This window comes from Pseudomonas izuensis (assembly GCF_009861505.1).
GTDB lineage: Bacteria > Pseudomonadota > Gammaproteobacteria > Pseudomonadales > Pseudomonadaceae > Aquipseudomonas > Aquipseudomonas izuensis.
On sequence record NZ_WTFT01000008.1, the window covers coordinates 327,690 to 373,726 of the forward strand.

40 protein-coding genes and 1 other RNA gene (1 of these 41 only partly in view) are annotated in these 46,037 nt (G+C 61.0%); 19 read left to right on the forward strand and 22 right to left on the reverse strand.

Going from position 1 to position 46,037, the window contains the following annotated elements:
* The 7 genes from GPL81_RS08485 to GPL81_RS08515 form a co-directional block, all read left to right on the forward strand.
* Nucleotides 1-326: the 3' portion of an MBOAT family O-acyltransferase gene (locus GPL81_RS08485; protein ID WP_160106386.1), read on the forward strand. The gene continues 1,240 nt to the left of window position 1, outside the view; the window shows 326 of its 1,566 coding nt (coding positions 1,241-1,566); its start codon lies off the left edge, out of view; it ends in the stop codon at nt 324-326.
* 11 nt (nt 327-337) lie between these two features.
* On the forward strand, nt 338-1,513 hold the full coding sequence (locus GPL81_RS08490; protein WP_160106387.1) for an alginate O-acetyltransferase: 1,176 nt from the start codon (nt 338-340) through the stop codon (nt 1,511-1,513).
* Nucleotides 1,514-1,530: 17 nt separating this feature from the next.
* Nucleotides 1,531-2,187 carry an alginate O-acetyltransferase AlgF gene (locus tag GPL81_RS08495; protein WP_160106388.1) on the forward strand — a complete coding sequence of 219 codons (657 nt, stop codon included), beginning with the start codon at nt 1,531-1,533 and terminating at the stop codon, nt 2,185-2,187.
* Nucleotides 2,188-2,395: 208 nt separating this feature from the next.
* Entirely contained in the window at nt 2,396-3,847 is a 1,452-nt protein-coding gene (locus GPL81_RS08500; protein ID WP_096509172.1) for a mannose-1-phosphate guanylyltransferase/mannose-6-phosphate isomerase, read from the forward strand.
* A 276-nt stretch (nt 3,848-4,123) separates the two neighbouring features.
* Nucleotides 4,124-4,588 carry a multidrug transporter gene (locus GPL81_RS08505; RefSeq protein ID WP_096509171.1) on the forward strand — a complete coding sequence of 155 codons (465 nt, stop codon included), beginning with the start codon at nt 4,124-4,126 and terminating at the stop codon, nt 4,586-4,588.
* A 47-nt stretch (nt 4,589-4,635) separates the two neighbouring features.
* Complete coding sequence (locus GPL81_RS08510; RefSeq protein WP_160106389.1) at nt 4,636-5,460, forward strand: SDR family oxidoreductase; 825 nt, start codon at nt 4,636-4,638, stop codon at nt 5,458-5,460.
* Between the two features lie 135 nt (nt 5,461-5,595).
* Nucleotides 5,596-5,991 (forward strand): DUF4440 domain-containing protein, encoded by a 396-nt coding sequence (locus tag GPL81_RS08515; protein WP_160106390.1) that lies wholly within the window; start codon nt 5,596-5,598, stop codon nt 5,989-5,991.
* Nucleotides 5,992-6,113: 122 nt separating this feature from the next.
* Here GPL81_RS08515 and GPL81_RS08520 read toward each other — a convergent pair whose 3' ends face one another.
* From GPL81_RS08520 to GPL81_RS08535, 4 genes are all read right to left on the reverse strand, one after another.
* The gene (locus GPL81_RS08520) at nt 6,114-6,977 is read right to left on the reverse strand and encodes an efflux RND transporter periplasmic adaptor subunit (RefSeq protein WP_121104473.1); all 864 of its coding nucleotides are present in this window, start codon (nt 6,975-6,977) and stop codon (nt 6,114-6,116) included.
* A 10-nt stretch (nt 6,978-6,987) separates the two neighbouring features.
* A complete protein-coding gene (locus tag GPL81_RS08525; RefSeq protein ID WP_160106391.1) occupies nt 6,988-7,188 on the reverse strand; it encodes a DUF1656 domain-containing protein in 201 nt (66 codons plus the stop codon).
* A complete protein-coding gene (locus GPL81_RS08530; protein ID WP_160106392.1) occupies nt 7,178-9,373 on the reverse strand; it encodes an FUSC family protein in 2,196 nt (731 codons plus the stop codon). The genes GPL81_RS08525 and GPL81_RS08530 overlap by 11 nt, the downstream gene beginning before the upstream one ends.
* A 139-nt stretch (nt 9,374-9,512) precedes the next feature.
* Complete coding sequence (locus GPL81_RS08535; protein ID WP_160106393.1) at nt 9,513-11,012, reverse strand: efflux transporter outer membrane subunit; 1,500 nt, start codon at nt 11,010-11,012, stop codon at nt 9,513-9,515.
* A gap of 275 nt (nt 11,013-11,287) precedes the next feature.
* On the opposite strand from GPL81_RS08535, the gene GPL81_RS08540 reads away from it, so the two are divergent.
* The 8 genes from GPL81_RS08540 to GPL81_RS08575 all read left to right on the forward strand — a co-directional run bounded on the left by GPL81_RS08540 (nt 11,288) and on the right by GPL81_RS08575 (nt 22,475).
* Nucleotides 11,288-12,256 carry a LysR family transcriptional regulator gene (locus tag GPL81_RS08540; RefSeq protein ID WP_096509165.1) on the forward strand — a complete coding sequence of 323 codons (969 nt, stop codon included), beginning with the start codon at nt 11,288-11,290 and terminating at the stop codon, nt 12,254-12,256.
* 247 nt (nt 12,257-12,503) lie between these two features.
* On the forward strand, nt 12,504-13,664 hold the full coding sequence (locus tag GPL81_RS08545) for an efflux RND transporter periplasmic adaptor subunit (protein WP_160106394.1): 1,161 nt from the start codon (nt 12,504-12,506) through the stop codon (nt 13,662-13,664).
* Complete coding sequence (locus tag GPL81_RS08550) at nt 13,661-16,765, forward strand: multidrug efflux RND transporter permease subunit (RefSeq protein ID WP_160106395.1); 3,105 nt, start codon at nt 13,661-13,663, stop codon at nt 16,763-16,765. The genes GPL81_RS08545 and GPL81_RS08550 overlap by 4 nt, the downstream gene beginning before the upstream one ends.
* A 9-nt stretch (nt 16,766-16,774) precedes the next feature.
* Nucleotides 16,775-17,452: a heavy metal response regulator transcription factor gene (locus GPL81_RS08555; RefSeq protein ID WP_033056445.1), complete on the forward strand. Its 678-nt coding sequence runs from the start codon at nt 16,775-16,777 to the stop codon at nt 17,450-17,452.
* Entirely contained in the window at nt 17,442-18,806 is a 1,365-nt protein-coding gene (locus GPL81_RS08560; protein ID WP_160106396.1) for a heavy metal sensor histidine kinase, read from the forward strand. The genes GPL81_RS08555 and GPL81_RS08560 overlap by 11 nt, the downstream gene beginning before the upstream one ends.
* A 234-nt stretch (nt 18,807-19,040) precedes the next feature.
* Nucleotides 19,041-19,265 carry a hypothetical protein gene (locus tag GPL81_RS08565; protein WP_096509161.1) on the forward strand — a complete coding sequence of 75 codons (225 nt, stop codon included), beginning with the start codon at nt 19,041-19,043 and terminating at the stop codon, nt 19,263-19,265.
* Between the two features lie 247 nt (nt 19,266-19,512).
* Nucleotides 19,513-20,781, forward strand: a complete 1,269-nt coding sequence (locus GPL81_RS08570) for an OprD family porin (protein ID WP_425502546.1) — start codon at nt 19,513-19,515, stop codon at nt 20,779-20,781.
* A gap of 194 nt (nt 20,782-20,975) precedes the next feature.
* Nucleotides 20,976-22,475 (forward strand): sensor domain-containing diguanylate cyclase, encoded by a 1,500-nt coding sequence (locus tag GPL81_RS08575; RefSeq protein ID WP_160106398.1) that lies wholly within the window; start codon nt 20,976-20,978, stop codon nt 22,473-22,475.
* Nucleotides 22,476-22,635: 160 nt separating this feature from the next.
* Here the strand turns inward: GPL81_RS08575 and lpxC are convergent, their stop codons facing one another.
* From lpxC to rsmI, 18 genes are all read right to left on the reverse strand, one after another.
* Nucleotides 22,636-23,547 carry a UDP-3-O-acyl-N-acetylglucosamine deacetylase gene (lpxC, locus tag GPL81_RS08580; RefSeq protein WP_003178240.1) on the reverse strand — a complete coding sequence of 304 codons (912 nt, stop codon included), beginning with the start codon at nt 23,545-23,547 and terminating at the stop codon, nt 22,636-22,638.
* A 112-nt stretch (nt 23,548-23,659) separates the two neighbouring features.
* Nucleotides 23,660-24,853, reverse strand: coding sequence for a cell division protein FtsZ (gene ftsZ, locus GPL81_RS08585; protein WP_095193000.1), 1,194 nt, complete (start codon nt 24,851-24,853; stop codon nt 23,660-23,662).
* Between the two features lie 78 nt (nt 24,854-24,931).
* Nucleotides 24,932-26,191: a cell division protein FtsA gene (ftsA, locus tag GPL81_RS08590; RefSeq protein ID WP_096509158.1), complete on the reverse strand. Its 1,260-nt coding sequence runs from the start codon at nt 26,189-26,191 to the stop codon at nt 24,932-24,934.
* A 14-nt stretch (nt 26,192-26,205) separates the two neighbouring features.
* Nucleotides 26,206-27,072 carry a cell division protein FtsQ/DivIB gene (locus tag GPL81_RS08595; protein WP_096509157.1) on the reverse strand — a complete coding sequence of 289 codons (867 nt, stop codon included), beginning with the start codon at nt 27,070-27,072 and terminating at the stop codon, nt 26,206-26,208.
* Nucleotides 27,073-27,076: 4 nt separating this feature from the next.
* Complete coding sequence (locus GPL81_RS08600; RefSeq protein WP_160106399.1) at nt 27,077-28,057, reverse strand: D-alanine--D-alanine ligase; 981 nt, start codon at nt 28,055-28,057, stop codon at nt 27,077-27,079.
* Entirely contained in the window at nt 28,054-29,514 is a 1,461-nt protein-coding gene (murC, locus tag GPL81_RS08605; RefSeq protein ID WP_160106400.1) for a UDP-N-acetylmuramate--L-alanine ligase, read from the reverse strand. The genes GPL81_RS08600 and murC overlap by 4 nt, the downstream gene beginning before the upstream one ends.
* On the reverse strand, nt 29,507-30,577 hold the full coding sequence (gene murG, locus GPL81_RS08610; protein WP_096509154.1) for an undecaprenyldiphospho-muramoylpentapeptide beta-N-acetylglucosaminyltransferase: 1,071 nt from the start codon (nt 30,575-30,577) through the stop codon (nt 29,507-29,509). The genes murC and murG overlap by 8 nt, the downstream gene beginning before the upstream one ends.
* Complete coding sequence (gene ftsW / locus GPL81_RS08615) at nt 30,567-31,784, reverse strand: putative lipid II flippase FtsW (protein WP_096509153.1); 1,218 nt, start codon at nt 31,782-31,784, stop codon at nt 30,567-30,569. The genes murG and ftsW overlap by 11 nt, the downstream gene beginning before the upstream one ends.
* A complete protein-coding gene (murD, locus tag GPL81_RS08620; protein WP_160106401.1) occupies nt 31,781-33,127 on the reverse strand; it encodes a UDP-N-acetylmuramoyl-L-alanine--D-glutamate ligase in 1,347 nt (448 codons plus the stop codon). Before murD ends, ftsW begins: the two co-directional genes overlap by 4 nt.
* 6 nt (nt 33,128-33,133) lie before the next feature.
* Nucleotides 33,134-34,216 carry a phospho-N-acetylmuramoyl-pentapeptide-transferase gene (mraY, locus tag GPL81_RS08625; protein ID WP_160106402.1) on the reverse strand — a complete coding sequence of 361 codons (1,083 nt, stop codon included), beginning with the start codon at nt 34,214-34,216 and terminating at the stop codon, nt 33,134-33,136.
* A complete protein-coding gene (locus GPL81_RS08630) occupies nt 34,216-35,583 on the reverse strand; it encodes a UDP-N-acetylmuramoyl-tripeptide--D-alanyl-D-alanine ligase (protein WP_160106403.1) in 1,368 nt (455 codons plus the stop codon). Before GPL81_RS08630 ends, mraY begins: the two co-directional genes overlap by 1 nt.
* A complete protein-coding gene (locus tag GPL81_RS08635; protein WP_160106404.1) occupies nt 35,576-37,039 on the reverse strand; it encodes a UDP-N-acetylmuramoyl-L-alanyl-D-glutamate--2,6-diaminopimelate ligase in 1,464 nt (487 codons plus the stop codon). Before GPL81_RS08635 ends, GPL81_RS08630 begins: the two co-directional genes overlap by 8 nt.
* The gene (locus GPL81_RS08640; protein WP_177435607.1) at nt 37,039-38,778 is read right to left on the reverse strand and encodes a peptidoglycan D,D-transpeptidase FtsI family protein; all 1,740 of its coding nucleotides are present in this window, start codon (nt 38,776-38,778) and stop codon (nt 37,039-37,041) included. Before GPL81_RS08640 ends, GPL81_RS08635 begins: the two co-directional genes overlap by 1 nt.
* Complete coding sequence (gene ftsL / locus GPL81_RS08645; RefSeq protein WP_003205353.1) at nt 38,778-39,071, reverse strand: cell division protein FtsL; 294 nt, start codon at nt 39,069-39,071, stop codon at nt 38,778-38,780. Before ftsL ends, GPL81_RS08640 begins: the two co-directional genes overlap by 1 nt.
* Nucleotides 39,068-40,015, reverse strand: a complete 948-nt coding sequence (rsmH, locus tag GPL81_RS08650; protein ID WP_425502541.1) for a 16S rRNA (cytosine(1402)-N(4))-methyltransferase RsmH — start codon at nt 40,013-40,015, stop codon at nt 39,068-39,070. Before rsmH ends, ftsL begins: the two co-directional genes overlap by 4 nt.
* A complete protein-coding gene (gene mraZ / locus GPL81_RS08655; RefSeq protein ID WP_007989875.1) occupies nt 40,012-40,467 on the reverse strand; it encodes a division/cell wall cluster transcriptional repressor MraZ in 456 nt (151 codons plus the stop codon). Before mraZ ends, rsmH begins: the two co-directional genes overlap by 4 nt.
* A 356-nt stretch (nt 40,468-40,823) precedes the next feature.
* Nucleotides 40,824-41,177, reverse strand: an RNA gene (rnpB, locus tag GPL81_RS08660) — RNase P RNA component class A.
* Between the two features lie 75 nt (nt 41,178-41,252).
* Nucleotides 41,253-42,125, reverse strand: coding sequence for a 16S rRNA (cytidine(1402)-2'-O)-methyltransferase (rsmI, locus tag GPL81_RS08665; protein ID WP_160106405.1), 873 nt, complete (start codon nt 42,123-42,125; stop codon nt 41,253-41,255).
* A 209-nt stretch (nt 42,126-42,334) separates the two neighbouring features.
* Between rsmI and GPL81_RS08670 the strand changes: the two genes are divergently transcribed.
* From GPL81_RS08670 to GPL81_RS08685, 4 genes are all read left to right on the forward strand, one after another.
* On the forward strand, nt 42,335-44,146 hold the full coding sequence (locus GPL81_RS08670; RefSeq protein WP_160106406.1) for a penicillin-binding protein activator: 1,812 nt from the start codon (nt 42,335-42,337) through the stop codon (nt 44,144-44,146).
* Nucleotides 44,146-44,508, forward strand: coding sequence for a YraN family protein (locus GPL81_RS08675; RefSeq protein WP_160106411.1), 363 nt, complete (start codon nt 44,146-44,148; stop codon nt 44,506-44,508). The genes GPL81_RS08670 and GPL81_RS08675 overlap by 1 nt, the downstream gene beginning before the upstream one ends.
* A 101-nt stretch (nt 44,509-44,609) precedes the next feature.
* Nucleotides 44,610-45,203, forward strand: a complete 594-nt coding sequence (locus GPL81_RS08680; RefSeq protein ID WP_007928463.1) for a phosphoheptose isomerase — start codon at nt 44,610-44,612, stop codon at nt 45,201-45,203.
* The gene (locus GPL81_RS08685) at nt 45,200-45,778 is read left to right on the forward strand and encodes a BON domain-containing protein (RefSeq protein WP_160106407.1); all 579 of its coding nucleotides are present in this window, start codon (nt 45,200-45,202) and stop codon (nt 45,776-45,778) included. The genes GPL81_RS08680 and GPL81_RS08685 overlap by 4 nt, the downstream gene beginning before the upstream one ends.
* The last annotated feature ends 259 nt before the right edge of the window (nt 45,779-46,037 follow it).

Below are 46,037 nucleotides of genomic sequence, written 5' to 3' on the forward strand. Positions count from 1 at the left end.
TGGCGTACGTGACTTTGGCGTTCTTCGGCTTGCGCGACTTCTACACCCATCAGCCACCGGCCAAGACCAAACCCGAAGTGAATGTCGATGCCGACGGCCCGGCCGCCGCGACCGCCGGCACGATCAAAGCCGTGCCTGGGGATAACCCGGCCAGCATCCACCAGCCTGGCTACACCGTCGGCGTCGAAGCCCAGGTGCAACCGGCCTACTGGACCGCTGACTGGTCGCGCTACGTGATGCGTGCGCTGGTGCTGCTGCTGTTCATCGCCTCGATTCTCAAACTCTCGGCGCAAAGCTTCTCGCCGTTCCTTTACTTCCAGTTCTGAGGGATCTGACCATGACCCGCTCATTACGCATCTTCTACATCGCCCTGTTTCTGGTGACCCTGCTGGCCCTGGGCCTGTGGTCGGTTCGCAGCTTCCTGGGCTTCAGCACCAACGCCGATGCAACGGTGCTCAACGGTCGCTGGACCAAAGCTGTGGAAACGCACTACGACGACGAGTTCCCGATCAAGCGCCTGGGCACCAACCTCTGGGCAGCACTGGACTTCAAACTGTTCAACGAAGGTCGTCCGGGCGTGGTGCTCGGTCGCGACCAGTGGTTGTACAGCGATGAAGAATTCCACCCTGTCGTCAACGAAGAGCTGAACCTGCAAGGCAACTACGCGCTGGTCGAAGGCGTGCGCCAGACCCTGAAGGACAAAGGCGTGCAACTGGTGATGGCCGTGGTGCCGGCCAAGGTGCGCCTGTACCCGGAACACCTCGGTGAGGTGAAACCAGCCAGCATCCACGCCAACCTCTACAAGGACTTCCACCAGCGCCTGGCCGCTGACCGGATTCCCGCACCGGACCTGCTGGGCCCGTTGCAAGCCGCGAAAAACGACGGCAAGCAGGTGTTCCTGCGCACCGACACTCACTGGACTCCGGAAGGCGCCGAGATCGCCGCCAACCGCCTGGCCAAGACCATTGCCGACAAATACCCACTGAGTGGTGAACCGCAAACCTTCGTCACTACACCTGCGGAAAAGATCACCCACAAAGGCGACCTGCGTCTGTTCCTGCCACTGGACCCGTTGTTCGAAAACCTGATGCCAGCGCAAGAACCTTTGCAAAAGCGCAACACCGTGGCCGCTTCCGACCAACCGAGCGGTGACGACGCCCTGTTCGCCAACACCGAAGTCCCCGTCGCGCTGATCGGTACCAGCTACAGCGCCAACCCCAACTGGAATTTTGTGGGCGCACTGAAACAAGCCCTGCGCAGCGACGTGGTCAATTACGCCGAAGACGGCCACGGCCCGATCCTGCCGATGCTCAGTTACCTGAAAAGCGACGCTTTCAAGAACAGCCCGCCGCAGGTGCTGATCTGGGAGTTTCCTGAACGATATCTGCCTGTGAACAACGAAATCGGCGACGCCGACCCGCAGTGGGTCGCAGAGCTTAAACAAGCCGGCGCGCGCCAACAAAACGTAGCCATCAACGCTAAATCCGAGACGCCCGACCGGGCGCAAAACTGAAAGAGAGAGGTACTACCATGACTTTCACGACTACTCCTCGTCGTCTCGCCAAGACCTTTGCACTGGCCGCGACCTTCAGCGTCCTGTCCATGAACGCTTTCGCCGGTGGTGATGCCGCACTGTACGGTCCGACCGCCCCGAAAGGCTCGACCTTCGTGCGCATCTACAACGCCGGCTCTTCCGAAGTCAGCGCCACCGTCGGCAGCACCAACCTGAGCGACGTCGCGCCGCTGTCCAGCAGTGACTTCAGCTTCATGCCGGGCGGTGATTACAGCGCCAAGGTCGGCAGCCAGACGCTGCCGGTGAAACTGGCCGGTGACCACTATTACACCCTGGTCAACAACGCCAGCGGCGCACCGCAACTGATCGAAGAGCCGCCGTTCAAGAACAAGCAGAAATCCCTGGTACGGGTGCAGAACCTCAGCGACAAGGCACTGACCCTGAAAACGGCCGATGGCAAGACTGACGTGGTGCCGAACGTGGCCGCCAAGGGCCGCGGCGAACGTGAAATCAACCCGGTGAAAGTCAGCCTGGCGCTATACGACGGTGCAACCAAAGTCGGCGACGTGAAACCGGTCGCCCTGGAACGCGGTGAAGCCGCCGTGCTGTACGTCACCGGCAGTGGCAGCAGCCTGTCGCCGGTCTGGGTGAAACGCCCGGTGTCGACGCGCTAATCATTTTTCCGGACTGCTCCACAGGACCGCTGAAAAAAACGCGGTCCCCTGTAGGAGCTGGCTTGCCAGCGAAGGCGTCCTCGAGGGCCCCATCGCCAGCAAGCCGGCTCCTACAGAGGGGATCGGCAATCCGGACACGAAACAAAAACAAGAGTGAAACGACACAGCGTTCGTAGCTCTAACCAAACGATTTTCAAGGAGTAACACCATGATTCCAGTCATCCTCTCCGGTGGTAGCGGCTCACGTCTTTGGCCGCTTTCCCGTAAGCAGTTCCCTAAACAGTTCCTGGCCCTGACCGGCGAACACACGCTGTTCCAGCAAACCCTGGAGCGCCTGGTGTTCGAAGGCATGGACACGCCGATCGTGGTCTGCAACAAGGACCACCGCTTCATCGTCAACGAGCAACTGGCGGCCCGCAAACTGGAAACCCAGCGCATCCTGATGGAACCGTTCGGTCGCAACACCGCACCGGCCGTGGCCCTGACCGCGATGATGCTGGTCAATGAAGGTCGTGACGAACTGATGCTGGTACTGCCGGCCGACCACGTACTGGAAGACCAGAAAGCCCTGCAACGCGCCCTGGCCCTGGCCACCGTCGCCGCCGAAAACGGCGAAATGGTGCTGTTCGGCGTGCCGGCCACCAAACCGGAAACCGGTTACGGCTACATCAAGTCGACCAACGATTCACTGCTGCCCGAAGGCGTCAGCCGTGTCTCGCACTTCGTCGAAAAGCCCGACGTGAAACGCGCCACCGAGTTCGTCCAGTCCGGCGGCTACTTCTGGAACAGCGGCATGTTCCTGTTCCGCGCCAGCCGCTTCCTCGAAGAACTGAAAAAGCACGACCCGGACATCTACGACACCTGCCTGCTGACCCTGGAACGCAGCCAGCAAGACGCTGACACCGTCAGCATCGACGAAGCGACTTTCGCCTGCTGCCCGGACAATTCCATCGACTACTCGGTGATGGAAAAAACCCGACGCGCCTGCGTAGTGCCGCTGACCGCCGGCTGGAGCGATGTCGGTTGCTGGTCGTCGCTGTGGGAAGTGAATGAAAAAGACGCCAACGGCAACGTCACCAAGGGCGATGTAGTAGTCCAGGACAGCCGCAATTGCATGATCCACGGCAACGGCAAACTGGTGTCGGTGATCGGCCTGGAAAACATTGTCGTCGTCGAAACCAAGGACGCCATGATGATTGCGCACAAGGACAAGGTCCAGGGCGTGAAGCAGATGGTCAACACCCTCAACGAACAGGGCCGCAGCGAAACCCAGAACCACTGCGAAGTCTATCGTCCGTGGGGTTCCTACGACTCGGTGGACATGGGCGGGCGCTTCCAGGTCAAGCACATCTCGGTCAAGCCGGGCGCGTGCCTGTCGCTGCAGATGCACCACCACCGCGCCGAGCACTGGATCGTTGTCAGCGGCACTGCTGAAGTGACCTGCGACGAGAACGTGTTCCTGTTGACCGAAAACCAGTCGACCTACATCCCGATCGCCTCGGTTCACCGTCTGCGCAACCCGGGCAAGATCCCGCTCGAGATCATCGAAGTGCAATCGGGCAGCTACCTGGGTGAAGACGATATCGAGCGGTTTGAGGACATCTACGGGCGCACCACGCCGATCGAGCGCGGCGTGTCGGTGAAGACCATCGCGCAGTAAGCCTCTGTAGACCTTGAGCCCCTGACCGGCCTGCTGCGTTCCCTATCCGCAGCGGGTTGGTCAGGGGCTTTTTTTGATCCGTTTTTTGTATTGCCTTGAAGGTCCTCATCGCGAGCAGGCTCGCTCCTACATTGGTTTTGTGAACGCCACAGATCAATTGTAGGAGCGAGCCTGCTCGCGATGAGGCCCTCACATCTACCAAAAAAATCACGCCCATCGCCAATCCCACCCACGCTTAGGTACGATGACCCTATCCATCCCCGAGGTTTGCGCGTCATGTTCATCGGTGTCCTGCTGGTCATCACCTGGGTGATCCTGCTGCTGCGCTACCCAGCCAAGGCCCTGCCCGTTTCCCTGGCTGCCGCCGTCGGCCTGGGCATCGTCGCCACCTGGGTCATCTGGATGGACCACCGCGAACTCAAGCAACTGCAGCGCCTGGAGTTGCGCATCAGCTATGCGCCGCAACACTGTCCCGCCGACCGACCACTGAAATTGACCCTGAACAACGGCAACGACGTGCCGATGACCGAGCTGCGCTGGCGGGTGGCCGCTTACGCGCCAGGCGATACGGTCAACCTCGCCGACAATCAATACTCCGCGCCTCGCTACCGTGGCCCCGGTGAATTGCAGGCCGGTGGCAACTGGGAAGACTGTTTACCACTACCGCCACTGCGCCCCGGCTACCGTCCGGAAACCCTGGAGTTTCGCGCAGAGCGTTTACAGGGTAGTTTTTCTGACTGAGCTTTCTCCCACGAGTTTTCCCCCTCTGATTGCACAAGGAACGCGCCATGCCCGTTGCGTTGATTACCGGATGTTCCAGCGGCATTGGCCGCGCGCTCGCCGATGCGTTCAAAATCGCCGGATACGAAGTCTGGGCCAGTGCACGCAGGGCTGAAGACGTAGCCATGCTGAGCGCTGGCGGATTCACCGCCGTGCAACTGGACGTCAATGACGGCCAGGCACTGGAACAGTTGAGCGAACGGATCAACCAGCAGCATGGCGGCCTCGACGTACTGATCAACAACGCCGGTTTCGGCGCCATGGGGCCTTTGCTCGATGGCGGTGTGCCAGCGATGCAGCGCCAGTTCGAAACCAATGTCTTCGCCATCGTTGGCGTGACCCGCGCAATGTTTCCAGTGTTGCGGCGGGCCAAAGGGATCGTGGTGAACATTGGCAGCGTTTCAGGGGTGCTGGTCACGCCGTTCGCTGGTGCCTACTGCGCGTCCAAAGCCGCCGTGCATGCCTTGAGCGATGCCTTGCGCATGGAACTGGCGCCCTTCGGTGTCAGGGTCATGGAGGTTCAACCCGGTGCCATTGCCTCCAGTTTCGCCAAAAACGCCGGCCACGAAGCCGAACAACTGATCAGCGAACAATCGCCATGGTTTCCGCTGCGCGCTGGCATTCGCGCACGGGCCAAGGCCTCCCAGGACAACCCGACGCCGGCCAGTGAGTTCGCCGCCGGGCTGCTCAAGGCTGTGCAGCAGAACAAGCCGCCGAGGCTGGTGCGGCTGGGGAATGGCAGTCGGGCGTTGCCGTTGATGGCGGGACTATTGCCAAAAGGCTTATTGGAGTCCGCGTTGATGAAGCGGTTCGGGTTGCGCGGGCAGCTCTGAGACTGAGTCGACCCAATCGCGGGCAAGCCTTGCTCCCACAGGTTCTGCGGCGGTCTCTGTGGGAGCAAGGCTTGTCGGATCGCCGCACCGCCGCGATGGGGCCGGTACAGACACCACAGAATTTAAGGAAAGGACATGACCGACTTCACAGAATACTTTGACGAAGTGATCCAGGCCCACGTCGCCATCGAAAAATGGCTGGCCGAGGAGCAGGACCCGCGCGAACTCGAACGCCTGCTGACCCGTTTTTCACCGCAGTTCTCCATGGTCTCGCCCTTGGGCCGGGTGCTGGATTTTGACGCGCTGAACCAGTTGTTCATGCTGGCGGGCGGCAAGAAGCTCGGGTTCCGCATCAAGCTCAGCGAGTTGCACGGCCTTGCGCTGCACAACGGCGGCGCGACGGTCAGTTATCGCGAACAACAAACCGATGCCACCGGGCTGCACTCCGATCGCCGCTCGACCGTGGTGTTCGAGAAAGTGGATGGCAGGATTCTCTGGCGGCATTTGCACGAGACTTTTTGCAGCGCGTGAACGGTCACTGTATGTCTGGCAGACCGAGTCGCATTCTTCGCGAGCAGGCTCGCTCCCACAGGGGAATGCATTCCAATTGTGGGAGCGAGCCTGCTCGCGAAGAATGCGACTCGGTCTATCGGTTATGCACCATCGCCCTGCTTGACCACCACCGTGCAAGTAATCCCCGCCGCCAACAGCACCCCCTCCGGCACTTCATCGATGTGAATGCGCACCGGCACCCGCTGCGCCAGGCGCACCCAGTTGAAGGTCGGGTTCACGTCGGCAATCAGCTCGCGACTTTCCGGGTTGTCGCGGTCGTAGATCCCCCGCGAAATGCTTTCCACATGCCCCTTGAGCACTTCACCGCTCATCAGTTGCATATCCGCCTTATCACCCACACGCACGTGGGGCAGTTTGGTTTCTTCGAAGAAGCCGTAGACCCAGAAAGAGTTCATGTCGACCACGGCCATTTTCGCTTCGCCGATGCGCGCATAGTCGCCGCGATGGACGTTGAGGTTGGTCACGTAACCGTCCACCGCCGCCCGGACTTCGGTGCGCTTGAGGTTGAGTTCGGCGGCTTCGAGTTGCGCCTGGGCCTGCTGGTAATCGGCCAGGGCGGAGTCGGCGATGTTGCTGGCGTCGTCGCGATTTTCCTTGGAGATCACCAGGTTGTCCAGGTCGGCGCGGCGATGGGCGTTAACCTTGCGCATCTCCCACGTGGCCTTGCGCGAAGCCACCAGCGATTGCGCCTGCTTGACCGCAAGGCGGTAGTGCTCGGGGTCGATCTGCATCAGCAGATCACCTTTTTTGACAAGCTGGTTGTCACGCACCGGCACGCTCACCACTTCGCCGGTAACGTCGGCAGCGACGTTGATGATATCGGCACGCACCCGGCCGTCACGGGTCCACGGCGTCTCCATGTAATGCACCCACAGGGTGCGGCCAATCCAAATCGCCAGGGCCAATACCAGCAGGGTAGCGAGCAGGCTGAAAAGCTTTTTCATCAGGGCGTTCTCAAGGGTAGACGGTCAGCGCCATGGCGCCGAACAGACAGGTAAACAGACTCAGGCGCAGCAGCGCCGGGTGCCAGAAGAAGCGGTACAGGTCGAACCCGGAGAGAAACCGGTCGAGCCCCCAGGCCAGCGCCGCGGCAATCAGAAACATCAGGGTCATGGTCGGCATGTACACGCCGTGGAAGGCGATTTCACGGGGCATGTTCAAGTCCTTGGGGCTTGGCGGCGTGGGTGTAGCTGGACAGTGGCGATTGCGGGTCCAGCAGCGAAGTGCGGATGAAGTGCAGGTAGCTTTTCACCCGACGCAACGCCGAGGTGTCGAAGTGCGGGGCAAAGGGCTCATCGGTGGCTTGCACCCGGCTGAGCGCGTGATCGACCGCGATCAATGCACGCTCCAGGTTGCTCTGTCCCGGTTGCAGGAACAGCCGCACCAGCGAGCGCCCCATCACGCGGATCGACTGGCGCCACGGCTGGGATTCGGCATAGGCCGGATGCACCGGCAGGATCGCCTGCTCCTTGCGCAACTCGATGATCGCGTGGCCGACTTCCAGCACCACGAACATCCAGCGCAGCAGATTACGCTGCACCTGCGGTTGCCCCGCCGCGAAACCATAGGCCTGATGCACCAGGTCGCGGGTCCGGCTTTCGAAACTCGACGCCAGGCCCTTGAGTTTGCCGCTGATGGCGTACACCACTTGCCCGCGCAAGTCCTGTTCCAGCCGTCGCCACAACCAGCGACTGTTGGGCGGCAGAATGATCGCCCCCGCCGCCGCGCACACCAGCATGCCGATCACCATGGCGATGTAGTCATTGATGAAGGTGTAGGGGTTGTAGATCGTGAGGTTGTCCGGCACCGAACCGATGCTGAAGAAAATCAGCAAGCCCACTCCGACCCCGGCGTATAACGGCCGCGATGCCAGGAACGCGCCCAGCACGAACACCGGTGCGAGCATCACGCACAACAAAGGGAAACCGTCGATCCACGGGAAGATGAAAAACATCTCGGCGAAACCGATCAGTGCCCCGAGGAACGTGCCGCAAGCCATCTGGAAGGCCATGCGCTTGGGGTTCGGCGTGGCGGCGGACAGGCCCACGGTGGCCGCGGCGACCAAGGTCATGGTCGCCCCGCTTGGCCAGGCCGTGGCCACCCAATAGCTGCCCAACACGATGAGAATGAATGCTGCGCGAATCCCCGAGGCGGCGGCGGCCATCCAGTTGGTTTGCGGTGTGAAGGGTTCGTCCCAACGCTCTCGCTCGTGACTGTGATCCGCCAGGGACGCGTGAGTCTGTGCATAGCTGTGCAAGTCATCGACAAAGCGATAGAGCAATTCGTAGGCGGTGTGGAAATCCAGTTGTTCGGCGTCGCCCGGATCGCTCTCCTGGAAGATCGCCCGCAGGCTGCGCACCCGGGCCGGCAAACCTGCCTTGTAGGCCGTCAGGGCCGTCACCAGTCGCGCGGCATCGGCGCTGGTCAAGGCACGACCGCTGTAGCCGTCGAGCAACTCGGCCAGGTCCTGCAAGCCCGGCTTGATTGCCGCCTCGACGTGATCGGCACCGTTGCTGCGCAAGCGCTCGAGCAATTGATGCAAGGCGTTGAAGCGGGTGGTGACGCCCATGAACTCGCTGTTCAGGCGGCTGAGCCGGCCGTTGCGTCGACGCATGTGCGGGTCTTCGAATACGGTGACACTGCGCAAGCCCTCCAGGCCCACCGCCTCGGCGATGAAGCGCACGTTGCTGGCTTCGAATGCCTCGCGTCGGCTGCGCCCGCGCAAGCCGTCGGTGACGAACAACGCGAACACCCCGAAGCGCTGGTACAAGGCGTTGCGCATGGCGGCACTGGCGGATTGCGGCAGGATCGCGGCGCTGACCAGGGTCGAGCAGAGAATCCCCAGGGAGATTTCCAGCACCCGCCAGACCGCCGCCATGAACGCGCCATCTGGATGGGCCAGAGCAGGCAGGCCGACCATTGCCGCGGTATACCCTGCGAGCACGAAGCCGTAGGCGCGGAAGTTGCGGCAGCGGGTGGCACCGGCCGTGCAGATCCCGACCCAGATCGCCAGCGAGCCGAGGAACAATTCGGTGTTCTGTGCAAACAGGGCAATCAACGCGACCATCACTGACGAGCCAGCCAGCGTGCCGAGGAACCGATAAAAGCTTTTGGCGAACACATGACCGCTTTGCGGCTGCATGACGATGAACACCGTGATCATCGCCGTACGCGGTTGCGGCAACTCCAGGCGCATGGCCAGCCATAGTGTGAGGAAGGCGGCGATCAGCACCTTGAAAATGTAGACCCAGGTCACGCCATCGCTGCGTGCCCAGTCAAAAAAGCCCCGGCGCCATTCCAGGGAATACAGCCAGCGCAAAGGTGCGGGCAAGGGGGTCATGGAATCCTGCTCAGTAAAGGTCGGTGACGACTTGCAACCTGTAGGAGCGAGCCTGCTCGCGATTGCGGTCTGACATTCAACATCGATGTCGACTGACACGCCCTCATCGCGAGCAGGCTCGCTCCTACAGGGTTTGTGTTCAACGCAGAAGGACCGGGGTTTTCGGTGCGGCGGTCTGCCTGTCTTTCGGTACGTCGTTGCCCGCACCCAACCCACCACCTAATGCCGTCACCAGTTCCGCATGGGCACTCAGGCGCGCGGCCTGGACCTGTTGCTGGACCTGCTGCTGCTTGAACAGCAGGGTCTGGGCATTGAGCACGTTGAGGTAATCGGTAAGCCCGCGCTGGTAGGCGATCATGGCGATGTCGTAGGTTTTCTGCGCCGTGGCCACCGACTCGGCGGCGAACGTTTGCTGCTTGTCCATGGACTCGCGACGGATCAGTTGATCGGAGATGTTTTTCAGCGCATTGACCAGCGTCTGGTTGTACCGGGCCACGGCGATGTCATAACCGGCCGAGGCCTCACCCAGCTCTGCCCGCAAGCGACCGCCGTCGAAAATCGGCAAGGAAATCGCAGGTCCCACGCTGTAGTTGAGCTTCTTGCCGGTCAAAAACTCCAAAGCCCCACCGCCGGTGGCCATGTAGCCCAGGCTGCCGACCAGGTCGACGTTGGGGTAGAACCCGGCATGCGCCACATCGATGCCCCGGGCCTGCGCGGCCACTTGCCAACGGCTGGCAACCACGTCCGGGCGTTGACCGAGCAATTGCGCCGGCAACGACGACGGCAGTTTCAGCGCCGCGCCCAGCGACAGCGTCGGCCGTTGCAATTGCGCGCCCTCTCCCGGGCCTTTGCCGGCCAGCGCGGCCAGTTGATTGCGGCTCAGGGCGATTTCTTCGTCCAGCGCATCGATCTGCCGATGGGTTTCCGGCAGCGGTGTCTCGGCCTGACTGACTTCGAAATGGGTGCCGATGCCGCCGTTCAGGCGCTTCTGTGCCAGTTCCAGAATCTGCTGTTGTTGCTTGAGGGTCGCCTCGACGATGTCCCGCTGCGCATAATGCAACGAGAGCTCGATGTAGACGCGCACGATGTTGTTCTGCAATTCGAGCTGGGCCTGGCGCGCCTCGGCGACGGTCATGTGGGCCATGTCCACGGCGCGTTCGGTGTTATTGCTTTCGCGGCCCCACAGGTCGAGGGCGTAACTGAAGCCCAGCGCGGCGTTGTTGTCCCAAGTGGTACTGTTGGCCAACTCGCCTGGCCCGTAGAACTGATCGGTGGGCCAGTTGTGACGCTTGAGGGTGGACTCGCCATTGATCTGCAACGACTCGGCGGCTTCGGCAATACCGGCCATGGACTTGGCCTGACGCACCCGCGCGGCGGCCATGGTCATGGTCGGGCTGCCTTGCACGGCAAGGTCGATCCAGCGGTTCAGTTGCGGGTCGCCATAGGCCTGCCACCATAGCGCGGTGGGCCAGTGTGCATCCTGAGCGGCGCTCTGTATGGCTTCGTCGGTGGCCAGTGAATTGGCCTCCAGTGCCTTGCCCTGTGGGGCAATACCTCCGGTTCCGATGCAGCCGCTGATTGCCAGGGTTAAAGCCAGAATACTGAGCGGCGAAAGCGCTCTGCTGATGCGACGCGGCACTGCTGAAAATTCCTGAGGAAAATGAGGCTGGAGCCTGTGGGAGCAAAGCTTGCTCGCGATGGCATCGCCGCGGTGGATCTGACGGACCTTGGTGAACCCATCGCGAGCAAGCTTTGCTCCTACAGGGATCGGCGCAATTCTATGAGGTGACCGAAATGGCGATAAGCTGGGATTCCTGTGAATCTTTGTTACCGTTAACGAGATAATCCTTAAGTCTGGGGTCTCAGACTCTGAAACTTCGTGTCACAATTTGCCATCGAACCCGAGAGCACCCCATGGACACATTGCAAAACATGCGCGCCTTCAGTTACGTGGCCGAAGCCGGCAGCTTCACCGCCGCCGCCGTGCAACTGGACACCACCACCGCCAACGTCTCGCGCGCGGTCTCCAACCTGGAGGCCCACCTGCAAACCCGTCTGCTCAACCGAACGACCCGGCGCATCGCCCTGACCGAAGCCGGCAAGCGATATTTGCTGCGCTGCGAGCAAATCCTGGCCTACGTTGAAGAAGCCGAGGCCGAGGCCAGCGACGCCCATGCGCGCCCCGCCGGGCAACTGAAAGTGCACACCATGACCGGCATCGGCCAGCATTTCGTGATCGATGCCATCGCCCGCTACCGCAAGACCCACCCGGACGTGACCTTCGACCTGACCATGGCCAACCGCGTGCCGGACCTGCTGGACGAGGGCTACGACGTGTCCATCGTGCTCGCCCGCGAACTCCCGGACTCGGGCTTCGTCTCCCAGCGCCTGGGGATCACCTACAGCATCGTTTGCGCCTCGCCGGCCTACGTCAAAGCCAATGGCTGCGCGCAAAAACCCAGCGACCTGCTCAACCACGCCTGCCTGCGCCTGGTCAGCCCGGTCATTCCCCTGGAAAAATGGGCCTTCGACGGTCCCGATGGCCAGGAAATGGTCATCATCAACAGCTCACCGTTCCTGGTGAACTCCGCCGACGCCATGAAAAGCGCGATCACCAGCGGCATGGGGGTCGGCGTCCTGCCGCTGTATGCCGCGATCGACGGCCTGCGCAATGGCACGCTGGTACGGGTCATGCCCAAATACCGCTCGCAAGAGCTGAACCTGTACGCCATCTACCCGTCGCGTCAGTACCTGGACGCGAAGATCAAGACCTGGGTGGAATACCTGCGCGGATCGTTACCAGAGTTGCTGGCGGCGCATCAGGCGGAATTGGCGGCGTATGAGTTGAGCGGAAGCCTGGCGGGGGCGCGGGTCGCAAACTGATCGTCTGAGCCTCTGTGGGAGCAAAGCTTGCTCGCGATAGCGGTGTATCAGGCGCAATCAATATTGGCTGGGCCGCCGTCATCGCGAGCAAGCTTTGCTCCCACAGGTGCCGGCCCAGAGGCCGCCAAGTCAAAGAGCGTATGAAACTGACAGCGCCGTCAGTTAGCAGTCACTCTCCTGACCGCCAAACAGGTTTATAAAGGAAAATACCAACCTGTCGATCACCCTGCCCTGGCGCCTCACTCGCATGCGAATCCAGCAAAAACCCGTCCTGCTCGTCGCCCTTCTGATTTTCCTGGCAGCGCTGGGCCTGTGGTATGCCGGCAAACCCGCCAAGGCAAAACTCGCGGCGCCCGGCGCCATCCCCGTGCGCGTGGTCAGCGTCGCCGAAAAAGACGTCCCCCGCTACGTCAGCGGCATCGGCTCGGTGTTGTCGTTGCACAGCGTCGTGGTGCGCCCGCAAATCGACGGCATTCTTACCAAAATCCTGGTCAAGGAAGGCCAACTGGTGAGCAAAGGCGACCTGCTGGCCACCATCGACGACCGTTCGATCCGCGCCAGCCTCGACCAGGCCCGGGCGCAACTGGGCGAAAGCCAGGCGCAACTGCAAGTGGCGCAGGTCAACCTCAAACGTTACAAACTGCTGAGCGTCGACGACGGCGTATCCAAACAGACCTACGACCAGCAACAGGCGCTGGTCAACCAGCTCAAGGCCACCGCCCAGGGTAATCAGGCCTCGATTGATTCGGCCCAGGTACAACTCTCCTACACACAGATTCGTTCTCCGGTCAGTGGCCGCGTCGGTATCCGCACGGTGGATGAAGGCAATTTCCTGCGCATGACCGATGCCCAAGGCCTGTTCACCGTCACCCAGATCGACCCGATTGCCGTGGAATTCTCCCTGCCGCAACAAATGTTGCCGACCCTGCAAGGCCTGATCAATGATCCGCAACATGCCAGGGTCAAGGCCTACATTGGCGCCGACACCGACGGCGAGACCGGCAACCTGCTGGGCGAAGGCCACCTGACCCTGATCGACAACCAGATCAACACCAACACCGGGACCATCCGTGCCAAGGCCGAATTCGACAACGCCGGGCAGAAACTCTGGCCGGGGCTGCTGGTGACGGTAAAAATTCAGACAGCCTTGGACAAAGACGCGCTGGTAGTACCGCCTACCGTCGTACAGCGCGGCCTGGACCAGCCTTTCGTGTATCGGGTCAAGGGTGACAAGGTCGAAACCGTACCGGTGCAGATGATCTTTCAGGGCAGCAGCCAGAACATCATCAAGGGTGTCGAACCGGGTGACGTGCTGGTCAGCGATGGCCAGTCGCGGCTCAAGCCCGGTGCCACCGTGCAAGTGCTGACCGACCCGGCGCAGGTGGTGCAGTCGGAGGCCGCGCAATGAAAGGCCACGGTTCGATATCCGCCTGGTGCATCGACCACCCGGTCGCCACGGTTCTGCTGACGTTTGCGCTGGTGCTGCTGGGCGCTATCGCTTTTCCGCGCCTGCCGGTAGCGCCCTTGCCCGAGGCCGAGTTCCCGACCATCCAGGTGGCGGCACAACTGCCCGGCGCCAGCCCGGAAACCATGGCGTCTTCGGTGGCCACGCCGCTTGAAGTGCAGTTCAGCGCCATTCCCGGCGTGACTCAGATGACGTCGAGCAGCGCCCTGGGTTCGACCAACCTGACCCTGCAATTCACCCTCGACAAAAGCATCGACACTGCCGCTCAGGAAGTGCAGGCCGCGATCAATACCGCCGCCGGTAAACTGCCCAAGGACATGCCGAACCTGCCGACCTGGCGCAAGGTCAACCCGGCCGACAGTCCGGTATTGATCCTCAGCGTCAATTCCTCCCTGATGCCGGGCCCCGAACTCAGCGACCTGACGGAAACCCTGTTGTCCCGTCAGATCAGTCAGATCGACGGCGTAGGCCAGGTCGCCATCACCGGTCAGCAGCGTCCGGCGATCCGTGTCCAGGTGTCGGCAGACAAACTCGCGGCCATCGGCCTGACGCTGGCGGACATCCGTCTGGCGATCCAGCAGACCAGCCTCAACCTGGCCAAAGGTGCGCTGTACGGGGAGTCGAGCATCTCGACCCTGTCCACCAACGACCAGTTGTTCCGCCCCGATGATTACAGCCAATTGATCGTTTCCTACAAGGACGGTGCACCGGTTCATCTCAAGGATGTCGCCAAGGTCGTCAATGGTTCGGAAGACGCCTACGTCCAGGCCTGGGCGGGCACGCAACCGGGGGTCAACCTGGTGATCTTCCGCCAGCCGGGGGCGAACATTGTCGAGACCGTGGACCGCATTCAGGCGGCCCTGCCGGGGCTGGAAGCGATGCTCCCCGCGTCGGTGCAGGTCAAGACGCTGATCGACCGCACCCAGACCATCCGTGCCTCGCTGCATGAAGTGGAAATCACCCTGCTGATCGCAATCATGTTGGTGGTAGCGGTGATGGCCCTGTTCCTGCGCCAGTTGTCGGCGACCCTGATTGTGTCGGCGGTATTGGGCGTATCGCTGATTGCCAGTTTCGCCCTGATGTACGTCATGGGTTTCAGCCTGAATAACCTGACGCTGGTGGCGATTGTGGTGGCCGTGGGGTTTGTGGTCGACGATGCGATCGTGGTCGTAGAGAACATCCACCGCCACCTGGAGGCCGGCGACGGCATGCGCGAAGCGGCGATCAAAGGCGCGGGGGAAATCGGCTTCACCGTGGTGTCGATCAGTTTCTCGCTGGTGGCAGCGTTCATTCCGCTGCTGTTCATGGGCGGCGTGGTCGGACGCTTGTTCAAAGAGTTCGCCCTGACCGCCACGTCGACCATCATGATTTCGGTGGTGGTGTCGTTGACGCTGGCGCCAACCCTGGCGGCGCTGTTCATGCGCGCGCCGGTGCATCACGCCCACGATAAACCGGGCTTCGGCGAGCGCCTGCTGGCCTGGTACGAAAAAGGCCTGCACCGCGCCCTCGCCCATCAACGCCTGATGCTCGGCGTGTTCTGCCTGTCCCTGGGCCTGGCCGTGACCGGGTACGTGCTGATTCCCAAGGGCTTCTTCCCGATTCAGGACACCGGTTTTGTCCTCGGCACTACCGAAGCCGCCGCCGATATTTCCTACGGCGATATGGTGAAAAAGCACCTGGCCATGGCCGAAATCGTCGCCGCCGACCCCGCGGTCGAAACCTTCTCGCACTCGGTCGGAGTCTCGGGCAGCAACCAGACCATTGCCAACGGCCGGTTCTGGATCACCCTGAAAAAACGCAGTGACCGCGACGTCTCGGCCAGCCAGTTCATCGACCGGATTCGCCCGCAACTGATGAAAGTGCCTGGCATCGTCCTGTACCTGCGGGCCGGCCAGGACATCAACCTCAGTTCCGGTCCGAGTCGCGCCCAGTATCAGTATGTGCTCAAGAGCAACGACGGCCCGACCCTGAGCACCTGGACCCAGCGCCTGACGGAAAAACTGCGCAGCAACCCGGCATTCCGCGACATTTCCAACGACCTGCAACTGGGCGGCAGCATCACCCACATCAGCATCGACCGCAGCGCCGCCTCCCGTTTCGGCCTGACCGCCAGCGATGTTGACGAGGCGCTGTATGACGCCTTTGGCCAGCGGCAGATCAACGAGTTCCAGACCCAGATCAACCAGTACAACGTGATTCTGGAACTGGACACCAAACAACGCGGCAAGGCGGAAAGCCTCAACTACTTCTACCTGCGCTCACCGCTGAGCGGCGAGATGGTGCCGTTGTCGGCCCTGGCCCGGTTCGATGCGCCAACGGTCGGCCCGCTGTCCATCGCCCATGACGGCATGTTCCCGGCCGCCAACCTGTCGTTCAACCTCGCGCCCGGCGTGGCTTTGGGCGATGCGGTGATCATGCTTAACCAGGCCAAGGTCGACATCGGCATGCCGGCGGCCATCAGCGGCAACTTCCAGGGTGCGGCCCAGGCGTTCCAGAGTTCGCTGGCCAGCCAGCCATGGCTGATTCTGGCGGCGCTGGTGGCGGTGTACATCATCCTCGGCGTGCTCTACGAGAGCTTCGTGCATCCGTTGACGATCATCTCGACCTTGCCTTCGGCGGGCCTGGGGGCAGTGATCATGCTGTGGATCTGCGGCCAGGACTTTTCGATCATGGCCCTGATCGGGCTGGTGCTGTTGATCGGTATCGTCAAGAAAAACGGCATCCTGATGATCGACTTCGCCCTTGAAGCGCAGCGCAAGGGCGGCTTGCCGCCGGAAGAAGCGATCTTCCAGGCCTGCCTGACGCGGTTCCGGCCGATCATCATGACCACCCTCGCCGCCCTGCTCGGCGCCCTGCCGCTGATGCTTGGCTACGGCACCGGTGCCGAGCTGCGCCAACCCCTGGGGATCGCGGTGGTTGGCGGCCTGCTGGTAAGTCAGGCGCTGACGCTGTTCACCACGCCGGTCATATACTTGTGGCTGGAGCGGCTATTCCATCGGCCCAAAAAACCAGCGTCTATACCAACGCTGGCGACCACAGACTGAGACGGGGTCATGCGCGTTCTGATTATCGAAGACGAGGAAAAAACCGCGGACTACCTGCACCGCGGCCTGACGGAACAGGGTTACACCGTGGACCTGGCCCGCGACGGCGTGGAGGGCCTGCACCTGGCGCTGGAAAGCGATTACGCGGTGATCGTCCTCGACGTGATGCTGCCGGGCCTCGACGGCTTCGGTGTGCTGCGTGCCCTGCGCGCGCGCAAACAAACCCCGGTGATCATGCTCACCGCCCGCGAGCGGGTCGAAGACCGCATCAAAGGCCTGCGCGACGGCGCCGACGATTACCTGGGCAAGCCCTTTTCATTCCTCGAACTGGTGGCGCGCCTGCAAGCGCTGACCCGCCGCAGCGGTGGCCATGAACCGGTGCAAGTGAGCATCGCCGACCTGTGGATAGATTTGATCAGCCGCAAGGCCACCCGCGCCGGCACACGCCTGGACCTGACCGCCAAGGAATTCTCGCTGCTCAGCGTTCTGGCCCGCCGCCAGGGAGAAATCCTGTCGAAAACGGCGATTGCCGAAATGGTCTGGGACATCAATTTCGACAGCGACGCCAACGTGGTCGAAGTCGCGATCAAACGCCTGCGGGCCAAGCTCGACGGGCCGTTCGAAGAGAAACTGCTGCACACGATTCGTGGCATGGGTTATGTGCTGGAGAGCCGTGGTGTCCAGTAACTCGATTGCCCTGCGCCTCAGTGGAATGTTCACCCTGGTGGCGCTGCTGGTATTCCTGCTGATCGGCTGGGCGCTGTATCAGCAGGTCGACAAAGGCCTGGGTTTGCTGCCCGAAGCCGAACTGGACGCGCGCTACAGCGTGCTCGAATCCACGGTCGGCCGTTACGGTACGCCCGAGCATTGGGTGAAGATCAACAACAAGCTCAAGCTGCTCGGTGAAGAAGACAAGCGCATCAGCTTCTGGATCATCAGTGGCGATCCACTCTACGAATACGGCACCCTGACACCGCAGATCCGCGCGTTTGCCCAAGGGCCGCTGGGCATGCGTGACATGAAGTTGCCGGATCAGCCCTACCCGCTGAAAGTGCTGGTCAGTCAGTTCCCGGCCAAGGATCAGCGCCCACCGCTGCGCTTCATGATCGGCATCGACACCGAAACGTTTTACCAGACTCAACACCAACTGCTGATCGCCTTGATCGGCCTGGCGATTGTCGGCGTGCTGCTGGCCTCGGCACTGGGTTACTGGGTGGCGCGAATCGGGCTCAAGCCGCTGATCAAGTTATCTCAGGAGGCCCAGCGCCTGGCCCCGCCCTTGCGCTCCGGGCGTTTGCGAATGTCATCACTGCCACCGGAGCTGAACCAGTTCGTCAATTCATTCAACTCCACGCTGGAGCGGGTCGAGCAGGCTTACTCGCGCCTGGAATCGTTCAACGCCGACGTCGCCCATGAGCTGCGCTCGCCGTTGACCAACCTGATCGGCCAGACCCAGGTTGCGCTGACCCGTGGACGCTCGGCGGAGCATTATTTCGAGGTCTTGCAATCGAACCTTGAAGAGCTTGAGCGACTGCGCTCGATCATCAACGACATGCTGTTCCTCGCCAGTGCGGATCAGGGCAGCAAGGCCACCCAGCTGATTGCCACTTCGCTGGCCGATGAGGTGGCGACGACCCTGGAATACCTGGATTTCATCCTCGAAGATGCCCAGGTGAAGGTACAGGTCAGCGGCGATGCCCAGGTGCGGATCGAGATCGCGCACCTACGACGGGCGCTGATCAACCTGTTAAGTAATGCGGTGCAGCATACCGGCCCCGGACAGGTGATTGAGGTGCGCATCGAAGCCCAGGAGCATCAGGTCAGTATCGGCGTTGCCAACCCCGGCTCGCCGATTGCCAGCGAACACTTGCCGCGCCTGTTCGAACGCTTCTATCGCGTCGACGCCTCGCGCAGCAACAGCGGCAACAATCATGGGTTGGGCCTGGCAATCGTCAAAGCGATTGCGCTGATGCACGGCGGGGATGTGTTTGTGCGCAGCGATCACGGCATGAACACCTTCGGCATTCACCTGCCCATCTGACCCCACCCCTTGTGGGAGCGAGCCTGCTCGCGAAAGCATCACCTCGGTTCCTGAGCTGTACCGAGTCGCCTGCATCGCGAGCAGGCTCGCTCCCACAATGGTTTCGGTTTACGAACCAACTACTGTTGCTTTTTGTGTAACAGTCCTTTCATGAATCCGCTCTTTTTCCCATCGCCCGATATCCCTATCTTTGCCGCCATCAAACAGCACTTGCCAAGCAAGAAGGTTTTAAAGATGTCCAACAGTATGGGTATTGCCAGCGCTTTCGTTTTGTCCTCTTTGTTCGTAACCCCATTCGCCATGGCTGAAGAGTCGCAGACCTTTGCTGCACAAAACGCCGCACGCGTCGCCGCGTACGAACAGCACCAGATCGAGATGACAGCCAAAGCTCAGCAAGCTACCCAGGCCCCGCAAGCCTCGAGCACTCAGGCCCAGCCACAGGCCGAGAAAGACAGCTGATACCTGCGCCTCGCTCCAGTTTCCCTCGACACTTTTCATCGGCTCTTCCCTTTGAAAAGTTGTCTTCCAAGCCGCTGCCATCAGCGGCTTTTTTTCGTTGTGGATTTAAACCCGTCGGCTTTGCCACACCTGCCATAAACATCCCCGACCAGCAAAACAGTGACGTTTCAAGTTGACCCAAGGAGCTTTACCGCACGTGCGTTTTTCATTTCGATTCACACCGTTGTTCATTGCAATCGCTGCAACGATGGCCACCAGCGCCCAGGCCGCCGATGATTCGCCGGCCGCAGGATTCGTCGAAGATTCGAGCCTCCATCTCAACGCCCGCAACTACTACATGAACCGCAATCGCTTGCAGCAGGCCGACGACAACATCGAGTGGGGCCAGGGTTTGCTGGGTGTCTTCGAATCGGGTTTCACGGAAGGCGCTGTCGGCTTCGGCATCGATGCCCATGCCATGCTCGGGCTCAAGCTCGACGGTGGTGGCGGCACGGACAATTCGAGCATCCTGCCGGTGAGCGATGGCAACGGCAAAGCGCCGGGGTCGTTCTCGACCGCCGGTGGCACCCTGAAAATGCGTGCTTGGGATACCGAATTGAAGGCCGGCGACCTGTTTCTCGCCAATCCGGTGATTGCCGGTGGCGAAACCCGCATGCTGCCTCAGACCTTTCGTGGGGTCAGCCTCACCAACCACAGCATCGACAGCGTGATGATCGAAGGTGGCCAGGCCAGTTTCACCAAGCCATACAACCAGAGTGGCCATACCCGCATCGGTACGTCCTACGGCAGCCTGCCCGAGGGCAAGGACAGCCAGCACCTGAACTGGGCCGGCGTAGCCTGGAGCGGCCTGCCGGGACTGACCAGCAGCCTGTATGCCGCCGAGCTGAAGGACATCTGGAACCAGTACTACTTCGACCTGGATTACACCTACGCACTCAATGAGCTGATCAGCCTCAACCCGGGCCTGCACTTCTATCACACGCAGGACACCGGTGATGCACTGCTGGGCAACATCGACAACAACACCTACAGCCTGCACTTCACGGTCGGCGTGGGTCATCACAGTGTCACTGCCGCTTACCAGCGGGTCAACGGCAACACCCCGTTCGACTACATCAGCCAGGGTGACAGCATCTTCCTCGACAACTCTCAACAATATTCAGACTTCAACGGCCCGAATGAACGCTCGTGGAAGCTCAAATATGCCTACGACTTTGCCGGACTTGGACTGACGGGCCTGACATCGGCCGTGTCGTATTCACGAGGTGAACTGGACCTGACCAAAGTTGACCCGGACAGTCCCGGCTATGCCGCGTTCTACAACGCCGACGGCAAACACGCCAGGCATTGGGAGCGTGACATTGACCTGAAATACGTGGTCCAGAGCGGTAAAGCCAAGGACCTGGCGCTGCGCCTGCAATGGGCGTCCAACCGTGGCGGCAATGGTTACGGCGCCCTGGATCAGGACACCGATGAGTACCGGGTGATCGTCGACTACCCGATCAATGTGTTCTGATCGGCTGCGTAACCTGTAGGAGCCGGCTTGCCGGCGAAGGCGGCGCATCTATAAACAGGCGGGTGCCTGATACGCCGCTATCGCCAGCAAGCCGGCTCCTACAGAGATCAGAGGTTTGCTATCGCGGGCCTTTTTCCTGGCTGCTACGGTTATGGGACTACGCTTACTCAGTCATTCCCGCAGACTTCAACCCCATGACCGTACGCCGTACTTCCAATGGTTCAGGCAACGCCGGACGGCCCGAGATCCTGGTGATCCTCGGCAGCAGCCTGACGGTCATTGCGATCCTCAGCATCGTCACCTTTCTGCTGATCCGCGAACACGCCAACGCCCAGCAGGCCGCCACACGCAGTGCGACCACCATCGCGCAATTGATCAACGCCGACGTACTGCGCACCGTGGAGCTCTACGACCTGACTCTGCAAGGCCTGATCGCCGCGGCGCAACGGGATGACCTGAAGCAGGTTTCCGCGCAAATCCGTCACCTGGTGCTGTTCGACCGCTCCACTACGGCGCGCTACAAGGGCGACATTCTGTTGCTGGACCAGAAGGGTGAAGTGCTCGCCGACTCGTCATTGATCGAGCCCAAGCCGGGCAACTTCGCTGACCGCGATTATTTCCTCGCCCATGTCCAGAACCGTGACAGCGGCATGTTCATCAGCCGCCCGTTCAAACCCCGTTGTGACTGTGCCTACAGTGACGAATGGCAAATCAGTTTCAGCCGGCGCATTTCCTCACCTACCGGTGAGTTCCGGGGTGTCGCGGTGGCCTCGATGCGCCTAGCGTACTTCGATCAGTTGTTCAACAGCCTGGACATAGGTACTGGCAGTACGCTGGCCATCATCAATGACGACGGAGTTCTGTTGGCACAGAAGCCGTTTCTGCAAGACAACTCAATTGGCAAAAGCTTCGCCGGCCGGCCCAACGTCGTGCGCATGCTGCGCGAGGGCAGCGGCAGCTTTGACGGCGTGTCGAGCATCGACCGACAACAACGCCTGTACACCTTCAGCCGGGTCGGCAACCTGCCGCTGACGGTCATCGTTGCCCTTTCCGGCGACGAGGTATTCGCCACCTGGCAACGCACGGCCATTGTGATCAGCGGCGCCACCGGAGTCCTGTGCGCCGCGTTGCTCTGGCTGACCTGGTTGCTCTGTCGCGAACTGCGCCTGCGCCACTGCGCCGAGCAGGAACTGGCGCAACTGGCCGCCACCGATGCCTTGACCGGCGTGGCCAATCGCCGGACGCTCGACCAGACTCTGCGCCACGAATGGTTTCGGGCGCAACGCTCCGGCAAGCCGATGTCAGTGCTGATGATCGACGCCGATCACTTCAAGGCCTTCAACGATCGCCATGGCCACCAGGCCGGCGACGAGGCTCTACGCTCACTGGCCGAGGTCATTGACGCCAATGTCCATCGCCCGACAGACCTGGTGGCCCGCTACGGCGGCGAGGAGTTTTCGGTGATCCTGGCCGAAACCGACCACGCAGGTGCGCGGCAGATCGCCGAGCGCATCCGCACGCAGGTGGAACAGTTGCCTGTGGTGGCAGGCGATGAACAGCCGATGACCGTCAGCATCGGCATCAGCACCTGGACGACAGCGAGCGATATCAGCCTGGAACAGCTGCTGTTTTTGGCGGACAAGGCGTTGTATCAGGCCAAGGAACGGGGGCGTAATCGGGTGGTTTGTGCCTGAAATTTTCGGTGGCCCGACCGGCCTCATCGCGGGCAAGCCTTGCTCCCACAGTGTAGGAGCAAGGCTTGCCCGCGATGAGGCCGGTGCAGACACCACAAAATCCAGGGCATAAAAAAAGGCCACCCGAAGGTAGCCTTTAAAAACTAGAGAGGTTTTTTACTTACACGGCCGCAACAGGACGCATGTAAGAAATCGGTGCAGTGCTGGCGTCTTCAAAGGTCACGACTTCCCAGGCATCTTTCTGTTCAATCAACTTGCGCAGCAGTTGATTGTTCAGTGCATGTCCGGACTTGAAGCCCTTGAACTCACCAATCAGGCTATTGCCCAGCAGGTAGAGGTCACCAATTGCATCGAGGATCTTGTGCTTCACGAATTCGTCTTCGTAGCGAAGGCCGTCTTCGTTCAGTACGCCATCCGAGTCGACCACGATAGCGTTTTCAACGCTGCCGCCGAGTGCGAGGTTGTGCTTGCGCAGGTACTCGATATCGCTCATGAAACCAAAAGTACGGGCGCGGCTGACTTCTTTTACGAACGAAGTGCTGGAAAAATCCACGCTTGCACTTTGTGTGCGATCACGGAAAACAGGGTGATCGAAATCAATCTCGAAACTCACCTTGAAACCTTCGAAAGGGACGAAAGTGGCGCGCTTGTCGCCGTCTTCCACTGTCACTTCGCGCAGGATGCGGATGAACTTCTTGGCGGCGTCCTGTTCTTCCAGGCCAGCCGATTGAATCAGAAATACGAAGGGTCCAGCGCTACCATCCATGATCGGGACTTCGGACGCGGAGAGCTCGACGTAGGCGTTATCGATGCCCAGGCCAGCCATGGCCGAGAGCAAGTGCTCCACCGTATCCACTTTGGTGTCACCGTTGACCAGCGTGGTCGACATCGTGGTCTCACCAACGTTTTCCGCGCGTGCAGGGATCTGCACCACCGGATCGAGGTCGGCACGACAAAACACAATGCCGGTGTCGATCGGCGCAGGCTTGAGGGTCAGGTAAACCTTCTCCCCGGAGTGCAGACCTACACCTGTGGCACGGATAATATTTTTCAGTGTGCGTTGTTTAATCATGGCTTGGGCCGCTTCAGCGCAAATTGCGAACTGGTATCAACAAAGGCTGGCGATGATAGCAGACCACGCCTTTGCTGAACACCAATCACCTTCATAGCCCTGATACATTTCATCAATCGGCCTGACGACGCAGGAAAGCCGGGATGTCCAGATAATCCAGATCATCCTGTGGATTCATCTTCGCGGCAGTCGCAGCACCGGCCTGAGCCTGGTTGCGCATGACGGTCGGACGGTCCAGGTCACGGTAGTTCACTGCTGGAGCTTCCTGACGAACAGGGGCTTGTTGTTGTGGCTGGGAAGCCATCGACGTGTGAACGGTATTGTCGATAACCTTCACAGGCTTCTCGATTTTAGCGCCCAGACCGGTCGCAACGACAGTCACGTGCAGCTCATCGCGCATGTCCGGATCGATAACGGTACCGACCTTGACCATGGCGTGCTCGGAAGCGAAGGCTTCGATGATGCTACCCACGTCGGAGTACTCACCCAGGGACAGGTCAGGACCGGCGGTGATGTTCACCAGGATGCCGCGTGCACCTTGCAGGTTCACGTCTTCGAGCAACGGGTTGCGGATGGCCGCTTCAGTCGCTTCACGTGCACGGTTCGGACCGCTGGCGCAGCCAGTGCCCATCATCGCCATGCCCATTTCGCTCATCACGGTACGTACGTCGGCGAAGTCGACGTTGATCATGCCCGGACGCTTGATGATGTCGGAGATACCGCGAACGGCACCGGCCAGTACATCGTCAGCCTTGGCGAAAGCCGACAGCAGGCTGGCGTCCTTACCGAGGATGGTCAGCAGCTTCTCGTTGGGAATGGTGATCAACGAGTCGACGCTTTCCGACAGCAGGCGGATGCCTTCGTCAGCCAGCTGCATACGCTTGCGGCCTTCGAACGGGAACGGACGGGTCACCACCGCAACGGTGAGGATCCCCATTTCCTTGGCCACTTCGGCAATGATCGGCGCAGCACCGGTACCGGTACCACCGCCCATGCCAGTGGTGATGAACACCATGTTGGTGCCCTGCAGGACTTCGGCGATGCGCTCACGATCTTCGAGAGCGGCCTGACGACCTACTTCAGGGTTTGCACCGGCACCCAGACCCTTGGTCACGCTGGTACCCAGTTGCAGGATGGTCCGCGCGCTGATGCTTTTCAGCGCCTGGGCATCAGTGTTGGCGCAGATGAATTCAACGCCTTCAATGTTGCTCTTGACCATGTGATTCACGGCGTTGCCGCCGCCACCGCCAACACCGATAACTTTAATAACCGGGCTTGCGGGGATGTTGTCTACGAGTTCGAACATTTTCCCTCTCCTTTACGTTCTCTAGTTTTTTCGCCTACTGCCTGTATCTACAACGGTGTAGCGGTGCTGCGGTGAATCTTAGAAATTGCCCTGGACCCAGCTCTTGATGCGATCGAGCAAGGCGCCTTTCGGTTCTTCGTTGCTGTAGCTGTCGCGACTGCCGATACCCGAGAACGAAATGCCGTCGGATTGTTTCTGCAGGCCGTACATCAACAGGCCGACACCGGTGGAATAAATCGGGTTGCGGACCACGTCATCCAGGCCTCGCACGCCATGAGGCACGCCCAGGCGCACCGGCATGTGGAAGATTTCCTCGGCCAGTTCGGTAGCGCCTTCCATCTTCGACGTACCGCCGGTCAGCACGATGCCGGCCGGGATCAGGTCTTCGTAGCCACTGCGACGCAGCTCGGCCTGGATCAGGGTGAACAGCTCGTCGTAACGCGGCTCGACCACTTCGGCCAGGGCCTGACGGGACAGTTCGCGCGGTGGACGGTCGCCAACGCTCGGCACCTTGATGGTCTCACCGGCACCGGCCAATTTGGCCAGGGCACAGGCGTAGCGGATCTTGATTTCTTCGGCGTACTGGGTCGGGGTGCGCAACGCCATGGCGATGTCGTTGGTCACCTGATCGCCCGCAATCGGGATCACCGCGGTATGACGGATCGCGCCTTCGGTGAAGATCGCGATGTCAGTGGTGCCACCACCGATGTCCACCAGGCACACGCCCAGCTCTTTCTCGTCATCGGTCAGCACCGAGTACGCCGACGCCAGCTGCTCGAGAATGATGTCGTCGATTTCCAGGCCGCAGCGACGCACGCATTTTTCAATGTTCTGTGCGGCATTGACGGCGCAGGTGACGACGTGAACCTTGGCTTCCAGTCGCACGCCGGACATGCCCAGTGGCTCACGGACGCCTTCCTGGTTATCGATCACGTAATCCTGCGGCAGGGTGTGCAGCACGCGCTGGTCGGCCGGGATTGCCACGGCCTGGGCGGCGTCGAGCACACGCTCGAGGTCGGCGGAGCTGACTTCGCGATCACGAATGGCCACGATGCCGTGGGAGTTCAGGCTACGAATATGATTGCCGGCCACGCCAACGAACGCCGAGTGGATGCGGCAACCGGCCATCAGCTGAGCCTCTTCGATGGCGCGCTGGATCGACTGCACGGTGGACTCGATGTTCACCACCACGCCTTTCTTCAGGCCGCGGGACGGATGGGTACCGATCCCGACGATTTCCAGCGTGCCGTCGCCCGACACCTCGCCTACCAGCGCCACCACCTTGGAGGTGCCGATATCGAGACCGACGATCATTTTGCCGCTTTGAACGTTTGCCATGGGTCCTGCCTCTCTTAATTCTTCGCGACAGCGGGTTGGGCTGTCGTAGGCGCTACAGGTTCGCGCCAGCCAACGGCCAGGCCGTTGGCATAACGCAGATCGATGCGCGCAATGTTCGTAATCTGTTCTTTAAGCGTCTTGTCATAGATGGCAATGAAACGGCGCATCTTTTCCACCAGGTTGCCGCGTCCCAGCAGCAGTTCTATTCCAGGGCCCGCACTGCCGGGGCCAGTGGTCAGGAACCAACTGCCTCGTTCACGCAACTCCAGGCGTGCAATCGAGAAACCCAGGGGCCTGAGCATCTGGCTCAGCACCTGGTATTGCTGCATCACTTGCTGTTGGGCCCGCTGTGGGCCGAACAGCTGCGGCAGGTGTTCATAATTCGCCAGCTCACGCGGCGTGAACGCCTGTCCCTGGTTGTTCAACAGCGATTCGTCGCCCCAGCGAGCCACCGGCAGTTGTTCTTCCAGGCGGATCACCACTTGATCCGGCCACACCCGCCGTACCTCGGCATGGGCAATCCATGGCATCTGTTCCAGTTCGGTGCGCATGCTCGCCAGGTCGATGGTGAAGAAGCTCGACGCCACATAAGGGGCGATTCGCTGCTGCACTGCCTGCTGGCTGATGTAGCTCAAGTCACCCTGCACATTGATCCTGGTGATCGGTCGGTCGGCGTACGGCAGCAAACGCTGTGCGCCTTCGTAAGTACCGAATCCCAATGCGACCAACAGCACCGGCCAGAACAGACTTTTCAGAAAGCCGAAATTGGCTTTCGGCAGGCGCGCAGACATCGGCTCTTTGGCCACCATTCGGCTGGCACCCCGCGGCACCGGCTTGCGGCCGGGTGCGGGGGGCTGATGTCTCAACTGTGCGCCTTGCATGGTCTTAACCTCGCGGCTCTTGCTGACTGGCAGCGTTGCGGCCAACGCTCTCGGCCAGAATGGCCAGAACCAGTTGCTGGAAATCCAGGCCGGCCGCACGGGCCGCCATCGGCACCAGGCTGTGATCGGTCATGCCTGGCGCGGTGTTGACTTCCAGGAACCAGAACTGCCCGTCGGCGTCCTGCATCACGTCCGCCCTGCCCCAACCGGCGATACCCAGCGCCTCACAGGCTTTGGCCGTGAGGTCCATGAGTTCCTTTTCCTTGGCGCTGTCCAGCCCGCACGGAATGCGGTACTGGGTATCGTTGGCGATGTACTTGGCGTCGTAGTCGTAGAAACTGTGCGTCGTGCCCAGGGCAATGGGTGGCAACACCTGGTCACGCAGGGTGGCGATGGTGAACTCCGGACCTTGAATCCATTGCTCGACCAACACTTGCGAATCGTAGGTACTGGCCGCTTTCCAGGCGTCGATCAATTCGGACGCGGAAGTCACTTTGGCCATACCGATACTTGAACCTTCATGCGCCGGTTTGACGATCAAAGGGAAGCCCAGTTCCGTGGCCGCCGAAATACAATCGGCCTCGCTGCTCAGCACGGCGTGACGTGGCGTCGGAATGCCCAGGCTGTGCCAGACCTGCTTGGTGCGCAGCTTGTCCATGGCCAATGCCGAGGCGAGGATGCCGCTGCCGGTGTAAGGAATGCCCAGGCATTCGAGCAGGCCTTGCATGCTGCCGTCTTCACCGCCACGACCGTGGAGGATGATGAAGGCGCGGTCGATTTTTTCGTTCAGCAGACGCTGCAGAAGGTCATCGCCCACGTCGAGGCCGAACGCGTCCACGCCCGCGCTTTGCAGCGCATCGAGAACCGCATTGCCCGACTTCAGGGACACTTCGCGCTCGGCACTCTTGCCGCCGAACAGCACGGCGACGCGGCCGAAATCTTTCGGCGCGACAGTGGAGACGAGGTTGGCGTAGGCAGCAGTCATTTCAACTTCCCCTCGACCGGCGCAGCCACGGCGCCGGCGAACAACTCGCTTTTCAACAGTTTTGGTGCGAGACCGCCGATATCACCGGCGCCCTGGCACAGCAGAATGTCGCCCGCACGCAGCAGCGGCTTGACCAGCGGCGCGAGGTCGACACCACGCTCGATGTAGATCGGGTCAAGCTGGCCGCGCTGGCGGATGCTGTTGCACAGCTTGCGGCTGTCGGCGCCCGGGATCGGTTCTTCGCCGGCCGGATAGACTTCCATCAGCAGCAAGACGTTGGCGTCGGCCAGTACATTGACGAAGTCGTCGTACAGGTCGCGGGTACGGCTGTAGCGGTGCGGCTGATAGACCATCACCAGTCGGCGCTCCGGCCAGCCACCACGTACAGCCTTGATCACCGCCGCGACTTCGGTCGGGTGGTGGCCGTAGTCGTCGACCAGCATGACGTTGCCACCGTCCACCGGCAGTTCGCCGTAGACCTGGAAGCGACGGCCGACGCCCTGGAACCCGGACAGGCCCTGCACGATGGCTTCATCACTGACGCCTTCATCGGTGGCGATACAGATAGTCGCCAGCGCGTTCAATACGTTGTGGTTGCCCGGCATGTTCACCGAGACATCCAGCGGCTCGCGATCCGGACGCAGTACGGTGAAGAAGGTTTGCATGCCTTGCTGACGGACATTGATGGCGCGCACGTCGCAGTCTTCGCCGAAACCATAGGTGACGGTCGGACGCTTGACCTGCGGCAGGATTTCACGCACCACCGGATCGTCCAGGCAGACCACGGCCAGACCATAGAACGGCAGGTTGTGGAGGAACTCGACGAAGGTTTTCTTCAGTTTGTTGAAGTCACCGTCGTAGGTCGCCATGTGATCGGCGTCGATGTTGGTGACCACGGCCACCAGCGGTTGCAGGTGCAGGAAACTGGCGTCGCTTTCGTCGGCCTCGGCGATCAGATAACGGCTGGTACCGAGCTGGGCGTTGGTGCCCGCGGCATTCAGACGGCCACCGATCACGAAGGTCGGGTCCAGGCCACCGGCGGCGAACACCGAAGCGATCAGGCTGGTGGTGGTGGTTTTGCCGTGGGTACCGGCGACGGCGATACCGTGGCGATAGCGCATCAGCTCGGCCAGCATCTCTGCACGCGGCACCACCGGAATGCGGCGTTCCAGCGCGTTGGCGACTTCCGGATTGGAGGTGTTCACGGCACTCGACACCACCAGCACATCGGCAGCCGCTGCGTTTTCGGCACGGTGACCGATGAAAATCTGTGCGCCGAAGGATTCCAGGCGCTCGGTAACCGGCGAAGCTTTCAGGTCGGAACCGGACACTTCATAACCCAGGTTCAACAACACTTCGGCAATCCCGCACATGCCCACACCACCGATCCCGACGAAGTGGATGCGACGGATGCGGCGCATTTCCGGTTGTGGCATGGCTTTCTTATTCTCAACCATGGGCCACCTCCAGGCAGGTATCGACCACATTTCGGGTGGCATCGGGTTTGGCCAGGCGGCGGGCCGCAGTGGCCATATCATTGAGTCGTTGCGGTTGCATCAGGACCTCTGTCAGGCGAGCGGCAAGATCCGCTGCGCCAGTCGTTCTTTGCGGCATCAGGAAGGCAGCGCCTTCGCGGGCCAAATAATCGGCGTTGCGGGTCTGGTGATCGTCGATCGCGTGGGGCAAGGGCACCAGCATCGAGGGCAGACCGGCGGCAGCCAGTTCACTGATGGTCAGCGCACCGGCGCGACACACCACCAGGTCGGCCCAGCCATAAGCTTGGGCCATGTCTTTGATAAAGGGCTGCACTTGCGCCTCGACGCCAGCCGCGCGATAGCGCTCCGCAGTCACTTCATCGTGGTTTTTGCCGGCCTGATGGAATACCTCCGGACGCAAGTCGACGGCGACTTGCGACAGGGCGTCAGGCAGCAACTTGTTCAACGGCTCTGCCCCCAGGCTTCCGCCCAGGATCAGCAAACGTGCCTTGCGACCGCCCAGGGCAGGTCGCGGTGTTTCGAGGAACAGCTCGGTGCGCACCGGATTACCGGTGGTCCGTCGGCTGCTCGACAGGGTAAAGGTGTCGGGGAACGCTTCACAGACTCGGGCGGCCAACGGCACCAGCAGCCGATTGGCGGTACCGGCCACGGCGTTCTGCTCATGAACGATCACCGGCACGCCGGCCAGTTTCGCGGCGACTCCGCCAGGACCGGTCACAAAACCACCGAAACCAACGACACAGACCGGCCGCAACCGACGAATGATCGCCCGCGCCTGCCAGACCGACTTGAGAACCATGAACGGCGCCTTGAGCAAGGACAGTTTTCCCTTGCCCCGCACACCGCTGGCGTTGATCCGGTGCAACTCGATACCGGCTGCCGGAACCAGGTCGTTCTCGATGCCGCGCGGCGTGCCGAGCCAGTGCACCGTATAACCGCGGGACTGGAACTCGCGGGCACAGGACAATGCCGGGAACACGTGGCCACCGGTGCCGCCGGCCATGATCAATACGTTAGCGCCCATGGTTCGGCTCCTCGGCGAAGTCGCTCTCATGGAACTCCATCTCTTCACTGCCCAAATGAGTTCGACTCTCCCACTCGATGCGCAGCAGCAAACCGAGACAGGCACAGCAGATCACCAACGAACTGCCGCCATAACTGAGGAACGGCAGGGTCAGGCCCTTGGTGGGCAGCAGGCCGACGTTCACCCCGATGTTGATCAAGAATTGACCAATCCACAGGAACGACAGGCCGTACGCCACGTAGGCGGCAAAAAACTGCTTGGCCTTCTCGGCCCACAATCCGATGTACATGCCACGAATACAAACAAAGACGAACAACGCGACCGTGCACAAAGAACCCACGGCCCCCAGTTCTTCGGCCAGGACCGAGAACACGAAGTCGGTGTGGGCTTCCGGCAGGTAGAACTGTTTCTGCACGCTGTTGCCCAGGCCAACGCCCAGCCATTCGCCACGACCGAATGCGATCAATGCCTGAGACAACTGATAGCCGGCGCCGAACTGGTCGGCCCATGGATCGGCAAAGTTGGTCAGACGCGCCATCCGATACGGCTGCATTTGAATCAGCAACACCACCGCCGCAACCGCCAGCACAACCATCAAGGAAAAACGGAACAGCCCGACCCCGCCGAGGAACAGCATCGCCGCGGCAGCGCCCATCATCACAACGGTGGCACCGAAGTCCGGCTCCATCAGCAGCAGGCCCGCCATCGGCAGCAGAACGATGAACGGCTTGAAGAAGCCCATCCAGCTTTCCCGCACTTCCTTCTGGCGACGCACCAGATAACCGGCGAGGTAGATCACCACGAACACCTTGGCGATCTCGGACGGCTGCACGTTGAAGAAGCTGAAACCGATCCAGCGCATCGAACCGTTCACTTCACGGCCGATCCCCGGGACGATCACCATCACCAGCAAACCGAAGGCACCGATCAGCATCAGCCAGCCCAGGCGTTGCCAGGTGGCGATCGGAATCATCATGGTGACAACGCAGGCACCCAGGCCCAGCACCACATAAATAAGGTGGCGAATCATGTAATACAGCGGGCTGCCCGACTGTGCCGCCGCCACTTCGGTGGAGGCCGATGCAATCATGATCAGCCCCAGGCCCAGCAGCGCCAGGCAACCGGCGAGCATCGGGAAGTCGAGGTCGATGCCGCGCCCGGTGATGAGTGGCGACGGGAATGGCTTGATAATGCCTTTGAGGCTCATGCCAGATCCTCCACGGCGCGGACGAACTGGTGACCACGGTCTTCGTAGTTCTTGAACATGTCGAAGCTGGCACAGGCCGGCGACAGCAGCACCACGTCACCTGGCTGGGCAGCGGCGCGGCACTGTTCCACGGCTTCGACCAGCGAGCCGGCGCGAATCAACGGCACGGCATCGCCGATGGCCTCACCAATCTTGTCGGAGTCACGGCCCATCAGAATGACGGCGCGGCAGTTGGCCGCCACCGGATCGCGCAGATCCTTGAACTCGGCGCCCTTGCCGTCGCCACCGGCAATCAGCACGATCTTGCCGTCGATGTCCGCGCCCAGGCCTTCGATGGCGGCCAGGGCAGCACCGACGTTGGTGGCTTTGGAATCGTTGTAATAGCCCACGCCTTCCAGGTCCCGCACCCACTGGCAACGGTGTTCCAGCCCGGCGAAGTTGCGCAGGGCCGAGAGCATGGCATCGAACGGCAGGCCGACGGCGTGGCCAAGGGCCAATGCCGCCAGGGCGTTGGATTGATTATGGGCGCCGCGAATTTTCAGCTCGCGCACCGGCATCAGGTTCTGGAACTCGAAAGCCAGGTACTTCTCGCCGTCTTCTTCGCGGAGACCGAAAGCCTTGAAGTCCGGTTTGTTCAGGCCGAAGGTCCAGCAAGGCTGACCCTCGCCCATCAGCGGACGGCTCAAGGCATCCTGGCGGTTGACCACGAACTGCTTCGCACCACGGAAAATCCGGTGCTTGGCCAGGTGATAGGCCGGCAGACCGCTGTAGCGATCCATGTGGTCTTCGCTGATGTTGAGTACGGTCGCCACTTCGGCGTTGAGTTGATCGGTGGTTTCGAGCTGGAAGCTCGACAACTCCATCACGTACAGCTCGATGTCGTCGCGCAGCAGATCCAGTGCCGGCGTGCCGAGGTTGCCACCGACGGCGACGCGCTTGCCGGCCGCGGCCGCCATTTCGCCGACCAGGGTGGTCACGGTGCTTTTCGCGTTGGAGCCGCTGATGGCCACGATCGGTGCCTTCGCGTTACGCGCGAACAGCTCGATGTCGCCGGACAGCTTCACGCCACGGGCAGCGGCAGCCTGCAGGGCCGGAGTCGCCAGCGCCAGGCCGGGACTCACGTAGAGCTCGTCGGCACGGCACAGGAATTCGACATCCAGCTCGCCACAACGCACTTCCACGTGCGGATAGTCACGCTTGAGCGTGGCCAGTTCCGGTGGATTTTCCCGCGTATCGGCCACGGCAAACGCCACGCCCCGGTTCGCCAGGAAGCGAACCAGGGACATGCCGCTCTTGCCGAGGCCGACAACGATGCGGAAGTGGTCAGAAGCGATCAGAGACACGTGTTTCTACCTCAGCTTCAGGGTGGCAAGGCCGATCAGCACGAGAATCACGGTGATGATCCAGAAACGGACGATCACGCGCGGCTCGGGCCAGCCCTTGAGTTCAAAGTGGTGGTGAATCGGCGCCATGCGGAATACGCGGCGACCGGTCAGCTTGAAGGAAGCAACCTGAATGACGACTGACAGGGTCTCCATCACGAACACGCCGCCCATGATGAACAGGACGATTTCCTGACGAACGATCACCGCGATGGTGCCCAGGGCCGCGCCCAGCGCCAGTGCGCCAACGTCGCCCATGAAGACTTGCGCCGGGTAGGTGTTGAACCACAGGAACCCCAGGCCCGCACCGATCAGCGCGCCGCAGAACACGATCAGCTCGCCCGCACCCGGTACGTAAGGGATGAGCAGGTATTCGGCGAATTTCACGTTACCCGATAGGTAGCAGAAGATCCCCAGGCCGCCGCCGACCATCACGGTCGGCATGATCGCCAGGCCGTCGAGGCCGTCGGTCAGGTTGACCGCGTTGCTCGATCCGACGATCACGAAATAGGTCAGGACGATGAAGCCCGCACCCAACGGAATGCTGTAGTCCTTGAGCATCGGCAGGATCAGGGTGGTTTCCACCGGGGTCGCGGCGGTCATATAAAGGAAGATCGCTGCGCCCAGACCGAACACCGACTGCCAGAAGTATTTCCAGCGGCTCGGCAAGCCTCGGGAGTTCTTCTCGATCACCTTGCGGTAGTCGTCGACCCAGCCGATGGCGCCGTACAGCAGGGTCACCAGCAAAACGACCCAGACATAACGATTGCTCAGGTCAGCCCACAGCAGGGTGCTGACGCCGATCGAAGACAGAATCAGCGCACCACCCATGGTCGGGGTGCCGGACTTGGACAGGTGCGATTGCGGGCCGTCATTGCGAACGGACTGTCCGATCTGACGGTTCTGCAGGGTGCGGATCATCCACGGGCCATAGCACAGCGACAAAACCAGCGCGGTCAGTACACCGAGAATCCCGCGCAGGGTCAGGTACTGGAAGACCGCGAAGCCTTTGTAGAACTGTTGCAGATACTCCGCTAGCAGCAGCAGCATTAATGTTTCTCCAGACTGGTCCCGCACAAAGCGGCGACGATGTTTTCCATCGCAGCGCTGCGCGAGCCCTTGATCAAAATGGTGGTGTTTGTGTCTTGCTCGGCGCCCAGGGCCTTGATCAGTTCAGCCTGCGTGCTGAAATGAAAGGCCTGTGGACCGAAGGCGTTGACGGCGTGAAGCATCATCGGCCCGACGGCGTACAGCGCAGAAACCTTGCCACGGGCGTATTCGCCCACGTCGCGGTGCCCCTGCTCCGCCCAATCGCCCAACTCGCCGATATCCCCGAGCACCAGGACGGTGCGACCGGAAAAGCCGGCGAGTATATCAACGGCGGCGCACATGGAGGTGGGGTTCGCGTTGTAAGTGTCATCAATCACGCGCATGCCGTTGCTGGCCAGTTGTGCGACGGTGCGACCCTTGACCGGTTGCACCGCGCCCAGGCCGGTGGCGATGCCGAACAGCGATACACCCAGTGCATGGGCGGCGGCTGCAGCGGCCATGGCGTTGGCAACGTTATGGGTGCCGAGCAGGTTCAATTGAACGCGCTCCACACCTTCGGGTGTGTGCAGGTTGAACGCCGGGCATCCGCGGGCATCGGTGGCCAGGTCGCTGGCATGGAAGTCCGCACTGCTGTTGGTCAGGGCGAAGGTCAGCACCTTGCGACCGGCTGCGCGTTTCTTCCAGATGTCGAACGCCTTGTCATCCAGATTGAGAACGGCGACGCCATCGGCATCCAGCCCTTCAATAATCTCACCCTTGGCTTCGACGATTTTTTCCGGCCCGCCGAACTCGCCCACGTGGGCGGTCCCGGCATTGTTGAGAATGGCCACGTGGGGCTTGGTCATGCCGACGGTGTAGGCAATTTCACCCAGGCGTGAGGCTCCGAGCTCGATCACGGCGGCGGTGTGTTCCGGCGCCAGTTCGAGCAGGGTCAGCGGAACGCCGAGGTCGTTGTTCAGGTTGCCACGGGTCGCCAGCACCGGGCCCCGGGTGCGCAGGATGCTCGCGAGCATTTCCTTGACCGTGGTCTTGCCACTGGAGCCGGTGACCGCAGCGACCGGATGGCTATAGGCTGCACGGTTCAGTGCGCCCAATTGCCCCAATGCCTGACGGGTATCGCTGACCAGCAATTGCGGCAGTGTGCTGTCGGCGACTTCGCGCTCGACCAATGCCGCGACGGCGCCTTTGGCCGCCACGTCATTGAGATAGTCATGGCCATCGAAGCGCGGGCCGGCCAAGGCAATAAACAACTGACCCGGCTTGATCGCGCGACTGTCGATGCTGACGCCGTCGAAGCTGGCATCGGCACCGATCAGGCGGCCACTCAATGCGCCGGTCAGTTCGCTGAGTTTCAAGGCTTTAAGCATGGGCCACCTCCCAAGCGGTCAAGGCGTGATCGGCCTCGACCAGATCAGAGAAGGCATGGCGCTCGCCGTTGATTTCCTGATAGTCCTCATGACCTTTACCGGCCAGCACGATCACGTCATCCGCCGAAGCACCGGCGATCAACCGGGCAATCGCCTGGCCACGGCCAGGGACGAACATCACTTTGTCCACAGCCATGAAACCGGCGCGGATGTCATCGAAAATAATCGCCGGATCTTCGGTACGCGGGTTGTCGTCGGTGACCAGCACGCCGTCGGCCAACCGCTCGACCACTTCAGCCATCAATGGACGCTTGCCGCGATCACGGTCGCCGCCGCAGCCGAACAGGCACAGCAAGCGCCCCTTGACGTGCGGACGCAGCGCGGTCAGGACTTTTTCCAGGGCATCCGGGGTGTGGGCATAATCGACCACCACCAGCGGCTGAGCGCCGCCGCCAAGACGCTGCATGCGACCGGCAGGGCCTTCGAGTTTCGGCAGCACCTTGAGAATTTCGTCGAGGGCGTAATCCAGACCGAGCAAGGCGCCGACGGCAGCCAGTACATTGCTCAGGTTGAAACGACCGAGCAGGGTGCTGCGCAAATGGTGTTCGCCCTGCGGCGTGACCAGCGTGGCGCGCACGCCTTCGTCGCCGAACTGCGCTTCGCGGCAATACAGGTAGGCGCTGCTGTCGAGCAGGCTGTAGGTAATCAGCCGCGACTCGCGTTTATCGGCGGCCAACTGCCGGCCGAAATCGTCGTCGAGGTTGACCACCCGGCATTTCAAATCGTTCCAGGCAAACAGTTTGGCCTTGGCTTCGCCGTAGGCCTGCATGGTGCCGTGATAATCCAGATGATCGCGGGAAAGATTGGTCATCACCGCCACGTCGAACGCCAGCGCGGTGACCCGCCCCTGATCCAGGCCATGGGACGACACTTCCATGGCCACGGCTTTGGCACCGGCCTTTTTCAGGTCGCCAAGGGTCGCTTGCACGGCAATCGGATTCGGCGTGGTGTGCAGGCCGCTTTCCAGGGCACCGTAGAAACCGGAGCCCAGGGTGCCGACGATGCCGCAGTGCTGGCCGAGCAGGTCCAGCGCCTGGGCCACCAGCTGGGTCACGCTGGTCTTGCCGTTGGTGCCGGTCACGCCGATCAGGTTCAGGTGATGGCTCGGCTCGCCATAAAAACGTCCGGCGATATCCGACAGTTGCGCCGCCAGGCCTTTGACCGGAATCAACGGCACCTCGGTAATCGGCAGCACGGTGGCGCCTTCCACTTCGTACGCCACGGCAGCGGCACCGCGCTGCAGCGCATCACCAATGTGCGCACGGCCGTCGAACTTGCCGCCCGGCACCGCGAGAAACAGGTCTCCGGCGCGCACATTACGGCTATCGAGCGCCAATTCACGGATCAACAGATCGTGGCCGGCGTGGGGAAAAATCTTGTTCAGACTCAATGACATCAGCCGCGCCCTCCATTGGCTTTCAGCGGAACGACCGGGGTGGCGTTGGCTTGTTGAACAGGTGGCAGGTTGTCCGGGGTGACGTTCATCAGGCGCAGGGTGCCGGACATTACGCGACTGAACACCGGTGCCGAGACCAGGCCACCGAAGTAACCGGCCTTGGTCGGCTCATCGATGACAACCACGATGGCATAACGCGGATCGTTCATCGGGCCGAAACCGGCGAACAGCGAGCGGTAGGAGTTCTCGGCATAGCCTTTGGTGCCGACCGAGGTCTTGCGCGCAGTACCGGATTTGCCGCCGACGTGATACGCCGGCACTTGCGCACGGAATACACCGCGCGGCGCTTCGATCACTTGCTGCAACATGCCATGCATGGTTTTCGCCACTGCTTCCGGCAGCACTTGGGTGGTTTGCGGCGCCTTGTCGGTTTTGATCAGTGTCAGCGGCGCAAGGCGACCGTTGTTGGCCAGCGCCGAGAAGGCGTGGACCAACTGGATCGCTGTCACCGAGACCCCGTAGCCGTAGGACAGCGTGGCCGTCTCGGCCTTGCGCCATTCGCGGTAGTTCGGCAGGTTGCCGACACGTTCGCCCGGGAAGCCGAGACCCGTGTCCTGGCCGAGACCGAGTTTTTGTGCCAGGCGGAAAATGGTTTCGCCACCAATATCGAACGCGACCTTACTCATGCCGACGTTACTGGAATTGATCAGAATGCCAGTCATATCCAGCACCGGACCTTCGGTCTTGGAGACGTCCTTGATGGTGTACTTGCCAATCTGCAAGGAGCCCGGATACACCTCGACGGTATCGCTCGGTTTCCAGCGTCCGGTTTCGATGGCGGCGCTCATGGAGATCGCCTTCATGGTCGAGCCCGGTTCGAACACGTCGATCATCGCGCGGTTGCGCATCATCGCCGGTTGCAGGTTGCGACGGTTGTTCGGGTTGTAGGTCGGCTGGTTGACCATCGCGAGGATTTCGCCGGTCTTCACGTCCATGATCACCAGGCTGCCGGCCTTGGCACCATTTTCGATGATCGCGTTGCGCAATTCGCGGTTGGCCAGATATTGCAGGCGCAGGTCAATGGACAACGCCAAGGGCTTTCCGGCCTTGGCGTTTTTGGTGACCTGGACATCCTTGATCAGCCGGCCACGCCGGTCCTTGATGACCTGTCGCTTGCCGGGGACCCCGGCCAGCCATTCGTCATAGGCCAACTCGACACCTTCTCGACCATGGTCGTCGATGTCGGTAAAACCAACCATGTGGGCGGTGACTTCTCCGGCGGGGTAGAAACGACGAAATTCTTCGATTCCGTAGACACCCGGTACTTTCAGGTCGAGCACAGCCTGACCCTGCTCGGGGGTCAACCCGCGCACCAGGTAAATGAATTCTTTATTGGCTTGAGCTTCAAGACGCTCGGCCAGGGCTTTCGGATCTTGCCCCAGCGCGGCGGCCAGTGCTGGCCACTTTTCCTTGGCCAGCTGCATTTCCTTGGCATTGGCCCATAGGGTAGTGACCGGCGTACTGACGGCCAGAGGCTCGCCGTTACGGTCGGTAATCAGACCACGGTGAGCCGGAATCGGGATATGACGAACGCTACGCGCGTCACCCTGGCCTTTGAGGAAGTCACGGTCGACCACTTGCAGGTCGATGATGCGCCAGGCGATCGCCACCACCATGACGCCGAGCAATCCCAGCACCAGGCGAAACCGCCAGGGAAAGAGCGCGCCTTCGAGTTTCATCATGGCGCCACCATCTGCACTTCGGCGGCACCGGGAATGCGCATTTTCAGTTGTTCGGTGGCCAGCACTTCGATGCGGCTATGGGCAGTCCAGGTGCTCTGCTCGAGAATCAACCGGCCCCATTCGGCTTGCGCTTTGTCACGCACACTCAACTCGTTGTACAGCGAGTTCAGCAACTGACGATTCCAGTGCGCGCTATAGGACACGCCGATGGCAGACACGAGCACGCCAATGAACAGCAGCAGCATGAAAAAGCTTCCGCCGGGCAGTGGCTTGGCGAAAAGCTTGCTCACCGCAGCTTCTCCGCCACACGCATGACAGCGCTACGGGAACGGGGGTTGGCTTTGAGTTCGGCGTCGGAGGCCGTCTGTGCTTTGCCATGGATTTTGATTTTCGGTTCGAAAGCGACATGCCGAACCGGCAGGTTGCGCGGCAGGTTGTCGGCTTCGCCTTTCACCAGTTTGCGCATGAACAGTTTGACGATACGGTCTTCGAGCGAATGGAAGCTGATCACCACCAGGCGACCGCCCACTTCCAGGCACTCCAGGGCGGCTTCAAGGCCGGTTTCCAGATCACCCAATTCGTTGTTGACGTGAATGCGCAGCCCCTGGAACGCACGGGTAGCAGGGTTCTTGCCCTTTTCCCACGCCGGGTTGGCGACTTTCAATACTTCAGCCAGATCGCCGGTGCGCTCGAACGGCTTGATGTCGCGACGCTCGGCCACGGCACGGGCCATGCGCCCGGAAAAACGCTCTTCGCCGTATTCCTTGAACACGCGGGCGATTTCTTCCACCGGTGCGGTGTTGACGAACTCGGCCGCACTGATCCCGCGGGACGGGTCCATACGCATGTCCAGGGGGCCGTCATTGAGGAAACTGAAGCCGCGCTCAGGGTCGTCGAGTTGCGGCGAAGACACGCCGAGGTCAAGCAATATGCCGCTGACCTTGCCTTGCAGTCCGCGTTCGGCGACTTCGGATCCAAGCTCGGCAAAGCTGCGCTGCACAACGACAAAGCGGCCGTCTTCGGCCGCTAGCGTCTGCCCGGTGGCAATCGCTTGAGGATCTTTGTCGAACCCGAGCAACCGCCCATCAGGACCCAGTCGGCTCAGGATCAACCGGCTATGTCCGCCCCGCCCGAACGTGCCATCCAGATAGCAGCCATCAGGGCGTACGGCGAGAGCCTCGACGGCTTCGTCAAGCAGTACGGTGATGTGGTTAAAGCCGCTATCAATAGTCACAGGATCAAATCACGCAGTTCATCAGGCATGGCGCCCGGTTGTTGAATAGCAGCCAGGTCAGCGGCAGAAACCGCATTCCAGGCATCCTCGTCCCACAATTGGAACTTGTTCAGTTGGCCTACCAACATCGCGTGCTTATCCAACTTGGCATATTCACGAAGACGCGGCGGTACCAGGAAACGACCACTGCCATCGAGCTCGAGGTCGACGGCATTACCAATCAGTAAACGTTGCAGGCGGCGGTTCTCTTCACGGAGCGAAGGCAGTGCGCGCAGTTTGGTTTCAATAATTTCCCACTCATCGAGGGGGTAAACACACAAACACGGATCAACGGCATCAATTGTGACGATTAACTGCCCGGAACTACGCGAAACGAGCTCGTCACGGTACCGGCTCGGCATGGCGAGACGGCCCTTTGCATCGAGACTGATAGCGTTGGCTCCGCGAAACACGTCAGCGTTTCTCCAAATATTAGCGTTTTGCGCTCAAAAAACCCACTTCATGCCACTTTCCGCCACTTGCGCACACTATAGGAATGCGCCCACCACACCGTCAAGGCGCGGATTGAAGGAAAACCCTTACAGAACTGAGATTTAGGAGCATAAAAGGAGGGGTAACCAGAATCCGGCAGATGCACCTGCCCGATAACTTGAATCAGCACAGAGGGCTGCGTTCGGAAGTTAAAGTAATTTATTAAGAGTAAGATTTTTTTGGTATTACGAAAGTGTTAATGCCGACGTTTCTGAAAGGAGGGAAATTGCTATCACCACCACTCTGCTCAATGATTTAAGCAGAGGGAAGAAAAAAGGTGGAGAGTCGATCTGTAAGCCGGGTTCTGTCTTGAACAGTCATTCGTCTACGATGGCCATCACTGGACATCTTTAGCAACCTACCCGGTCCCAGCGCGGGCCACGCCTTGGGACCCTATTTGGTCTTGCTCCAAGTGGGGTTTACCTAGCCACGAACTGTTGCCAGACGTGCGGTGCGCTCTTACCGCACCTTTTCACCCTTACCGGCGCCGAAGCGCTTAGGCGGTTATTTTCTGTGGCACTTTCCGTAGGCTCACGCCTCCCAGGCATTACCTGGCACTTCGCCCTATGGAGCCCGGACTTTCCTCCCCCCCCTAATTTTCATAGAGGGCAGCGACTGTCCGATCGACTCTCCGTCGCGAAGGTTAACGGCAGAGCGCTTGAAGAACAAGCGCTAAAAGCCTTTGGCCATGCCAGCGCGTCGGTTTTTACTCGCCCTTCTGTTTATCCAGCGCAACCTGATAGAGCACATTCTTGCGCTCACCGGTGATTTGCGCTGCCAGTGCCGCGGCACGCTTGAGCGGCATTTCTTCAAGCAACAGGTTGAGGATGCGCATCGCCTCACTGCTGACTGCGTCTTCGCTCTCGGGTGCCGACCAACCCGCCACCAGCACCACACACTCACCACGCTGCTGATTGCTATCCGACTCGACGAACTGGCGCAACTCGGCCAGTGGCAAGCCCTTGAGGGTTTCAAACGTCTTGGTCAACTCCCGCGCCAGCAATGCAGGACGGTCGGCGCCGAACACCAGCTCCATGTCTTGCAGGCATTCGAGGATCCGGTGCGGGGCCTCATAAAAGATCAATGTGCGCGGCTCTTCCTTTATCAACTCCAGACGAGCGCGCCTTCCCACAGCCTTGGCCGGCAGAAAACCTTCAAAGATGAAACGATCAGAGGGCAGCCCGGCCGCCGACAATGCTGCAATCAATGCACAGGCGCCCGGAACCGGTACCACATTGATCCCGGCTGCACGAGCCTGGCGCACCAGGTGATAACCCGGATCGGAAATCAACGGCGTGCCTGCATCGGAGATCAGCGCCACATCATCACCCGCGAGCAGGCGAGTAATAAAGCGACTGCCCTCATCACGCTCATTGTGCTCATGGCAAGCCGCCAGCGGCGTAGGAATGCCGAAGTGCTGCATCAAACGCTGGGAGTGCCGGGTATCCTCGGCGGCGATCAACGCGACCTCGCGCAGGATTTTCAGCGCACGCGCACTGATGTCGTCCAGGTTGCCGATGGGCGTCGCCACCACATAAAGCGAGCCAGCAGCGGAATTCAAAGCACCTGGAGCAGTCAAAGCGCACACCTCATGATCGATAAAGCCGCCATTGTAACGCGTAGCGACGCTGGCGATATGCGCAAGCATCATCGGGTTTTGCAACGGTTTGTGCCGCACCGCAACATTTACACCAGCTAAATTGATCGATTCACGCCAGTAACATCGCGCCCCGGCCAGCGCTTGGGTACAATTCCACGCTAATTTGATCGAGTATCAGGAACACTTACATGATCGCTTGCCTGCGGCTGTTCACTGCCCTCTGCCTCGCTGCCTTGCTGGCGGCCTGCGCCAGCTCGCCCTCTTCCAGCCTTGGCGAACTACCACGGACCCCGGATGCCAGTATCGAGCAACTGCTCGAGAAAGCCGCCCAAAGCAAATCGCCGGAGGACGCCGCCCTGTTGCGCCTGAGCGCTGCAGACCTGGCTTACCACCAAGGTAATGCCGCCCAATCCGCGCAAATCCTGCAGCAAGTGCCCGTGGAGCAACTCAAGCCCGGCCAGCAGGTCTTCGCCAATACACTGGCCGCCGAATTGGCATTGACCCGCAACCAGCCGAAAGCCGCGCTGACCGCCCTGAGCCACCCGAGCATGGCGCGCCTGGCAGAATTGCCGCAAGAGCAGCAGGTCCGCACTGGCACCGTTCGCGCTCGTGCGCTTGAAGCCGATGGCCAGACCCTGGCCGCCGCAAAGGAACGCATCTTCATTGCGCCGATGCTCAGCGGTGACGCCGCCGGCAAAAACCACGAAGCGATCTGGGCACTGATCGCCTCGCTGCCGACTGACCAATTGCAGCCGAACACGACGGACGATCTCGGCGGCTGGATGGGCCTGGCGCTGGCGGTAAAAACGGCCGGCACCGTGGAACAGCAGCAGGCCGCCATCGATAACTGGCGCGCACAGCACCCTAAACATCCGGCTGCCATTCAGTTGCCACTGCCACTGACCAAACTCAAGGAGCTGGCCGGCCAGTCCCTGAGCAAGATCGCCCTGCTGCTGCCGCAGGATGGTCCGCTGGCCTCGGTCGGCAAAGCATTGCGCGAAGGCTTCATGGCCGCTCACTATCAGGCGCAGCAAGCCGGGCAGAAGCCGCCAGCCATCGAGTTTTATGACAGCTCGCGCCTGACGTCCCTCGACGAGTTCTATCGCAAGGCCCAGGCCGATGGCGTGCAACTGGTCATTGGCCCACTGGAGAAGCCGCTGGTCAAACAGCTGAGCACTCGCCCGCAATTGCCGATCACCACCTTGGCGCTTAACTACAGCGAAGGCGAGCAAGGCCCGGCCCAACTGTTCCAGTTCGGTCTGGCCGCTGAAGACGAAGCCCGCGAAGTGTCTCGCCGCGCTCGCGCCGACGGCCTGCATCGCGCAGCCATCATGGTGCCGAAAGGCGAATGGGGCGACCGCGTACTTCGAGCGTTCAGCCAGGACTGGCAAGCCAACGGCGGCAGCATCGTCGCCACCGAACGCGTCGACCAGCCGGTTCAATTGGCCCAGCAGATTGCCGACATGTTCCAACTGCGTCAGAGCGAAGGTCGCGCCAAGAGCCTGCAAAGCACCGTCGGTTCGCAAGTCGCCGCCCAACCTTCCCGTCGCCAGGACATCGAATTCATCTTCCTGGCCGCCACCCCACAACAGGCTCAACAGATCAAACCGACCCTGAACTTCCAGTACGCAGGCGATGTTCCGGTTTACGCCACGTCCCACGTGTTCAGCGCCAGCGGCGATGTGAACCAGTACAACGACATGAACGGCATCCGCTTCTGCGAAACGCCATGGTTGCTGGACGCTAATGATCCGTTGCGCAAACAAGTCACCGCTCAATGGCCACAAGCAGCCGGCAGCCTGGGTCGCTTGTATGCCATGGGTGTCGACGCTTATCGCCTGGCGCCGCGCCTGGGGCAACTCAAGGCCCTGCCGGACAGCCGCATCGAAGGCGAATCGGGCAGCCTGGGCATGACGCAGAACCAGCGCGTCGTGCGGCAGTTGCCGTGGGCCGAGTTCGTCAATGGCCAGGTTCAGCGCCTGCCGGACACTTCACGCTAATGCCCGACAGGTCACGCCAGCAAAGCGGTAAAGATGCCGAGCGCCAGGCGCTCGGGCATCTTCAACAACAAGGTCTGCGGTTGCTGGCGCAGAACTGGCTGTGTAAACGCGGCGAGCTTGATCTGGTCATGCTAGATGGCGATACAGTAGTATTCGTTGAAGTTCGCTACAGGAAAAACACTCAATGGGGTGGCGCGCTCGGCAGCATCGATGAGCGCAAACGGCAGAAACTGATTTTTGCCGCGCAGTATTTTCTTCAGCGCGAGTCGCGCTGGGCCAATTCCCCTTGCCGTTTCGACGTGGTTGCCATTGATAGCGACCTCGATCAGTTGAACTGGTTACAGAATGCCTTTGACAGCTGATCGCTTGCACCCGAAACCGGACAACACCCAACACTTTTGCTCTTTGCTTTGCGGGCTGCACATTCACGTGCCGGACAGCCGCGCTCATTAAGGTCACACAGATGGACATGCAATCCCGAATTCGCCAGCTTTTTCAGGCCAGTATCGACACCAAGCAACAGGCGATGGACGTACTTGCACCGCACATCGAGCAAGCCAGCCAGGTCATGGTCAACGCCCTGCTCAACGAAGGCAAAATGCTTTCCTGCGGCAACGGCGGCTCTGCCGGTGATGCCCAGCATTTCTCATCCGAGCTGCTCAACCGCTTCGAGCGTGAGCGCCCAAGCCTGCCCGCCATCGCGCTGACCACCGATAGCTCGACGATCACCTCGATCGCCAACGATTACAGTTACAACGAAGTCTTCTCCAAGCAGATCCGCGCCCTCGGCCAGCCAGGCGACGTTTTGCTGGCGATTTCCACCAGCGGTAACTCGGCGAACATTATTCAAGCGATCCAGGCCGCACATGATCGCGAAATGATTGTCGTAGCATTGACCGGTCGTGACGGCGGCGGCATGGCATCGCTGCTACTGCCCGAAGACGTGGAGATTCGCGTACCGGCCAACGTCACCGCACGTATTCAGGAAGTCCACCTGCTGGCGATCCATTGCCTTTGCGACTTGATCGACAGCCAACTGTTCGGGAGTGAAGAATGACCCCTAATCGCCTCGGCCTACTGGCCTTGACCCTGTGCCTCGGCATCAGCGGCTGCACCTCGGTAGTGACTGCCAGCCGTGAAGCACCGATTGAAGATGACCGTGGTACTCGCACACTGGGCAGCAAGATCGACGACTCCCTGATCGACACCAAGGTTGGCGTCAACGTCGCCAAGGCCGACCCGGCCCTGGACAAGGATTCGCACATCGTCGTTACCAGCTTCAATGGCGTTGTGCTGCTCGCCGGCCAAACCCCGCGCGCAGACCTCAAGGCCAAGGCCGAGCAGGCCGCTGCTGCCGTTCAGCGTGTGAAGACCGTGCATAACGAACTGCAAGTCCTGCCGCCCTCCAGCTTCCTTGCCCGCCAGAACGACACCTGGCTGACCTCCAAGATCAAGACCCAGATGCTCACCGACCCGAACATCCCCGGCTCCCGGATCAAGGTTGTCACCGAAAATGGGATCGTCTACCTGCTGGGCCTGTTGACCAAGCAGGAAGCCGCTCAGGCGACCAATCTGGTGCAGGGTGTTTCCGGTGTACAGAAAATCGTGAAACTGTTTGAGTACATCGACTGATACCCCTTCCTGTAGGAGCCGGCTTGCCGGCGAAGGCGTCAGCACAGTCAACGTATCAATCGTCTGAATTGACGCTTTCGCTGGCAAGCCGGCTACCATAGGGGGTCGGGTGCAATGCTAATGTTGGGGGTAGAGGCGGTCGATGCGGGTCTTGCCGGCGGCGACGATGCGTTCCAGCGACGGGGTCGGGAGGAACCGCATCTGGGCGATCCGTGCGCGTGCGTGGCGCTCTGGGGGGGTGTGGCGCGGTGTTGTTGGG

Excerpts from the sequence above, each read along its gene's own strand:
- GPL81_RS08675 (WP_160106411.1), top strand. The coding sequence starts at position 44,146 with ATGCCCGACAGGTCACGCCAGCAAAGCGGTAAAGATGCCGAGCGCCAG.
- GPL81_RS08500 (WP_096509172.1), top strand. The coding sequence starts at position 2,396 with ATGATTCCAGTCATCCTCTCCGGTGGTAGCGGCTCACGTCTTTGGCCG.
- GPL81_RS08505 (WP_096509171.1), top strand. The coding sequence starts at position 4,124 with ATGTTCATCGGTGTCCTGCTGGTCATCACCTGGGTGATCCTGCTGCTG.
- ftsZ (WP_095193000.1), bottom strand. The coding sequence starts at position 24,853 with ATGTTCGAACTCGTAGACAACATCCCCGCAAGCCCGGTTATTAAAGTT.
- murG (WP_096509154.1), bottom strand. The coding sequence starts at position 30,577 with ATGGGCGCTAACGTATTGATCATGGCCGGCGGCACCGGTGGCCACGTG.
- GPL81_RS08525 (WP_160106391.1), bottom strand. The coding sequence starts at position 7,188 with ATGCCCCGTGAAATCGCCTTCCACGGCGTGTACATGCCGACCATGACC.
- mraY (WP_160106402.1), bottom strand. The coding sequence starts at position 34,216 with ATGCTGCTGCTGCTAGCGGAGTATCTGCAACAGTTCTACAAAGGCTTC.
- GPL81_RS08670 (WP_160106406.1), top strand. The coding sequence starts at position 42,335 with ATGATCGCTTGCCTGCGGCTGTTCACTGCCCTCTGCCTCGCTGCCTTG.
- GPL81_RS08575 (WP_160106398.1), top strand. The coding sequence starts at position 20,976 with ATGACCGTACGCCGTACTTCCAATGGTTCAGGCAACGCCGGACGGCCC.
- GPL81_RS08595 (WP_096509157.1), bottom strand. The coding sequence starts at position 27,072 with ATGCAAGGCGCACAGTTGAGACATCAGCCCCCCGCACCCGGCCGCAAG.
- GPL81_RS08685 (WP_160106407.1), top strand. The coding sequence starts at position 45,200 with ATGACCCCTAATCGCCTCGGCCTACTGGCCTTGACCCTGTGCCTCGGC.
- GPL81_RS08640 (WP_177435607.1), bottom strand. The coding sequence starts at position 38,778 with ATGAAACTCGAAGGCGCGCTCTTTCCCTGGCGGTTTCGCCTGGTGCTG.
- GPL81_RS08630 (WP_160106403.1), bottom strand. The coding sequence starts at position 35,583 with ATGCTTAAAGCCTTGAAACTCAGCGAACTGACCGGCGCATTGAGTGGC.
- lpxC (WP_003178240.1), bottom strand. The coding sequence starts at position 23,547 with ATGATTAAACAACGCACACTGAAAAATATTATCCGTGCCACAGGTGTA.
- GPL81_RS08490 (WP_160106387.1), top strand. The coding sequence starts at position 338 with ATGACCCGCTCATTACGCATCTTCTACATCGCCCTGTTTCTGGTGACC.
- GPL81_RS08495 (WP_160106388.1), top strand. The coding sequence starts at position 1,531 with ATGACTTTCACGACTACTCCTCGTCGTCTCGCCAAGACCTTTGCACTG.
- GPL81_RS08555 (WP_033056445.1), top strand. The coding sequence starts at position 16,775 with ATGCGCGTTCTGATTATCGAAGACGAGGAAAAAACCGCGGACTACCTG.
- murC (WP_160106400.1), bottom strand. The coding sequence starts at position 29,514 with ATGGTTGAGAATAAGAAAGCCATGCCACAACCGGAAATGCGCCGCATC.
- GPL81_RS08540 (WP_096509165.1), top strand. The coding sequence starts at position 11,288 with ATGGACACATTGCAAAACATGCGCGCCTTCAGTTACGTGGCCGAAGCC.
- GPL81_RS08565 (WP_096509161.1), top strand. The coding sequence starts at position 19,041 with ATGTCCAACAGTATGGGTATTGCCAGCGCTTTCGTTTTGTCCTCTTTG.
- GPL81_RS08545 (WP_160106394.1), top strand. The coding sequence starts at position 12,504 with ATGCGAATCCAGCAAAAACCCGTCCTGCTCGTCGCCCTTCTGATTTTC.
- GPL81_RS08570 (WP_425502546.1), top strand. The coding sequence starts at position 19,513 with ATGGCCACCAGCGCCCAGGCCGCCGATGATTCGCCGGCCGCAGGATTC.
- GPL81_RS08510 (WP_160106389.1), top strand. The coding sequence starts at position 4,636 with ATGCCCGTTGCGTTGATTACCGGATGTTCCAGCGGCATTGGCCGCGCG.
- GPL81_RS08520 (WP_121104473.1), bottom strand. The coding sequence starts at position 6,977 with ATGAAAAAGCTTTTCAGCCTGCTCGCTACCCTGCTGGTATTGGCCCTG.
- ftsA (WP_096509158.1), bottom strand. The coding sequence starts at position 26,191 with ATGGCAAACGTTCAAAGCGGCAAAATGATCGTCGGTCTCGATATCGGC.
- GPL81_RS08600 (WP_160106399.1), bottom strand. The coding sequence starts at position 28,057 with ATGACTGCTGCCTACGCCAACCTCGTCTCCACTGTCGCGCCGAAAGAT.
- GPL81_RS08635 (WP_160106404.1), bottom strand. The coding sequence starts at position 37,039 with ATGTCATTGAGTCTGAACAAGATTTTTCCCCACGCCGGCCACGATCTG.
- GPL81_RS08515 (WP_160106390.1), top strand. The coding sequence starts at position 5,596 with ATGACCGACTTCACAGAATACTTTGACGAAGTGATCCAGGCCCACGTC.
- GPL81_RS08550 (WP_160106395.1), top strand. The coding sequence starts at position 13,661 with ATGAAAGGCCACGGTTCGATATCCGCCTGGTGCATCGACCACCCGGTC.
- ftsW (WP_096509153.1), bottom strand. The coding sequence starts at position 31,784 with ATGAGCCTCAAAGGCATTATCAAGCCATTCCCGTCGCCACTCATCACC.
- GPL81_RS08530 (WP_160106392.1), bottom strand. The coding sequence starts at position 9,373 with ATGACCCCCTTGCCCGCACCTTTGCGCTGGCTGTATTCCCTGGAATGG.
- GPL81_RS08680 (WP_007928463.1), top strand. The coding sequence starts at position 44,610 with ATGGACATGCAATCCCGAATTCGCCAGCTTTTTCAGGCCAGTATCGAC.